Here is a 57,671-nt window from a genome sequence, read left to right as displayed (position 1 = left end):
GATCCGTCAGGGCTTCTCCAATGACACGCACCGCCCGCTGGGTCCGGTGCTGTGCATCAGCCCGTGGAACTTCCCGCTCGCCATCTTCGTGGGGCAAGTCGCCGCCGCCCTCGCCGCCGGTAACCCGGTCATCGCCAAACCGGCCGAGCAGACGCCGCTCATCGCCGCCGAAGCCGTTCGCCTCATGCAGGCTGCCGGCGTGCCAGCCGGTGCGCTGCAACTGCTGCCGGGCACGGGCGAGACCGTGGGCGCCGCGCTGGTGGCCGACGCCCGCACCAAGGCCGTCATGTTCACCGGCTCGACCGAAGTCGCCCGCATCATCGCGCGCACGCTGGCCGATCGTCTCGACGCCAACGGTCGTCCGATTCCGCTGATCGCCGAGACCGGCGGTCAGAACGCCATGATCGTCGACTCGTCGGCGCTGCCCGAACAGGTCGTGTACGACGTGCTCGCATCGGCCTTCGATTCGGCCGGCCAACGCTGCTCGGCACTGCGCGTGCTGTGTTTGCAGGACGACATCGCCGACAAGACGCTGCACATGCTCAAGGGCGCGATGCAGGAACTGGCCATCGGCAACCCGGATCGTCTGGCCATCGATGTCGGCCCGGTGATCGACGCCGAAGCCCAGAACGGCATCAACCGTCACATCGAACAGATGCGCGGCAAGGGCTTCCCGGTCGAACAACTGCCGCTGCCGGACGCTGCCCGCCACGGCACGTTCGTGCCGCCGACACTCATCGAACTGACCGATCTGAAGGCGCTGCAACGCGAAGTTTTCGGCCCGGTGCTGCACGTGATCCGCTTCAAGCGCGCGCAACTCGACAAGTTGCTCGATCAGATCAACGGCACCGGCTACGGCCTGACGTTCGGCGTGCATACGCGTATCGATGAAACCATCGCCTACGTGACCGAGCGCGCCCATGTCGGTAACGTCTACGTGAACCGTAACGTGATCGGCGCCGTGGTCGGGGTGCAACCGTTCGGCGGCGAAGGGCTGTCTGGGACGGGTCCGAAGGCGGGCGGTCCGATGTATCTGCCGCGTCTGCTTGCGACGCGTCCGGCCGCGCTGGCCCCGGAACTCAATCGCAACGAAGCCGCACTCTCACCGCTGGTGAACTACCGCGACTGGCTGCACGCCAACGGCAACACGGCAGGCAACGCCGCCGCGGTCCATCGCGTCGACCGTTATCTGGCGACATCGGCCCTCGACGCGACCGCTGTGCTTCCCGGACCGACCGGCGAGCGCAACACGTACGGTCTGACGCCGCGCGGCCCAGTGCTGTGCGTGGCCGCCACGCCGCTTGGCGCGCGCACGCAACTGGCTGCCGTGCTGGCGACGGGCAACAACGCCGTCTTCGCGGACAGCGCCGCCGCCCGTGAGCTGGTGAGTACCCTGCCCGCCGCACTCAAGAGCCGCGCGTCGGTGCTGCCGGCCAGTGCGGACACCGCCGCCGAACCGTCGCTCGCCGCCGTGCTGTTCGAGGGCGACAGCGACGAGCTGCGCGCCCTGAATCGCCGCATCGCTACCCGCAACGGTCCGATTCTGTCGATGCAGGGTCTCGCGCCCGAGGCGCTGGCCGCCGGTGACGATTACGCGCTGGAGCGTCTGCTGTGCGAGCGCTCGGTGTCCGTCAATACGGCCGCCGCAGGGGGGAACGCCAACCTCATGACCATCGGCTGATCCCTCGGTCGATTCGGCACCGCAGGCTTGAGACAAGCCGTCAGGCCTTGCGACGAATCTTGTTGGATTCGTCCTAAATCTGACGGCGGGCTTCGACGGCCGGACGCGCCGTCCTCAAACTCACGCGCGCACTCGCGGCCGCCAATGTCCTGTGTTTCGGGACACCGGCGGCCGCGAATCGTTAACGGCGGGGTCGCGCGCCCGCACCTCACAACGTCTTCTGCGCCCCGCCGCATATCACGTAGTTCCGCACATTGAGCGCATTCGCGGTATCTTCGCGCCCGCCCCCGACATCTCACGTGGCTCACCGCCGTCGCGCGGTTTGCACCCGGTTTGCCCCGTTAACCCGTGCCGGCGACACGTATCGCCGGCCACAGCGTTCGTCGCCCCGCGTTGCCGCCTCTTTCGTCATGCCGGGAGATGTGCCGGCGCGCGCAAGCCCGACGCTCAAGGAGGCTACATGTCCCTTTGGAATCCCACTGCGGTGTCCTTCACCGTCTATTTGCTTTTGATGTTGGTGATCGGGTGGCTCGGCTACCGCTCCACCAATAATCTCTCCGACTACATCCTCGGCGGGCGCCGCCTTGGCAGTTTCGTCACCGCGCTCTCTGCCGGCGCCTCCGACATGAGCGGCTGGCTGCTGCTCGGCCTGCCCGGCGCCATTTACGTGGGCGGACTGTCCGGCGTCTGGATCGCCATCGGCCTTGCGATCGGTGCGTGGGCCAACTGGCGCCTCGTGGCGGCACGCCTGCGGGTGCACACAGAGGTCTGCGGCAATGCGCTGACCCTGCCCGAATACCTCGCGCAGCGCTTCGGCGACCGCAGCCATGTGCTGCGCATCGTCACGGCGCTCGTGATCCTGATCTTCTTCACGATCTATTGCGCGTCAGGGGTGGTGGCCGGTGCCCGTCTGTTCGAGACGATGTTCGGGCTCGAGTACCGCACGGCGCTGTGGATCGGTGCCGTGGCGACCATTGCCTACGTGTTCATCGGCGGCTTTCTCGCGGTGAGCTGGACGGATACGGTGCAGGCCTCGTTGATGTTCGCTGCGCTGGTCGTCACGCCAATTGCCGTGATTGCGCTCGACGGCAGCCCGGCGGCGGCAATCGATGCCGTGACGGCGGTGCATCCGGCACACACCGACTGGTTCGGCGATCTCGCCCCCATCGGCGTGATCTCGATGCTGGCCTGGGGCCTCGGCTACTTCGGCCAGCCGCACATCCTCGTGCGCTTCATGGCGACGCGCTCGGCCGCCGCGATTCCGCAGGCGCGCCGCATCTGCATGACGTGGATGGTGCTCTGCCTGATCGGCGCGGTCGCCGTAGGCTTCTTCGGGCTGGCGTTCTATAGCGCGCGGCCGGATCTCGGCGCGGGCGTGGCGGCCAACCCGGAGACGATCTTCATGGCGTTGACGACGCAACTCTTCGCACCGTGGCTCGCGGGCATTCTGCTGGCGGCGATTCTGGCCGCCGTGATGAGTACGTTGTCGTGCCAGTTACTGGTGTGCGCCAGTGCGCTGACGGAAGACCTCTACAAGACCTTCGCGCCCGGGCCGGTCAGCCAGCGCCGCCTCGTATGGATCGGCCGGTCGATGGTGCTGGCCGTGGCAGTGGTCGCGGTGCTGCTCGCGCTCGATCCGCAAAGCCGTGTGCTCGGCATGGTGAGCTACGCATGGGCGGGCTTCGGCGCCGCCTTCGGGCCGCTGGTGCTGGCCACGCTGTTGTGGCCCCGCGTCACGCGTAACGGGGCGCTCGCGGGCATTGTCACCGGCGCGGCCACCGTACTGATCTGGAAGCACTTCGGCTGGTGGGATCTCTACGAGATCCTGCCGGGTTTTGTGTTGGGGGGGTTGGCGCTCATCGTCGTGAGCCGTCTCGACCGCGCCCCCGGCGCGGACGTGCTCGCCCGCTACACCGCCGCCGAAGCTGCCCTGCGTGCAATCAGGCAAGGCGCGGCGGACGGCTCGGGTAGCACCGGCACCCCGGCGGCGCAACCTTCGCCATAAGCCGGTAGCACCATCTATCGGAATATCTCCCTCTTGACCGGCGCGCGCAGCCATCCAATACTGCCGCGTCGGACGCCTTCTGCGTTTGATTGCGATGGATGCCGCTCTGGGCCTGACCGGCCTTGTCTCGACGGCGTTCCAAGAAAGGCGTACCGCGGCGATCCCGCAGGTAAGCCACTCAACGACATACACATGCAAGGAGAGGGTTGATGCAATCGAAGCTTATGCTCAGCGCAGTCGCGCTCGCGGGTCTGCTCGCGTTCGGCACCGCCGGTGCACAACAGGCGCAGGAAGTGAAGCTGGGTTTTGCCGCACCGCTCACGGGCGCCCAGGCCCACTACGGCAAGGACATGCAGAACGGCATCCAGCTCGCCGTCGACGAATACAACGCCACGAAGCCGACCATCGAAGGCAAGCCGGTGAAGTTCGTGTTGCAGGCCGAAGACGATCAGGCTGACCCGCGTCAGGGGTCGCTGGTCGCGCAAAAGCTGGTCGACACGGGCGTCAAGGGCATGCTCGGCCACTTCAACTCCGGCACGACGATTCCGGCATCGCGCATCTACGCACAGGCCGGTATCCCCGAAATCGCCATGGCGACGGCTCCGGAATATACCAAGCAGGGTTTCAAGACGACGTTCCGCATGATGACCTCGGACATCCAGCAGGGTTCGGTCGTCGGTAACTTCGCCGTCAAGAAGCTGGGCTTCAAGAACATCGCCATCGTCGACGATCGTACCGCCTACGGTCAGGGTCTGGCCGACGAGTTCGAGAAGGCCGCCAAGGCCGCTGGCGGCAAGATCGTTCGCCGCGAGTTCGCCAACGACAAGGCCGTGGACTTCCGTGCCATTCTGACCAACCTGAAACGCGCCAACCCGGACGTGATCTTCTACGGCGGCGCCGACGCACAAGCCGGCCCGCTCGCCAAGCAAATGCGCGAGCTTGGCATGAAGAGCACACTGATGGCCGGCGAAATGGTCAAGTCGGATGCCTTCCTGAAGATCGCCGGCGACGCCGCCAACGGCTCGGTGGTCTCGCTGGCCGGTCTGCCGCTCGACAAGATGCCGGGCGGGGCCGCATACGAGTCGCGCTACAAGGCCAAATTCGGCAGCGGCCCGGAGACGTACTCGCCGTATGCCTATGACGGCGCAATGGCGATGATGTCGGCCATGAAGAAGGCCAACTCGACCGATCCGGTGAAGTATCTGCCGGTGCTCGCCAAGACGAGCATGCCCGGCGTGACCACACGTGAGCTGGCTTACGACAGCGTGGGCGATCTGAAGTACGGTTCGATCACGGTCTACAAGGTAGTCGACGGCAAGTGGACCGTGCTGGAGACGGTCGGCGGCAAGTAAGCCGGCAGCGCTTCGCTCGCAGCACCATCAAGAAGGGCCGGTGAGGATAACTCATCGGCCCTTGTGTTTTTTGGCATTTCACCGCGACTGAAAAGAAGCCGCTCGGCGAGTGGCGAGCGGCGCCGGGTGAAGGCGCAGTTGGGCAAGGCGATGCAGAGGCGTTGGCTATATGGGCTCAATATTGTGACTCGCAGTTGTTCGTCCTGGCATTGCAAATCGTAAACCCGCCCGCGAGCGCGTCCTCCTTCGATCTGAAACCGCACATCAGTTCACCGTAGGTATTTCCGAAGTAGACGTAAGGGGTACCGCCGGAAGTCGTTGAGTTGCCCCTTTCGTCAACGTTATACACGCCGGCGTTATCCCAGTATCCGAACGCGCTTGAGTCACACCACCCTCTCGCGACGATGGTGCAAAACTCGGCATTGTTGATCTTTCCGAAATACCCACTCCAACGCCAACTACTCCCCACTGGCCGCTTATATCCATTGCAGCCAGCGTACGTCTGCGTCCATTTCGCCATCACGATGGGCCGGTCGACGACTCGCTCCACCGGCTTTTCCACGACAGTGGTGACGAACTCGGTTTTGGTTGTCGTCGCGAGTTGCCATGACCAGCCATCGTCGGTGTTTTGGCACGACAACATTTTTCCGTTGGCATCGCGACCGATTTCCCCCGCCCAGCAACGACCATTCAGTGCTTTGACGCCGTCCAGTTGAATGACGCCCGACTCGGATCGCAGCCGAGTTGCCTCAACCCGGTTCGCACCTTCGATATTATTGCGCTGCATTCTTAGCACGCCGCCTATCGTAGCCCCTTTTTCTGCCGCCAACTCGCCTCTCACAGTTGCGTCGCCACCCACGGTCGCGCCTTGCACGTCCAGTTCAGCCATCGTCAGCTTGCCCTTGCCTTCGATATTTCGCGCACCAACAATGTCCTGTCGGCTCGCGTCCGTTCCTTCGCTCAGATGCAGCGGGCCTTTGATGGTCGCCTTACCCTGGATCTCCAACTCCTTCATGTCGAGCTTTCCTACGCCGACGATGTTCTTGATGCCCTTGATGCTCTGGTTCGTATTGCCGCTCTCGAAATCCAGATCGCCCGTGATGTTGCGCGATCCGTCGCGCCTGACGTTGACGTCCAGGCTGTGCGTCAGGAAGCCGCCGCGCATGGCGACCAATCCGGGTTTGCCCAACGGATTCGGCACAGCATCCGGAAGCGGCCGCATGTTCTCATCGACGAATCGAAATTCCTGCGGCCGGTCGATCGGCGACGTGCCGCCAAAGACGCCGACCGTCTTCGCGACAATCGCAGCGAAAGCGTAGTCGGGCGAAGACGAATAGGCGCGCTTCGCCGGCTCAGTGAGATAAGTGAGCGAATTGATCTGGCAATTTGGCGGGTTTTCGCCATCACATTTCCGATACACACGGATCTCGTAGTCGCCCAGGCCGTGCGGCGGTTTGGTTCCCGCGCCGGAAAGATCAAGCACCTTGACGAGCGATGGAGCGTCCAGATTTCCAATGTACGAGTAAGCGAACGACGAAGACGGCGGTGTGTGAGTGAACGTGTGCCCTTTGACGGTAAAGGTTCCACGGGGTGCCGATAGCGTCGCTTCGATATCCTTGTAGTACTTCGCGACGAACGTGTCCGCTGCGTTGCCAATGATCTTGAGCCCATGCCCAACGCGTTCGGCCCGCTCAACCTGCATCTGCCGCATCTGATTTACCCCCCAGAACGTAATCAGCATACCGACCACAGCAATCGCAACTGCGGCGGAGACGAGAAAGATACCGGATTGGTTTCTTCGCATTGACGCGCTCTCATTTGAATGGTCCGGCAAACGCGGGGCATCGCGTGCCAGCGATTGCGAGATCGTTGAAATATGGCATTGTCAGTGAGACGACTCTTTCGAGGATTGGGAAATACCCGTTAACCTCTCATCGGTGACATCGAATACAGAAGCACAACCCCAAAACGAAAAGCCGCGCGACTGACGCCACGCGGCTTTTCTATCATTCGGCTGTCGACAGAACGTCAAATGCCCAAGTTAGATGGGGCCGCTATCAACGTTCATCACCCCGCTCGGCACACCAAACATCTTTCGACAGACGCTCTCGCATTTCCGGGGGCAGCACGTCGCGCGTGAAGACCGGTTCGACGATACCCACCTTGCGCTGCGCCTGATAGTCGCGCCACGCGATCAACGCATACTTCATCAGCATGCCGATGGCGACCAGGTTGATGAACGCCATCAAAGCCGTGCCGACGTCCGCAAAGCTCCAAACCAATGGCAGGCTGGCGACGGAGCCGAGCATCACCGCGAGGAGCACCAGTGCACGAAAGATATTGAGAAGCCACGGACGTTGTGTCAGGTAGTCCATGTTCACTTCGGCATATGCGTAATTGCCGAGTACGCTCGAGTACGCGAGGAAGAACACGGTGATCCCTGTGAAGACGACGGCCCAGTTGCCCACGTGCGCCGCCAGCGCGCGTTGTGTGAGTACGGCGCCTTCGGGCGCGGCGCCTGGCATGAATTCGCCGGAGAGCAGAATCATGAATGCCGTGGCCGAGCACACCACAATGGTGTCGAAGAACACGCCGAGCATTTGCATCAACCCTTGCTGCACCGGATGCCGGGTCGTCGCCACCGCTGCCGCGTTGGGCGCGCTGCCCATGCCCGCCTCATTGGAGAAGAGACCGCGCTTGACCCCCATCAACACCGCCTGACTCACCGCGTAGCCGGCAATACCGCCCGCAGCAGGCTCAAGCCCGAAGGCGTGCCGCAGGATCATCGACATCATGCCGGGGAGCTGATCGATATTGACGATGCAGATGTACACGGCAAGCCCGAGATAGGCGATCGCCATCACCGGCACAATCCACTGCGCCAAGCGCGCAACGCGTCGCACGCCGCCGTAGATGATCGGCGCCGTCATCAACACCAGCGCGATGCCGATCCATGTGCGCTCCCAGCCGAACGACGCTTCCAGCGCTTCGGCAATCGAGTGCGACTGCACGGAGTTGAGCGCGAAACCGAAGGTAAATAGCAGCGCCAGCGCAAAAAGGATGCCGAATTTTCGTGAGCCCAGCCCCATCTCGATGTAATACGCCGGGCCGCCGCGGAAGGTGTTGTCGTGGTGCGGGATCTTAAAGATTTGCGCCAGCGTAGATTCCACGAACGCAGACGCCATGCCGAGCAGCGCCGTCATCCACATCCAGAAAATGGCGCCCGGACCACCGATGGTCAGCGCGACGGCCACCCCGGCAATGTTGCCGGTGCCGACGCGGCTCGCCAGTCCCGTGGCAAAGGCCTGAAACGGTGAAATACCCGAGGTGGTCCCGAAGGAACGCAGCAGGCTGATACTGTGCCAAAGTGCCCGAATCTGAATCCCGCCGAAACGGACGGTGAAGTACACCCCCGCCCCCAGCAAGGTGACCACAAGGGGGTATCCCGACAGCACCCCGCCGACGGCATCGACCAACGGCTTGAGCCAACTCTCCATGTCACGTGCCTCCTGTCGCAACGACTCGTAGACCCACCGAAAAACAGGGGGCAAGCGACGAAGAATCTCAAGATTTGACCCTGCGCGACAGGAAGCGGCGAGACTTTCCGTCAATTCCTATACGCAATCGCGCGACAAGAAAAAAGCCGCCCGGCAAACGCCGCGCGGCTCAAAGACAAGGCAAGGAGACATCGGGAGGTAGACTACCGAGCTTCTGTGTCGGTCATGTGACGATCATGCGCGAACGATAGCCGCATCGATATCCCTGCCCGAAACGCATCAGTGGTGCCAGTTTCCGCCCTCATTGAGCGCGCCGATGTTTTGCGTCATCGTTGTCTTGAAAAGGTTACGGAACTCCGGTGTGTTGTCGCGATACCAGGTCGGATTTTCCATAATGCCGTGCCCGACGTTGTTCTTCCCCCAGTCCCAAAAGGTTGTTCTCATGCCCACTGAGCCACTGCCGTACGAGAAGCAATACAAGGCCCCGGCGGGACGCCCCATTGCACGCACGACGAACCGGTCGAGCCGGTGGTTGTATTCGAGAATGCCACCGGCGCTTATCGCCTCGGCGTCCAGCACACAGGCAGTCGCAGGCGAACCCACTTCATAAAGAACGCTCGCTGCGCCGCGGTGAAGTAGTTTGCTCTTGCCCCATCTCAGATCGAATCTGGACATCCACCACGACGAGTTGCGTTGTACCTCGGACGTGATCTTGTCCACAACGTTATCAGGCACGTTGTCCCGGGTGACTGTCGGGCTCGACAGCTTCCAGACGCGCGCGCCCCTGCCATTGCCTTTTGGGTCTTCTTGCTGACACGACATGACCCGACCTTGCGCATCAACGCCGATGCCCATCCCCGTGCAAGATCCCCCCGAGATGCTGGTGCCTAGCTCGACCACACCGTCGGTCGACTTCAGGGCTGCCGATTCCACTCTTTCGGCTTTGACGCGGGTTGCCTCTACGTTGGTCGCGTCAACGGACTTCGCGTCGACATTTCTCGCCCCCGTGATGTCGTTCGCATTCAGGCTCAGCGTTGTGCCCACTTTCACGCGATCTGCATTGACGCCGGCCATGCTCAGCGTCCCGCTCCCGGTGATGTCACGCGCACCGATAATGCTGCTGCCTGCCTTCTGGTCGTCGTCCTTTTTGTTGCTGCTGAGATCCAGCGTGCCAGCGATGCGCGCGGAGTTCACCGCCAGGCTGTTCATCGCCAGTGCGCCACTTCCTTCGATATTCCCCGCGCCGACAATATTGTGACGTGTCGCTGCGCCGTTCGCCCCGCCGTTACGATCTTCTAAATTGAGATTCCCCGTCATCGACTTACGCCCATCGAGGCTGAGCAGAGTGTCCATCGCACTCGTCTGATGTCCGCCACGCACAGCGATCAGGCCTGGTTGCGCCGCCGGGTTCGCGACCAAGCGTTCCGACCCGTTGTTATCGAGAAAGTGAAATTGGCCCGGCGCGTCTTGCCGCGACATGCCGCCCAACGCACCGATCTTTCGCATCGCGGTAGCGGCGGCATCGAAATCGGGGGCGTCCGAGTATGCTCGCTTGATAGGCTGAGTGAGATACACCAACGTCTTGATATCGCATTGGTTGTTGACGCAATCTTCATACACCTGAATGGCGTATTCCCCCATGCCATTCGGCGGCCGGCTTGCGACGCCCCTAACGTTCATGACCTTGAGCAGGTTCTCCGCCGTCAGATTGCCCACCACTCGCGGCGCGGTACCCTCCCTCGTGAACTGAACGTCGCCGATGACGAATGGCTCGTTCTTTTCGAACAGCTTATTCAGCCGGTCGTGATATGCCACGGCGAAACTCTGCGTCGCGTCGCCCATGATTTTCAACGACTCGCCGATGCGCTCCGCCCGCTCGGCGCGTAACTGCCGCGTGTAGTTGACGCCCCAGAATGTAATCAGCATGCCGGTCACCGCCACGGCGATACCTGCTGAGATCAGAAAAATGCCGGACTGCTTTCTTCGCATTGACGTGCCCTCGGAACGGCCGGCAATCGCGCCGCACGAGGCGGCGGCGATTGCCGCAGCATTAAAAGGGGACATTCTGGGTTGAACGCATCGTTTAGGGTTTAGGATTTGACGGATAAAATTCTTCGGCCAGTCCAGATGCTGAAGCCGCGGCGCGAAAGAAGAAAAACGTTGGAGGTCGTCATGGCAATTGATAATGCGCCCCGCGCCCACAGAACTTCGTCAAAACCAGCGTCGCGAACATCCTGCACAGTATCGAAGCGGCACGTTGCCCGAAGATAGTTATTGAAGGGCAAATTCGAGTACGAGACAGACACACCGTCATTACGGGTCTCTACATCGAAGCTACGGAGTCCGTACTCGTCGTCGGTTCTGAAAAACGTCTCGACATTGCACATCCGCGCCTTGTTGATAAAGTGTCCTGTATCACGCGCTATGCGCTCGAAGTTTGACGGGTACCACTCCCGCCTTCCGATCGCGCAAGCCCGAACGTGATTCATATCGTAGCCACCTAGCCCCAGCGTCAGGTCGGCAAGTACTCTTCAAACTCGACGTCGTCGCTCGAATAGTTCGTCACTCCGCCACAGACAAAGCAGCGGATGCTGGCTGGCTCCGGCAAGCGTGTAGTTCCCGGCACTGTCGCGCTCAAGTTTCGCCGGTTGATTAGCCCACCGCTTGCCGACGGTGGTCTCGGCGCGAGACGATACCGGTTCCCCCCACCCAGGCCGTCGACCCAACGGGCACCTTCGAGATATTCCATCGTTCGCCTCGCGTGACGCCGACAAGCACCATGTCTGTGATCGTGTCCTTGGCAATCTCCCCGAGCACACTCAGGGACACATCGGCCTTGGTATTGGCAGTCCCCGAGAGCTTCCACAGTCTTCCCGTCAGACTTTTTCCGTCCGGCTGACACGACAGCACTTTGCCAGCGCCATCCACAGCGATACCGGATGTCGATCGGAGGCGCCTCGATTTGGCTTCTCGATTTCGCCGTGATGCTTCACGGTGAACGTCTCCACCGCGTCGCCAATGGCCTTGAGCGACTCGCCAATGCGCTCTGCGCGCTCAATGCGCATTTGACGACGCTGCTGAACGCCCCGAAACGTAATCAGCATGCCGACCACAGCCACGGCAACCGCAGCGGAAACCAGAAAAAAGCCCGACTGTCCGCTTCGCATCACCTTCCCCTTCTTTGTACTTTGTAAGCCGCCTAGCGTGTTCTCACGTCATGCATCTGCGGTCTCAACAGCGCCAAAGCCGACATTCTCGGCGAGGGGGGCCACATTCTAGTTTGGTATTTTCCCGAAAAACTCAGATGGCGCGGACGTGTACGAAAGCGCGGTCACAAAAAAGAAAAGCTGCGCGGCTCTCACCACGCAGCTTGCACATCAAAACAATCAAATCATCAAACTTTCAGCACTCCACGATATTCACCGCCAGTCCGCCTCGTGCCGTTTCCTTGTACTTCGTCTTCATGTCGGCGCCAGTCTCACGCATCGTCTTGATCACGGAGTCGAGCGACACGTAGTGCGCGCCGTCACCCCGCAGTGCCATACGTGCCGCGTTCACTGCCTTCACCGATGCCATCGCATTGCGCTCGATGCACGGAATCTGCACCAGCCCGCCGACCGGGTCGCAGGTCAGACCGAGGTTATGTTCCATACCGATTTCGGCCGCGTTCTCGACTTGCTCGACCGTACCGCCCTGCACCGCAGCGAGTGCCCCGGCGGCCATCGAGCACGCCACGCCAACTTCGCCCTGGCATCCTACTTCCGCACCGGAAATCGATGCGTTGAGCTTGTACAGAATGCCGATCGCGCCAGCGGTCAGCAGAAAGTCGATCACGCCTTGCTCGTCCGCACCATGTACGAAACGGTCGTAGTAATGCAACACCGAGGGGATAATGCCGGCGGCACCATTCGTCGGCGCCGTCACCACGCGTCCGCCTGCGGCGTTCTCTTCGTTGACGGCAATGGCGTAGAGGTTCACCCAGTCCATCACCGACAGCGGATCGGACAACGTGCGTTCGGCGCGTTGCGTAAGCTGACGATACAACTCCGGCGCGCGACGCCGCACGTGCAGCGGCCCCGGCAGTTCGCCGTCGGCCTCGTCGTTACCGATGCCGCAGCCGCGCGTCACGCACGACTGCATCACGTGCCAGATGTTGAGCAGACCGCGGCGAATATCCTCTTCCGCCGTTTCGCCGTGATGCCAGACCTTCTCGTTCTCCCACATCAACTGCGCGATGCTCTTGCCACTCGCGCGGCACATCTCCAGCAGTTCCTTGCCCGTGCGGAACGGGTACGGCAGTTGATCGTGCGCCGCCAGCACCTGCGCGTTCGACGCCCCGGCCGTTACGACGAAACCGCCGCCGACCGACAGGTATCGCCCTTCGCGCAGCTTGTTGCCCTCGCCGTCGAACGCATGGAATTTCATGCCGTTCGGATGTTCGGCCATCGCCTCGCGGCGGTAGAACACCATGTGCTCCTTCTCGACGAATGGCACCTCGTGCTTGCCGAGAATCGACAGCACCTTCGCGCGGCGTAACGACGCCAGACGCTGCGCAATCGTCGACGGATCGACGGTGTCGGGGGCCTCCCCCATGAAACCGAGCAGCACGCCCTTATCGGTGCCGTGACCCTTGCCCGTCGCGCCAAGCGAGCCGTATAGCTCGGCACGCAGCGACGCTACCTGCGGCAGCAGGCCGTCGCGCTCCAATCCCTGCACAAACATCAGCGCCGCGCGCATTGGCCCCACGGTATGCGAACTTGACGGTCCGATACCGATCTTGAACAAATCGAAAACTGAAACGGCCATGGGGCTTCCCTGAAGTTCTGAAACGTATTTGTGACGCAACGAATGCCGTCGGGATGACACATTCGAGTTATATCCATTGAGACAAAAAAGGGCTGGCAATGTTTCTGCCAGCCCCTGTTTGTCCGGATATTGCGACGATTTATTCGTAGTCGCTCATCGGCACACAGGCGCAGAACAGGTTCCGGTCGCCGTAGACGTTATCCGCGCGCCCCACCGGCGGCCAGTACTTGCGCTCGCGCAGCGCCTTGACCGGGTATGCCGCCTGACTGCGGGCATAGGCGTGCGGCCATTCGTCTGCGGTCACGACATCGGCCGTGTGCGGGGCATGCTTGAGCGGGTTGTCCTCGCGATCGGCACGGCCCTCTTCCACGGCACGGATTTCCTCGCGAATCGTGACCATCGCCTCGATGAAGCGATCGAGTTCGTGCTTCGATTCCGACTCGGTCGGCTCGACCATCAGCGTGCCCGGTACCGGGAAGCTCATGGTCGGCGCGTGGAAGCCGAAGTCCATCAGACGCTTCGCGACGTCGTCGACGGTAATGCCGCTGGCGTCCTTGAGCGGACGCAGGTCCAGAATGCACTCGTGCGCGACCAGTCCGCCCGGCCCCGAGTACAGCACCGGATAGTGCGGCGCGAGTTTCTTCGCGAGGTAATTCGCGTTGAGGATGGCCGTTTCGGTCGCCGCCGTCAGACCCTGCGCGCCCATCATGGCAACGTACATCCACGAGATCGGCAGAATCGACGCCGAACCATACGGGGCAGCCGACACAGCGCCGATCCCGTCGCCGTTGTCGGTCGCGCGCGAGTAACCCGTCGAGCGCTGATTCGGCAGGAACTGCGCCAGATGCGCGCCTACCGCCACGGGGCCCACGCCGGGGCCGCCACCGCCGTGCGGAATGCAGAACGTCTTGTGCAGGTTCAGGTGCGAGACGTCGCCGCCGAATTCGCCCGGTGCGCAAAGGCCGACCATCGCATTCATGTTCGCGCCGTCGACATACACCTGACCGCCGTTCGCATGCACGATCTCGCAAATCTGACGCGCGCCGGCTTCGAACACGCCGTGCGTGGACGGGTACGTCATCATGATGGCAGCCAGACGGTCACGATACTGCTCGGCCTTGGCTTGCAGATCGGCCAGATCGACGTTGCCATTGGCGTCGCAGGCGACCACCACGACCCGCAAGCCGGCCATATGGGCCGACGCCGGGTTCGTGCCGTGAGCGGATGCGGGAATCAGGCAGATGTCGCGATGCGCTTCGCCACGCGATGCGTGATACGCCTGAATGACGAGCAGGCCCGTGTACTCGCCTTGCGAGCCGGCGTTCGGTTGTAGCGAAACGGCGGCGTAGCCGGTAGCCGCCACCAGCATCTGCTCGAGCTGATCGATCATCGAACGATAGCCGACCGTTTGTTCCGCCGGCGCGAACGGGTGAATCTGGGCGAATTCCGGCCACGTCACCGGCAGCATTTCCGAGGTGGCGTTGAGCTTCATCGTGCACGAGCCCAGCGGGATCATCGTGCGATCGAGCGCGAGGTCCTTGTCGGACAGGCTGCGCAGATAGCGCAGCATCTCGTGCTCGGAGTGATAGCGATTGAACACCGGGTGCGTCAGGTACTGGCTTTGACGGGCGAGCGCCGCCGGATATCCGTTGGATACCGTGGTCTCGATGGCGTCGAAGTCCAGCGAGATATCGGTCTTGCCGAGGCCCTCAGCCACCACTTCCCACAGCGCGATCACGTCGTCGCGCGTGTTGGTCTCGTCGAGCGAGATACCCACGGTGCCGGCGTCTTCGCGACGCAGGTTGAAGCGGCGCGCAGCGGCCACCGTGTGAACGGCATCGGCACGACCGGCCACCGGCACCGTCAGCGTGTCGAAGAATGTGGCATTGCGAGGCGCCGCACCGAGGGCGGTGAGGCCGGCGGCCAGCACGGCCGTCAGACGATGCACACGCTCGGCGATGACACGCAGCCCCTGCGGACCGTGATACACCGCGTACATGCTGGCCATGATGGCGAGCAACGCCTGTGCGGTACAGATGTTCGACGTCGCCTTTTCGCGGCGGATGTGTTGCTCACGCGTTTGCAGCGCCAGACGCAGCGCAGGCTTGCCCTGCGAGTCGACCGACACGCCGACCAGACGGCCGGGCATCGAACGCTTGAGTTCGTCGCGCGTCGCCAGATAGGCAGCGTGCGGACCGCCGAAGCCCATCGGCACGCCAAAGCGCTGGCTGTTACCGATGGCCACGTCCGCGCCCCACTCGCCCGGCGGCGTGAGCAGCGTGAGCGACAGCAGATCGGCTGCGGCAATCAGCATGCCGCCCTTGGCGTGAATGGCGTCGGCCAGCGCGCGGTAATCGCGCACGTCGCCGTCCACGCCCGGGTATTGAACCAGCACACCGAACGCATCAACTTCGGTCGCGGCGGCCACGGGGCCGACCTGGACTTCGATGCCCAACGGCTTGGCGCGCGTTTGCACCACTTCGATGGTCTGCGGCAGTACGTCGTCGGCCACGAAGAACGTATTCGACTTCGACTTGCCCGTGCGCTTGACGAGCGTCATCGCTTCGGCGGCGGCGGTCGCTTCGTCGAGCATCGACGCGTTGGCGATCGCCAACCCCGTCATGTCGATGATCATCTGCTGGTAGTTGAGCAGCGCTTCGAGACGGCCTTGCGAAATTTCCGGCTGATACGGTGTGTAAGCCGTGTACCAGGCCGGGTTCTCGAGCACGTTGCGCAGAATCACGCCCGGCGTGAACGTATTGGCGTAGCCCTGACCGATGAACGACTTGAAGACCTGATTCTGATCCGCCAGCGCGCGCAGTTGCGCCAGCGCCTGCGATTCGGTTTTCGGTGCAGCGAACTGGCCGAGCGACGTGGCAAACTGGCTGCCGTCGCGGCGAATCGATGCGGGGACGACAGCGTCGATCAGTGCGGCACGCGATGCATAGCCCAGTTCGGTGAGCATCGCCTGTTGTTCGGGGGTGTCCGGGCCGATGTGGCGCGCGCAGAAGTTGTCGCGCTGCTCAAGCTCGGCGAGCGAGCGGCGCGGGGCTTGCAGGTCAGTCAAAGCATTCATGGGTCAAATCTCTCGTTCGATCACGGCAAGTGACGGCAGGGCATATCCAATGCAAAGCCAACGCAGACGGTGCCGGGCGACCCGAAGGTCTCGCGGCACCGTCAGCCGGCATCAGGCGCCGATTTTCCTGGCGTACTGCTCGGCGTTGAGCAGCTTGTCCAATTCGGCTGCGTTCGACGGCTTCAGGCGGAACAGCCAGTTGCCGTAAGCGTCGGCATTGACCAGATCCGGCGAGCCCGACACTTCCACATTGGTCTCGATGATCTCGCCGCCGACCGGCGAGTGAACGTCAGCCGCCGCCTTGACCGATTCGATCACGGACGATGCCTCGTCGGCAGCCACCGTGCGGCCGGTATCCGGCAGCTCGACGAACACGATGTCGCCCAGGGATTCCTGCGCGAAATCGGTAATGCCCACGGTCACAGTGCCGTCGGCTTCGAGGCGAGCCCATTCGTCGGACTCGGTGTACTTCAGGTTGTCGGGGATATTCGCCATGTTGACGCTCCGGGATTCAGTGTTTGGGGTATTCGGTTATCGGTGTTTCGTGTCGCCGCACCGTGGCACTTACGCCACCACGGCCTTGCCGTGACGCACGAACGGTAATTTGACCACACGTGCGGGCAATTGCTTGTCGCGAATTTGCACATGGACGGTGGCGCCGTCCGGCACCCCCTTCGGCAGACGGGCAAACGCAATCGATTGCTGCAGGCTCGGGCTGAACGTGCCGCTGGTGATTTCGCCGTCGCCCGCTTCGGTGATCACGGCCTGATGCGCACGCAACACGCCGCCTTTGCCGTCGAGCACGAGGCCCGCGAAGCGCCACGTCTGTCCGCGCGAGAGCAGTGAATCCTTGCCGACGAACGTGCGTGCGCTCTCCTTCTCGACCGTCCAGCCGAGGCCTGCGTCGAGCGGCGACACGTCGTCGTCCATGTCCTGACCGTACAGGTTCATGCCGGCTTCCAGACGCAGCGTGTCGCGTGCGCCCAGCCCGGCCGGGCGCACGCCCGCCGCGGCCAGCGCGTTCCACAGCGCCACCACGTGATCGGCGCTCACGATGACTTCGAAGCCGTCTTCACCCGTGTAGCCGGTGCGCGCGATCATCAGTTCGCCGAATGCAGTGTCTTTTGCGAACGCGGCATTGAACGGCTTGAGCGCTTCGCTCGCTGTCTGACTGCCCGGCACGGCTTGCCAGACCTTGGCGCGCGCGTTCGGTCCCTGCACGGCGACGATCGACAGATCGCGGCGCGAGGTGATCGTCAGGTTGTAGTCGCCGTGGGCGTTGAGCTGGCCGAGCCAGGCAAGGTCCTTGTCGGCCGTTCCGGCGTTCACCACGACACGGAACCAGTCTTCGGCGATGAAATAGATGATGAGGTCGTCGATCACGCCGCCGCTCGGGTTGAGCATGCAGCTGTAGAGCGCCTTGCCCGGCGTTTGCAGTTTGTCGACGTTGTTGGCAACGGCGAAGCGCAGGAATTCGCGGCAGCTCGGGCCATGCAGATCGACCACGCACATGTGCGAGACGTCGAACATGCCGGCATCGGTGCGCACAGCGTTGTGCTCTTCGATCTGGGAGCCGTAGTTCACAGGCATGTCCCAGCCGCCGAAGTCGACCATGCGGGCGCCTGCGGCGCGGTGCGTATCGTTGAGCGGAGTACGTTTGAGTTCGGTCATCGGAGCGTCAGGGCCTCAGGGCTCAAGGTTCATGGATTTCGGAAAACGTCCTCCGAAAACGCAAAAGGGGTCATCTCGACGACCGGCACTTTCCGCGTCCGGCGCATGCTTGTGCATGTGCCCGGCGCAATGCCAGTTGGCGAGATGACCCCTCTGTCCTTGGTACCTGAGAGATTGCCCGGTGCGTGCGGCGCGCTGTGCGCGATGCCGCTCTTACCGGCCCCTTCGGTGGGTTGTTCGCGTGGCATGCACGCCGCAACCGCTCTCCAGAGATCGAAGGCGAAGCCTTCGGCGCGGACGGTCCTTGATGCCTGAGAGTTTGTGGGTATTACCCCTTCGGCGGCGCCGGCATGTGCTTCCCGGCGCGCTCTCCCGACCACGCTCGCGCACTTTACGGGGAAAGCCGGGGGCTGTCAATTTAGCGCAGGCTGCCTGAGTGTGAATCGGTGCTGTGCGGTGCCGGGCGGCCGTTTCACGCCAGCCGGCAAGTCTCGTGGCCACGCCATTTTTGATCGCATGAAGCGCGTGCGCGGCTCAATGCGTCTCGCCCGGATTCGCCCCCGCCGGACAACCATCCTTCCCCCAGCGCCCATTGCATACGGCCCAGATGCAGCGCTGCTTCGGAATGACCTCGTACCAGCGATAGCGGTTGCATTTCGCGAGTGCCGACGCGATGGTGGCGGCCGCCGATGCCGGGGCGGCCGGCGCCCCCTGACGCTGCGCTTCTGCAGCCAGCGGGCCGATGTCGTTGTTGTCGTAATGCGCAGGCAGATCGGCATTAGGTGTCGGCCGTGGCGCGGTGGTGTTGCCGGTGTTGCGACGGTCGAGCAATTGCATCATGTCGTCCGGCGTGTTGTTGCGGGCGGGGGCCGGGGGCATCGCCGTGGCCGCGGCGGTCAGGGCCGCAGTGGCGGCGGAAGCCGTGAGCGGCGCCGGCTGACTTGCAGACGCGACGTCGGCTGTCGCGTCGGACGCCGCGGCATCGGCAGCCGCCAGCGCCTGTGCGCGCGCCAATGCAGCGGAGGCCTCGCTCTCGGTGCTGCCGGCGGCGGCAAGCGCCGTGTCGCCGGACGCGACGGCAGGCGGTGGGTTGCTAGGGCTACCGAAGGGGGTGACGGCTAGCCCGCCGGGGAGTTTGGGCGCCGGGTCGACATATGGGGCGCGCAGATTCCACCAGATACCGAGCAATGCCACGGCGGCGAAAATCGCCGTACCGAGAACCAGCGCACCATTGATCCAACTGGGCGATTCGCCGCGCTCGCGTTTGCCACGGCGCGTGGGCGCTGCGTCCGCAGCGAACACCGCTTGCGCGGTCTCGTCACGCGCATCGGTCACGGGCGTCCCCAGGTTATCGAGCGCACCGCTGCCCCCGCCGGCACCCGTGGCCGGACGATCATCCCGAAAACCGGGTTCGGCATCCGCGAGTTTCGCGCCGCACTTCGCACAGTACGGCGCACGCGGCGCATTGTTCGTCCCACAAGTTGGACATTGCACGGCGACTCCACCACGATGGCAGTGTTTTGCATTATAGGCACCCCATCTACGCCGACGCCAGACTGCGGCGAGGCGTCGTGCCTGCCCCACAGCGCAGCATACGCGAAGCCACTGCGATGTCACGGCTGCGCACACCCCGCGTGATAGACTTGCCCACCCCTTGGCGCATGCCAACTTCGATGCTCGTACCGGCGCGCGCCCCCTGTGGCTCACGCGTACCCGACGGTCACCGCACTCACCCCCATCGCGTCACACCATGTCGTCTTTTCCGCTTAATCCTGCCCAGAACGAAGCCACGCACTATTTCGACGGCCCATGCCTCGTGCTGGCCGGCGCGGGTAGCGGCAAGACGCGCGTCATCACGCAGAAGATCGCGTGGCTGATCGAGACGAAGGGGTTCGAGCCGAAGCACATCGCCGCCGTGACCTTCACGAACAAGGCCGCCGCCGAAATGCGCGAGCGCGTGGCCAAGCAACTCGAAGGCAAGACGCTCAGCACCCCCGGCAAGCAAGGCCGCAAGGTGCCCGTCAATCAGCTCACGATCTGTACGTTCCACTCGCTGGGCGTGCAGATTCTGCGGCGCGAGGCGGAGAACGTCGGCCTGAAGCCGCAGTTCTCGATTCTCGACGCAGACGACTGCTTCGGGCTGATTCAGGAACAACTCGGCACGACCGACAAAGCGATGATTCGCGGCGTGCAAACGGCCATCTCGCTCTGGAAGAACGGACTGGTCACGCCCGAAACGGCGCTGGCCGCCGCCGAGACCGCCGACGAACATCAGGCCGCGCTCGTCTATCGCAATTACATGGCGACCTTGCAGGCCTATCAGGCCGTCGATTTCGACGACCTCATCCGCCTGCCCGCCGAACTCTTCGCCCGCGACGAGGAAGTGCGCGAGCGCTGGCAAAACAAGCTGCGCTATCTGCTGATCGACGAGTATCAGGACACCAATACCTGTCAGTACCTGCTGCTCAAGCTGCTCGCGGGTCCGCGTGCGGCGTTCACGGCCGTGGGCGACGACGATCAGGCCATCTACGGCTGGCGTGGCGCCACACTGGAGAACCTCAAGCAGTTGCAGGTGGACTTCCCGACACTCAAGGTCATCAAGCTGGAGCAGAACTACCGTTCGACGTCGCGCATTCTGACGGCGGCGAACAACGTCATCGCGAAGAATCCGAAAATCTTCGAGAAGAAACTGTGGAGCGAGCACGGCCTGGGCGACCCGATCACCGTCACGGCGATGAACGACGAAGAGCACGAGGCCGAATCGGTGGTGTTTCGTCTGTCGGCGCACAAGTTCGAGCGTCGCGCGGAGTTCCGCGATTACGCCATCCTTTATCGCGGCAATCATCAGGCGCGCATCTTCGAGCAGGTGCTGCGGCGCGAACGCATTCCCTACGTGCTCTCCGGCGGCCAGTCGTTCTTCGACAAGGCGGAAATCAAGGATCTGTGCGCCTATCTGCGGCTGCTGGCGAACCCCGACGACGATCCTGCTTTCATCCGCGCCGTGACCACGCCGCGCCGTGGCGTGGGCAGCACCACGCTCGAAGTGCTCGGCGGCTTTGCGGGACAGGCGAAGGTCTCGCTCTTCGAAGCCGTCTATATGGGCGCGGTCGAAGCGCGGCTGCAACCCCGTCAGCTCGAACCGCTGCGGGCATTCTGCGATTTCATTCAGCGCATCGCGGCGCGTGCGGCGCGCGACCCGGCCAACGAGGTCATCGACGATCTGATGGAAGGCATTCACTACGAGGCGTATCTGTACGACACGTTCGACGAGCGTCAGGCGCAGTCGCGCTGGACGACCGTGCTTGAATTCCTCGAATGGATGAAGCGCAAAGGCACGCGCAACGAAGACGCGCAGACGACCGGCTTCGACACGGCCGACGGCCTCGATGGCGACGGCAAGAGCCTGATGGAACTCACCCAGACCATCGCCCTGATGTCGATGCTCGAAGGCCGCGACGGCGACGATCCCGACGCGGTGCGTCTGTCCACGCTGCACGCGTCGAAAGGGCTGGAGTATCCGCACGTGTTTCTCGTCGGCGTGGAAGAAGGCATCCTGCCCCACATTCGGGAGGATGAGGAGGTCACCGCCGAGAAGATCGAGGAAGAACGCCGGTTGATGTACGTGGGCATCACGCGCGCGCAGCGCACGCTGCAACTCTCGTGGTGCAAGAAACGCAAGCGCGCGCGCGAAATCTTCTCATGCGAAGTGTCGCGTTTCGTGCCGGAGATGCAACTCGACGAAGCCCCCCCCCCGCCGCCGGAAGACGCCCCCATGTCGCCGAAGGACCGGCTCGCCAGCCTAAAGGCCATGCTCGCGGGCGGCGCGAACAAGACGCCGTCGTCGTCGGGCGCCTGAGGCCGCCGGACGTTCGTCCCGCACAAACGAATAGCCCCCGCGTACGGGGGCTGGCTTGAGGAACGGCGACATCCGACCGGGGCTGTCTGCGGCGGTAGGGCGCACCGTGAGGTCAATGCTTGCTGCTATTTGCCACTACCTGAAGACGTCTGCTCACAGGCGGCTGCCGGGCTCCACGCCACGAACACCCCTGCCAGACCGGTCAAACAAAGCAGAACAGCAACCAACAGTATGCGCATAGGCTCGCCTCCACTCGTCAGGTGAGGTTTCACTATAGAAGCGCATCCCTTCGATGACAAAGACATCTTGACCATCGGCGCGCGGCGGGCGATAGTCGGTAAAAAACGGGCGAAACAATGCGTGAATTGCGTTGATTTCGGCCCAATGCCCACACCTCCGGCGCGCTTGCGATGCGTCTGGCACACACGGCGTCGGCGGGTGTGCGGCACCGATCCTCAAGCCTTTGTGGAGCGTGGTGCGTGAGACTGCATATTCTGTCCGACCTGCATTTGTCCGTAGCGCCGTTGGCAATTCCCGACGTCGAGGCAGACGTCACGATTCTCGCTGGCGATATCAGCCGGCCGGCGCAAGCCATCGAGTGGGCCAGGCAATTGCCACGCCCCGTCATCTACGTCCCCGGCAATCACGAGTTCTACGGCGCGACGCTCGCGGGCACGCTGGCCGAACTGCGACGCCTCACCGCTGGCACCAATGTGCATCTGCTCGAGCGCGGCACGGTCGTGCTGGGCGGCGTGCGCTTCGTCGGCACCACGCTATGGACGGACTTCGCGTTGTACGACGCCGAGGGCAAGCACGACGCTGTCGTCGAGGAGTCGCAGAAATTCGTGCGCGACTTCACGCGCATTCGCATCGGCGACCCGGCCGCACCGTGGTCGGATCTGCCGTTTTTCTCACCCGACGACTGCGCCGCACTATGCCGCGAGAACGTCGCGTGGCTCTCGCGCACACTCGCCACACCGCACGATGGCCCGACGGTCGTGGTCACGCATCATGCCCCGACACCGCAAAGCATCCATCCGCGCTTCGCGGGTTCGCTCGTCAATCCGGCCTTCATTTCGGATTTAACTTCATTCGTCGATCAGTCCGACGCCGCGTTGTGGGTCCACGGCCATACGCACGATTCGTTCGACTACCGGGTGGGCCACACCCGGGTGCTGTGCAATCCGCGCGGCTATTGCTTCGAGGGACGTGTCGAGAATGTCGCGTTCGACCCGCAGATGGTCGTGCGAGTGTGATCCGTCGAAGGGCTGCCTCGCAACGCGAGAAACGAAAATCCCCGCCGAAGCGGGGATTTTTTATGGTGGCGACCGCCTGTGAGGCAGGCAGTTCGTGCGGCTTACGCGACTTACACGGCAGCTTACTTGGCCGCGCTCACCATGTAGTCGACCGCCGCCTTGACGTCGTCATCCGACGCGTTGGCAGCGCCGCCCTTCGGCGGCATGGCATTCAGTCCCTTGATGGCAGCATTGTGCAGCGTGTCGATGCCCGTGGCGATGCGCGGGGCCCATGCGGCCTTATCGCCGAACTTCGGGGCGTTCATCACGCCGCTCGCGTGGCAGGCCATGCAGACGGTGTCGTAGAGCTTCTTGCCCGCCTCGAGATTGCCGCCCGCGCTGGCGGCAGCCGGGGTCGCAGTCTTGAGCGACGCCATCGCGGCGGCGGCAGCGGCGGCAGAGCCCGCGTCGGCGCCCGAGGCGACGGCAGGCGCCCCCGAGGCCGCAGCAGCGCCCGATGCGGGCTGGGCCGGTTCTGCCGGTTCTGGCAACTTGCCGCCCGACGCATTGGCCATATAAACGATGGCACGGCCGATTTCGTAGTCCGTCACGTCGTCGGGGCTGGTGCCGCCACGGGCCGGCATCGCGCCCTTGCCGGCGAGCGCAATCTTGAGCATTCCGTCGTAGCCCTGAGCGATACGCGGGGCCCAGTCGGCGGAGCCGACTTTGGGCGCCCCGGCAGTACCGGCCGCGTGGCAGGCGGCGCAAACGGCCTTATAAAGTTGTTCGCCGGTCTGGTAGACGCGCGGCGCGTTGGCATCCTTGACTTCGACCTTCGCCACGGGCGCGATGCGCTCGGCAACGGCACTTTCGGTCATGGCGGAACTACCGGCGCCGGTCAGGGCGTTGTTACCCACGTAATTGACCAGCAAGACGATGATGACGATCGGTACGAGAAAGCCAGCAATGACCGCGGCGATGAGCTGCTTGGGTGTTTTGATCAGGGACTCATGCTCGTTATGTGCTTCACTCATGCGGGATCTCTCAATAGTTTTTGTGGAAACCGAGTGCATCACACCGGATAGCTGGCACCATCCAGTCAAAATAACGAACCATTGTAGCAACAAACCCTCGGCCGATGACACGCTAAGGCAGTGCGCAGACGCCGCAAAAGTCCCGTATTTTCCCTAACTTACGCGAAAGCCAAAGGCATGTTCCGCATGCTTCGTGCGCAAACTGCGGGGGCGTTGCAGTCACAGCAAATCCGCGCGAGCGGAGCGCTCGGCAGCGAATTGCCGCATTTTGGGGCACGCGTATGCACAGGGCATGGACGGCGCGCGGCAAAACCGCTATGCTTCCACTTCTTTGCCTGCCGGTCGCGCGTTCGCGCCTTCTTCACCGGTGGTCAGCAAGCGCCCGTAGCTCAGGGGATAGAGTATCGGCCTCCGAAGCCGAGGGTCACTGGTTCGATTCCAGTCGGGCGCGCCAATAGATTCAATGGATTACGAGGCTCCACTCTCGTCCGTTCGCATACGCAAGGCGTCGCCGCCTAGTACCGGATCGCACCCATTCGGTCGCAGCCTCTGTGGGGAACTCAAAACGCCCTCGATCTGCTCCCCTGCTCGGCCGCTTCCATCGTAGTAGCCGAATATCGCCCATCGAAACGTGTCGCATTCGAGCGGGCCCCTCCCGAATGCAGAAGTCGTCGGCTTTGTACTTCGTCATGCATCTCCGGCATTGGTTGGCGCAACCCTGGCATGGCCGGGGAATGGTCCCTGCCCGGATCCCCGCCTACCCTGCGTCAACGCTCAGTGTTTTGTCAGGGGCCGCCCCGGTGGCCCCAAACGGGACGACTTTCTGAACGCGATAGCGAAGCACCTCACTTTGTATTACATTCGGTGTCCGATGCGCCCCTAGGCGACGCACGTTCCAGCGCTCCGAAGTCGAAACAAGCATTGCCTCCCTGAGCACTGGTGCCCTATATGACTGCCGTACCGCGGGGGAATGGCCGTATCTTCTCGGTCGCCGGTCGCAATGCACGGTGCGATACGAGAGGATATATTCGTGGTCCAACGCAAACGCAGGCTCACAGCCCACCCGGCGAAACCCGCCACTCCGGCGTCCCTAACGCCTTCTACGCTCGATTGCGTCACTGCGCCGGCCCGAGGCTCGGCCCACAGACCAGCGGGTGCCCGACTCATTCGAACGGCTGGCAGCACAGCCATTGCGCTGGCCCTCGCGGGTACTGCGGCGCCTGCCTGGGCAGCCGCCTGCTCCATCAGCGACACCAGCGGCTGCGGCGCATTGGGCGGCGACGGTGTTCCGGGTCGAAGCGGTGGCGGCGGTGCCGGTAATGGCCAAGGCGGTGGATCCAGTCACATAAACGCCAGCGCCGTGACCGTCCAGGACACAGGTAGCTGGGGAACCCAGGGTACCGGCGGCGCGGGTGCAACCGGAGACACAGCCAGTGCGCCGGCCAACGGCCCCGCGCAATCCCTCACCGGTAATTGGGTCTTCAGCAATGGAACGACGATCGGCGCCGCCGGCAATACCGGACCGGACGGACTCAACTTCGGAAGCGGTGGAAACGGCGGCAACACAGGGCTGTATTACCTCGGCAGCAACATCACCGTCATGCCGGCGGCGACATTCACGGGCGGGGCCGGGGGCAACGGTGGAAATACCAGCAACGGGGTGTCGGGTAACGGCGGTGGCGGTGGTGGTGGCGGCAGCGGGATGACGTCGGCCGGGGTCATCGCGACAATCTACAACTACGGGGCGATTACCGGTGGCGCAGGCGGTGCCGGGGGCTCCGGCGGCTTCGGCGGCGGCGGCGGCGCAGGCGGCGATGGACTGCTCGCGCTCAGCGGTCTCGCCGCCATCATCAACACCGGCACGATCACGGGCGGCGCAGGAGGCGCTGCGGGCGCAGGCACAACGCAGTCGGCCGCAGGCGGTGCCGGGGGTATTGGCGTCAATCTTTCCGGAACGCACAATAGCCTCAGCAATGCCGGGACGATCTCGGGCGGTTTGGGCAACGGGGGCGGCGTCGGCGTCGTGACGCGGGGCACGGATTCGATCCTCAACTCGGGTCTCATCATGGGCGGGCTGACCGGCGGCGGCGGAACCCGAGCTGCGGCCATCGAGTTCGGCGGCACAAACAACACGCTGAATCTGCAGACCGGCTCCTCGATCCTCGGAAACTTGCTTTTCGATGCAGGGGCGACTGCCACCATCGCGGCGCTGAACCCGGGCCTTGCACTGAACAACGACGTCATCCTGAGCGACGCGGCGTCGGGCGTTACCTTCTCCACGACGTCGGCCGGCATGACGATGTCGGGCGTCATTTCCGGTACCGGCACCCTGAATCTCGTCGGCGCGAACACGCTAACGATGACGGGTGCCAATACCTTTACGGGAACGACAACGATCAGTGGCGGCACGCTCGCCCTGTCGGGGAACGGCAGCATAGGCAATTCGTCCGGCGTCGTGCTGAACTCCATGCTGGACATTTCCGCCGTCACAGCAGGGGCGTCGATCCAGGCGCTTACCGGCACGGGCACGGTGTGGCTCGGCGCACAGACACTGTCGCTCACCAATGCGGCCGGCACGTTCAACGGCGTCATTAACGGTTCGGGTGCGGTACGTGTGGCCGCCGGCACGCAGACGCTCACAGGGGTCAACACCTATACCGGCGCGACCGTGATCGACAACGGTGCAACGCTGAAGTTGAGCGGTAACGGCAGCGTCGCCGCATCGGGTGGCGTCACCAATAACGGCACGCTCGACATCTCGGCAACGTCAGGCGGCACGTCCCTGACGAGTCTCGTCGGCAGCGGGGCGGTTGCCCTCGGGCAGCGCACGCTGACGCTCACGAATGCATCGGGTGTTTTCGCAGGCACCATCAGCGGCAGTGGCGGCCTGACACTGAACGGGGGCACACAGTCGCTTTCTGCGGCAAACACCTACACGGGCGCGACCACCATCAACGGCGGCACGCTCGCCCTGACGGGAGGCGGCAGCTTGTCTTCGGCGTCGACCCTTTCGCTCATGGGTAGCGGCGCAACGCTCGATTTTTCCTCCGCAGGGGCGCAGACGCTTTCCGGGCTGAATGGCGCGGCCGGCACGCGTATGCTCGTTGGCGCGAACACGCTGACAGTCAACTCGGCAACCGACAGTACCTATGCCGGCCAGCTCGTGGGTAGCGGCGCCTTCGTCAAGCAGGGTGCCGGCATGCTCGTGCTCAATGGGGCAAGCACCGGGTTCACGGGCACGACGACCGTCAGCGGGGGCACACTCGAAGTGGGCGACGCCAGTCATGACGGCGCAGCGATCGGCGGCAACGTGGCCGTCGGTGCGCAAGGGATACTGCGCGGACACGGCACAGTGCTCGGCAATGTCGCGAACAGCGGGGTCGTGGCGCCCGGCGGGTCCATCGGCACGTTGCGCGTCGGTGGAAACTACACGCAGGCATCGAACGCGACGCTTTCCATCGAGGTCAGTCCTACGGCGGCGTCGCTACTCATGGTATCGGGCAGTGCGACGTTGAACGGCACGCTGGCGATCACGTACGATCCCGGTACGTATTCAGCCACCCGCTACACCGTGGTGAGCGCAACGAACGGTGTAAGCGGGCGCTTTTCGTCGGTCACGGGGACGTTGGCGACAGGCGCGAACCTCGGCGGCCTGCAATCGTCCGTGGCCTACGGCGCAAACGATGTCACCCTGCTGCTGGCCGATCCGGCATCGGGCAATTCGGGGGCATCGGGGCCTTCCACTCCGGTGGTCATCGCCCCGAAGAATACGAGTCTCTATACGGCGCTCGGCACGGCTGCGCTGATGAATGCGCAGTCGGCCACGTCGGCAGTGCTCGACCGGGCAACACGACGCACCGTCGACACGGGGCTTGCCACCGGAGACACGGCGCAGGCGCCGGGCATCTCGTCGGTCTGGGCAACCGCCACTGGCCTGCACGGCCGTGTGTCCGGCACCGGCACCCAACCCGGCTTCCAGGAAAACCAATACGGGTTCCTCGCCGGTGCGGAGAAGCGCGGGGAGCGCAACACGTTTGGGCTGGCAGGCGGCTATTCCCATGCCGACCTCTCGGAAGAGAACACCGCAAACTCCGGCACTCGCGACACGCTGCGTCTCGCCGCCTATGCGAGCCGCGAGATGGGACCGGTCGACGTGGCGGCCACTGTCGGCTATGGCATCCATTTCCTGTCGCAGAAGCGTCCGTTCGCGAACATAGGCACCGCCGAAGGCGATCATATCGGGCAGGAATTCACGGCGGCGACACAGGCGAGCGCGCCCTTGGCGTTCGGCGGCATTGTCATGACGCCGCGGGTGGGCCTGCGTTATGCGTATTTCCACGCGAACGGCTTCGACGAAAGCGGTGCCGGGGGGCAGAATCTGCGCGTCGGCACGGACAACACCCGGAGCCTGCAACCGTTTGTCGGTGCGACCTTCGACAAGGCATTCGGCGACGCGCAACGCCCCATGAACGTCCAGTTCCGCGTGGCGTACGCTCACGAACTACTCGATGCCGGCCGCGCTATCACGGTGGCGTCACAGGACGGGACAATGTTCGTCGCACCAGGCGCGAATCTGCCACGCGGCTTCCTGACGCTCGGCGTAGGCTTAAGCGTGACGCTGGCCAAGCGATTGGACATCTCGCTCGATTACGACGCGCTCATCAATACTGCGCGTGCGTCGGCACAGGCGGGAAGTCTCAAGGTGAGTTACCGGTTCTGACAGGCGCGTGAAGGCAGCTTCACAAAACCCATGAAGCGTTCGCTCAAAACACCACCAGCCGGTCGACCAGTTGCGCCATGCGCGAGTTCGACGCCGACCACGATTCGATCGTCGACGATCTGCCGTCGAAATACACCGTATTCATGACCGACCCGTTCTGGCTGAGCGTGAGCGTCGCGTAGGCAAGGTATTCGCTTGGCGCACTGCCCCACAGCGAATTCCGCCACGCGCGCCGCACGGTGTAATTGAGGACGACACACCCCGCCGGCCACGTGCCGGGGCTATAGATCGTGCTCACGATGCCGTAGGCGCGCAGCCGCCCCTGAATCGCCGGCAACAAATCGGAGATGCCGTCCGGCGCCAGCTCGATGCACAAGCTGCGCGAGCGCAGTTCCGGTGCGGCGGGCTCGGTGGGAGGAACGATGGACGGCAACTGGTCCGACAGCATCACGCCGGTGGTCACCACACTGGACGCCACCTGCGCGGCGATCACCGGCACCGGCGTCGTGAAGAGGCACCCGCCCAAGGTCGCGCTGGCGGCCGCCGTCAGGGCCAGCACCGTCGCAAGGCACCTCATCAGAACGGCGACACACCGAGCAGAATGCCCTGCAACCAGCCGCCGTTACTGCCATCGGCGATCGGACCGCCCTCCACTCGCGCCACCTTGGCCTGACCGACCTTGTTCGAGGCCACGACATTGCCCGGCGAGATGTCGAACTTGTTGACCACGCCAGTGAAACGGAACGTCTCCATGTTCCGCCCCTGCATGACCTGCTTTTCCCCGCCGACCACGTAGGCCCCGTTGGGCAGCACCTCCACGATCGCGACCGCAATGGTGCCCGTCAGCGCCGTGGTCGAACTGTTCGTGCCATTGCCCTTGAAGCTGCTGGCCGACTGTCCGATGTTGAACCAGCGCTCGAGCACCGAATCCGCCCCATCGGGCCTGACGCTCTTCGCGGTGACGCTCGCGTTACGCGAGACGTCGCTCTGCGACTTGTTGGTGCCCGACGAATTCTCCGACACCGCGATCGTGAGCAGATCGCCCACGCGATGCGCCACCGGCGTCTCGAACCAGTTCGTCGCGGTCGTCGGCTGATAGATGGACCCTGCCGTTTGCACGTTGGCCACGCGTGGCATGGGCATCACGGCCATCGGCGTCGGCGCCGTCACCGGACTCGAACAGGCACTCAACATGGGGCTCACTGTCGCCAGCGGCACAACTGTCCCCATGAGCGCGCGCGCCGCAACGCGCTGTAGCATCGACAGCTTCGACATGATGAGGCGCCCCCGCGCCGATCCCGGATACCGTGTCCGGCCTGGTTCGAAAAGTGTGAACGGTTTGCTGATTGGGAAGACGGCACGGCGGCCAGCTTCGTGACGGATAGTACGCAGCGGGTGTGCAGCGACTAAGCACGAATAGAGGAAAATTTGTGGAGGCACGACGCCTGCCGCCCCGAAGCTGAGAAAATGGCGCGCCAACGTCGGCAGGGCCTCACACCGGCCCGCCTCGTCATGCCCCAGTGTCTACTCTGGCCGCCCCCCTTAACCCGTTATCCAGCGCATGAACTCCGGCATCGCTCGCAAGCTGTTCCTCGCGATCTTCGCGACAGGACTGGTCACCATGACGGCCACCGCGGTCGCCGTGCGTGCTGCCGTGGCTGGCCACCGTTGGCTGCACGGCAACAACCTGATGTATGTGACGCTGCTGGGCGTGGCGCTGCTGGGCGCAGTCGCCCTGCGCCTGGCCCAGCGCTTGCTCGTGCCCGTCACCCCGCTGCTGGACGCCACCCATCGCATGGCGATGGGCGATTACAGTGTCCGTGTGCCAACGGCCGGCGCCGACGAACTTGCGCGTCTCGCCGTCGACCTGAACCGGCTGGCCGACACCCTCTCGCACAACGACCGCCTGCGCCGCGACCTGCTCGCCGACATCTCTCACGAGTTGCGCACGCCGCTCTCGGTGTTGCGCGGCGAAATCGAAGCGATGGAAGACGGCGTACGCCCGCTTACGCAAGATGCGCTCGCCTCGCTGCGGGTGGAAATCTCGCTGCTCTCCAAGCTGATCGACGATCTCTACGAGTTGTCGCTCTCGGATGTTGGCGCGCTGACCTACGCGTTTGCGCCTGTCGACATCACCGAGCGCGTCGCCACCTCTGCGGCCGCGTTCGGCGACTGGTTCGACGCCAAGGGCATCTCGCTGAATGTCCATCTTCCCGAGAACGCACTGTTCATCGACGGCGATCTGCACCGTCTCACGCAACTGCTCGGCAACCTGTTCGAGAACTCATTGCGTTATACCGACGGCGGCGGTGCTGTGCGCGTGTATCTGTCGTCGACGGACACGCAACTGCGTCTCGAGATCGAAGACTCCGCGCCCGGCGTGCCGGACGACGCCCTGCCGCGCCTGTTCGAGCGCCTGTTCCGGGTAGAGGCGTCGCGCAGCCGGCGCAGCGGCGGCGCCGGTCTGGGGCTTGCGCTGTGCAGACACATCGTGCAAGCGCACGGCGGCCAGATCGTCGCGCGGCATTCTCCGCTAGGCGGACTCGCATTGACGATCACGCTGCCCTGTCTCCGCAGTGCGTCCAACGGCATGAGCGGCCTGTGCAACGGTTCCGGTTCGTCCTGCGTCGCAAGCGGGTCCGGCTTCGCCGCCCACGCCGCCGCGACCTTGTGCTGAGCCGCGCTTCCATGCCCCCGAACTCGCTGACCGTTGCACCTCATTCCGCCCTTCCATCACCGACCGACGCGATGACACTCTCCGACGCTGCCCCGATTCTGATTGTCGAAGACGAGCCCAAGCTCGCCGCGTTGCTCGCCGAGTATCTGCGCGTGGCGGGCATGCCGTGCCGCATCCTCTCTGACGGACGCGAAGTGCTCCCGGCCGTCCGGGCGACCGAGCCGCGTCTGGTGCTGCTCGATCTGATGCTCCCGGGCATGGACGGCCTCGAAGTCTGCCGCGCCGTGCGCGAGATCTCCGAAGTCCCGATCGTGATGCTGACAGCCCGCGCAGCAGAGACCGACCGGCTGCTCGGTCTTGAACTCGGTGCCGACGATTACATCTGCAAGCCCTTCAGCCCGCGCGAGGTGGTGGCGCGCGTGAAAGCGATCCTGCGCCGGGTTCGCGGTGCGGCCGGCGCCTGCCCCAATGGCGACGCCGCGGCCATCGCGCCGCAACAGCGGGCACTCGTCATCGACGCGGTGCGCCATCACGCACGACTCGACGGGCATGAACTGCCCCTGACCCCGGTCGAATTGCGTTTGCTCGCCACGCTCGCCAGCCACCCCGACAAGACATTCCCGCGAGCGCATCTGCTCGACCGGATGTACGACGATCACCGTGTGGTCGCCGACCGCACGGTCGATAGCCATATCAAGAACCTGCGCCACAAATTGCAGGCGGTCCGGCCCAACGAAGAAATCGTGCGTTCGATCTACGGCGTGGGCTACCGGCTGGAGCTGCGCACCGACCGCCCCGGCGCGCTTGCGGCGCGGCACGGCGTCGCGACTATCGACAATCCGGCCGGGGCAATGCCAAAATAGCGAGACCCGCGCCACGACGGGGCCCATTGAGGAGATCGACGATGCCACGCCGCACCGCCACGCTGCCCCCGATGCTCGCTTCATTCGCATCACACGCTCTCACCCCCAGCCTCACATCCCCGGTACTTCGCACTGCCGAGCTTGGACGAGCGCACGCCGCCATCAAACGCGTTGTGCAGGCGGCCACAGCTGCCGCACTGTTCAGCGCAGGCGGCTTGGCGTTCGCGCAGACACCGGTGTGCTTCGATAGCGTCGGTCGCGCCCTTCCTCCCGAGCAATGCTCGAAAGCAGCGCGCGACCAGGCCGCCGAACAGGCCGCCGCATCCGGTGCCGCATCGCCCTCCCTGCGCGACGAATGCCGCGCCCTCGCCGACAAGATCGCGAATACGCCGGACAAGCCGGTTTACACGCGCGACCGGCGAGTCGACTCCCCCGCAGGCGATCGCGTCGACATTCCTACGCGCACAAACCCGCGCAAAGCCCTTAAGGAAGAATACGTGCGCAAGTGCACGTAGGCGGATGCCTACAATTTAATAAAAGTTAGGCGCACGTTAGCGGAACTTGTCGCGCCATTTTCTTGACAATACCAATGGAGACCGCATAATCGACGCCATGCCGACACACTGCGCGGCATGTTCGCAGCGTCGCGAAACGGGTCACGGGCGCCGCACTCCGTTCGACAAACGCATCCATCGGATGCCAAACTATCGCTCTCATCATCCGCTTCGATGCCGAAGCGCGGCGCCCCGCACGGGCGCTTCGTCGGTCTGACGTTTTATCCACATCCATGCCACCGTGCTTTGTGCACGGCACACGCACTATCTGGAGGGAGAAAATGCAAAAACGCGAATTCCTGATGAAAACTTCCGTCGCCCTTGCCGCCGCCGCGTTCGCGCTCGCCGGCTGTACCACGACCTCGCCGTCACAGGCCGACAAGGGCGAGAACGCGGCCGGTGCCAACGCCAACAAGCGGCGTGAAATCGATGCCTCGGTGAACGGGGCGCTCGACAAGATGTATGCGTCCGTGAAGGGCTCCCGCGAGTTGGTGGGTAAGGCACGGGGCATACTCGTGTTCCCATCGGTGCTGCAAGCCGGTTTCATCGTAGGCGGCGAATATGGCGAAGGCGCACTGCGTGTGGGCGGCGCCACGAGGGGTTACTACAACACCGTGACGGCATCGTTCGGTCTACAGATCGGTGCGCAATCGAAGGCCATCATCTTCCTGTTCATGACGCAGGACGCCCTCGACAAGTTCCAGCGCACCGACGGCTGGACGGCCGGTGCCGACGCCTCGGTCGCGCTGGTCAAGATCGGCGCGAACGGTGAAGTCGATCTGAACACCGCGACCTCGCCGGTGGAGGTGATCGTGATGACCAACGCCGGCCTCATGGCCAACCTGAATATCGAAGGTACGAAGGTCACGAAGCTCAATATCTGATCGCTTCAAGACGATGGGACGCCTCGCGTCCCCCACCAAACGAGAACAGCGCCACCCGCGATGGGTGGCGCCGTTTCCTTTTGCACCGGCGACTGTCGCCGGACACTCGTGACACCGCGACGCCATGACACCATGACGCCGCGACATCGTTGCGCTCACTCGTTGGCGAACGCCGCCGGACGCCATTTCAACAAACGCTTCTCGAGCGACGTCAGCAGGTAATCCGCGCCCAGCGCCACCACCGCCAGCACGATCATCGCCGCGAACACGCCACTCGCGTTAAACGCACCTTGCGCGGTCGAAATCAGCAAACCGATACCCTGCTTCGAGCCGAGGAACTCACCGACCACCGCGCCCACGAGAGCGAAACCGAAGCTCACATGCAAGCTGGCGAGAATCCACGACAGCGCCGACGGAATCACCACCGACATCGTCACCTGACGGCGCGACGCGCCCAGAATCTGCGCATTCGCGATCATGTAGCGGTCGGCCTCGCGCACCCCCTGGAAGGCATTCGCGAACACGACGAAGAAAACCATCACCACCGCGAGCGCCACCTTCGACGCCATGCCCAGACCGAACGCGATCACGAAGATCGAGCCGAGCACCACGCGCGGAATCGAGTTGGCAATCTGGATGTAGAGACTGAAAACATCCGAGAGCAGCTTGTTGCGCCCCAGCACGATGCCGCAGATCACACCGGCCACACCGCCAATCAGAAAGCCCAGCACGGTCTCTTCGAGCGTGACGAGCACCTGCGTCCAGAGCGGCCCCTGCGATGTGCCTTCGACACACCAGTCGTAGATCTGCTGAACGATCAGACTCGGTTGCGAGAAAAAGAAGGGATCGATCCAGCCCAGACGCGCGGACAACTCCCAGCCGCCAAGTCCGATCACCAGAATCGCCACGCGCAGGAAAACCACCAGCGCGCGACGTTGCTTGATGCGGCGCTGCGCCGCGGCTTCCTCACGCGCGAGATCGGCGTCGCCAAACCCTGCCAGTACGGCCTGTTCACTCATGTTCATGCCCTCCTCCTGACGGCAAAGGCGCGCGTCGCCGTTCACGGCAACGCGGCCCGCAAAATCACTGACGCAGCCCCGGCGGGGCCGCACATGCTCAACCGATCTTCACTTCTTCGCGCAGATCCGCCCAGATTTCACGCGAGATGTCGATGAAGCGCTGCTCGTAGCGAATTTCGGACATCACGCGCGGACGCGGCAAATCGATCGTGTAGACGTTCTTCAACGTGGCCGGACGCGCCGTAAGTACGAACACGCGATCTGCCAGCGCAATTGCTTCCTCCAGATCGTGCGTGACGAACACCACCGAGCCCGACGTCGACGACCACAGTTGCAGCAACTCGTCCTGCATGAGCGTGCGCGTTTGCATGTCGAGGGCCGAGAACGGCTCGTCCATCAACAGAATCTCGGGGTTGTTGATGAACGTCTGGGCCAGCGCCACGCGTTTGCGCATGCCGCCGGAGAGTTGATGCGGGTAATGGCTGCCGAACTTGTCGAGGCCCACGCGCTTGATCCATTCGTCGGCCAGGGCATAAGCGGCCTCTTTCGATTGACCGCGAAACAACGGGCCGGCGGCCACGTTATCGCGCACGCTGCGCCACGGGAAGACCGCGTCGTTCTGAAAGACAAAGCCGATGCGCGGATCGATGCCGTTCACGGGCTGGCCCATCACACGCACGCTGCCTGCGGTCGGGCGTAGCAGGCCGGTAATCATCGACAGCGTGGTCGACTTGCCGCAGCCGGTCGGACCGACGATGGCGACGAACTCGCCGCGCGCGACCGACATGCTGAAGTTGCGCAGCGCGACCGTGGCTTTGCCGTCCGGCGAGATGAAGCGGCACGACACGTTGTCGAATTCAATGGCGGGCGTGTCGCGCGAAACAGGGCTCGCCGCGCGTGCCGGCGCAGTAGGGGTGATGGTCTGGGTCATGTGCCCGGCTCCTCGGTGGCTTCGTCGAAGGTCCGACGGTATCGTTGCGGTTTCTCAAGGGTGAGCCGGCCCGCACACCGGACGATCGTCGGCGGTCGTCGGGTATGGGCGGCCCGGCTGGCTGCGCGTCGAAGAGACCGCGCACCGGTATTACGGGGTCAAAGGCCGGCGAACGGGTCGCGCCGGATCGGGCATTACTTCACCTGATCGACGAACTCATTGGTGTACGTCTTCGACAGATCGATGTGCTTGCCCTTGACGTTCGGATTGAACGCGGAGAGCACCTTGAGCACGGTCTCGGGACCGCCCTTCGGCATGCGGCCGTCGGGCGAGTACATCGGCAGCGAGTTCTGCAGCGCCTGCACGTACAGCGCCTTGTTGTTGCCGTAGTAGTCCTTCGGCATCTTCTCGGCGATCTCGGCGGCCGAGTGCGTGTTGATGAACTTGAGCGTCTTCACGAACGCGCGGGCGAGCTTGGCCGCTTCCGGCTTGTGCTTGTCGAGCCACACGCGTTGCACATACAGGCTCGATGCCGGGTAAGCGCCGCCCAGTGCCGCCACCGTGCCTTCCATCGTGCGCATGTCGACCAGCACGGCGGCGTCGCCGGTCTTGAGCAACTGCGATGCGGTCGGTTCGGTGGTCATGCCGGCATCGATGCGGTTCTGCTTGATCGCGGCGATGAACGTGTTGTCGGCGCCGACCGGCAGCACCGAATACTGCGCCGACGTCAGGCCGTGCTTGGCCGCGAGATATTGCGTGAGGAAGTTCGTCGACGAGCCCAGACCGGTCACGCCCAGGGTCTTGCCCTTCACATCGGCCATGCTCTTGATGGTGTCTTTGCTCTTCGCATTGACCAGTTCGACTTCGCCGGGCACCTGACCGAAGATCACGATGGCCTGAATTTCCTTGCCCTTGCTCTGCAGATCGATCGAGTGATCGTAGAAGCCGACCACGGCCTGCACGGCCCCCGCGAGCAATTCGTTTTCGGCGTCGACACCCGCCGGCTGCGAGAGCAACTCGACATTCAAGCCTTCTTCCTTGAAGTAGCCGAGCTGCTCGGCGAGCTTGGCCGGCAGATAGACCATCTTGGTGATGCCGCCGACCATGATCGTGATCTTGCCGCTATCGGCAGCGAAACCCGGCATGGCGGCCAGCGCCAGCGACGCACCGAGTACGGCAGCCAGAACAGGTTTCAGGAAGGTTTTCGGCGCACGCACGCCCAGACTTGCTCGCATTGTGGTGTCTCCATCGTTTTTAGGGATAATGGCCTGAGCCTTCCATTGCGGCGCCGGCCGGCCTCGCATGATTGACCGCGGAGCCCAAGGCAGGGGTCTTCTCAATCGACACCTCTGCCTTGTTGCCGATTGTAGAGAACCGAATCTTTCATCCAGCTTTCGCCCGATGCAGGTTTTCATGGGCATCCGATGGGTGTTTACCCGCTGTTGGCGCGCGCAGGTTCCACGGGCACACTCGCCGTCGCATTCCGCTTTTGCCGCTATGAAACTGCTGCTGATCGAAGACAACGACACGCTGGCCCACTGGCTCGCCCGCATGCTGCGCGACGACAATTTCACTGTCGACGCCGCGCGCGACGGCGACGCCGCCGACCGTCTGCTGCAAACAGAGACGTATGACGTGGTGCTGCTCGATCTCATGCTGCCCAAGCTCGGCGGCAAGCATGTGCTGCGACGCTTGCGCGAGCGGCGCAACAACGTGCCGGTCATCATTCTCACGGCCAGCGGTTCGGTCGACGAAAAGGTCGACTGTCTCGGCGCAGGCGCCGACGACTATCTGGTGAAACCGTTCGAAGTGCGCGAATTGATCGCGCGCGTGAAGGCGCTTGCGCGCCGGCATTCGCCGGAACAGGGCGCCGATCTCGTGTGCGCCGACCTGAGCTATCAGACGGGCACACGGCAATTCACGATAGCGGGTGCGCCGCTCGCGTTGCCGTCGCGCGAACATGCCGTGCTCGAAATCCTCATGCGAAAGCAGGGCAAGACGGTCGCCAAGAGCGCTTTGGTCGACGGGGTGTTCGGCCTGGACGACGAACCGAGTGCCGACGCCATCGAAATCTATATCCACCGGTTGCGCAAGAAGCTCGAGACCAGCCGGGCCGCCATCATGACCTTGCGGGGTCTGGGGTATTTGCTGCGCGAGAAAGATGCTTAGTCTGCGCGTCCGGCTGCTGATGTGGCTGATGCTGCCGCTCTCGCTCTACATCGGAGCGAGCGCCTGGCAGGCCTACCGCAGCGCGCGCGATACCGCCGAACTCGTGCAAGACCGGGCACTGCTCACGTCGGCACAGGTGATCGCGGGCGAGCTGACCTGGGTCGATGGCGCGCTGCGCGCGAGCGTGCCGCCGTCTGCGCTCGAATTGTTCGCGTCTCCCGCGCGCGACCGGGTGTTCTATCAGGTCATCACGCAAGACGGCCGGCTCCTTGCCGGCCCGCCGGACTTCCCGCATCCCCCGCTCTTCCCGCAAACGGTACCGGCATACTCGACCCTCGAGGTGAACGGCGAACCGCTGCGCGCCATCAGCTTCGTTCGCACGATGTACGACTCGGGCAAGCCGCACAAGGTCGCCGTGGTGGTGGCCGAGACAATGCGCGCGCACGACGAGATGCTCGCGCAGTTGTGGGAGCCGTCGCTGCACCGGCAAATCGCCATGGCCGCCCTCGCTGCCGTGCTGGTGCTCATCGGGCTGACGGTCGAACTGCACCCCCTCATCCGTCTCAAGGACGAAGTCGCCGGGCGTGCGCCGCAGGAACTGGTGCCGATTCGCGCCGGGCAACTGCAAACCGAACTGCGGCCCATCGTCGACGCGATCAATTTGTGCATCCAGCGCCTCTCGGCGCAGGCGCAGCAACAGCGGCGCTTCGTGGCCGACGCCGCCCATCAGCTCCGCACGCCACTCACGCTGCTCGACACACAATTGCAGTTCGCGGCCCAGCTTGACGACCGCGCGGCGCTCGCGGACGTGCTCGCCGCCATGCAGACGAGCAGCCGCGGCCTGGCCGACCTCACCAACAAGCTGTTGCTGCTCTCGCAGGCAGAGGCGGCCGACACCCCGGCGTTCTCGCGCTCGCGGGTGGATCTGGTTGCCGTCGCCGCCGGGGTGCTCGAAGAACTCGTCGCCCTTGCGCAACGGCGCAACATCGATCTCGGGCTGGAAACGTCGGAGACCCACGTGTGGGTTGCGGGCAACGGCGAACTGTTTCACGCGATGGTCATGAATCTTGTCGACAATGCGATTCGCTATATCCACGAAGGTGGGCGCGTTACTGTCGCCATCGACCGCCCGGACGGCTCGGCGCGCCTGCGCGTGATCGACGATGGGCCAGGGATTCACGCCGAGGCGCGTCAGCGCGTGTTCGAACGCTTCTACCGCAATGCCCCACCGGGTCAGCCCGGCACGGGCCTGGGATTGCCCATCGTCAAGGAAATCGTGGCGTCCAGTCATGGCACAGTCACGCTGGCACCGGGCGGCGACGGCCGTGGTTTGATGGTGACCGTCACGCTCCCCCTAGACCATGAGACCGAAAGCAACGCCCCATAGGGAACGTTGTTTGGGTCACTTCACCGATGAAGCGCGCGGCGAGCCCGTGCCCTCGCCTGAAAGAAAATCACAACTGTATGAAGTCGCGATAAAAATTAAGGCGTTACAATCGTTTAGATTGGAAATTTCGTTTGAAACGCAAGCTCGACTGGATCCGCTAGGATAAACCCTGATATATTCCGGGTCTTTGCAAAATCCTCTTCAAGCAAGCGCAAACTTCTTAATCCAAATCAAATAGTTACGCTTTTCCGTCAGTCCATGCAGGTGCCCGCCGCGTGTAATTGTGACGAAATGTAAAGTTTGTTAAATTGCATGTGGTCTCGCCGCGGGGGTTGCGGTGCGGGACTTTTTCTCTCAGGGATTTTGCCTCCATGCCGTATCTCGTCGATCCTGCCGCACAGGCTGCGAGACGTCGCGCGTCGCTTGACGACACGTTGCACGCCCGCGCCGCGACGCCGGTATCGGATCAGCCTGCCGCTCGCGACATCACTTTGCCGGCGGAGTCCGCCTCGCACACCGCGCGAGCGTCAGCACGTCCGCTGGCGCAAGCCGTGGCCCGCAAGATAGACGCCGCCCGTGAAGCCGAGCGCACGCGTCTGGCGCAGGAAATCCACGACGGCCTTGGCGCGCAGCTCACGGCACTGCAATTGGCCGTAGCGCGTCTGGCGATGCGCCCACCGGTCGACGCTGCCGAATGGCAATCCCTCTGCACCCAGATTCAGAACGCCGCCACCGCTGCACAAGACGCGGCTGACGAACTCGTCGGCCGCAGCCGCCCACCCGCGCTCGACGCGGGTCTCGTCCCGGCGCTGCGCACCTGGTTGCGCGGCTTCGGCGAGCAAAGCGGCCTTACGTGCATCTGGCGCTGCGACGACGTGACACGCGATCGCGTCGCGAACCTTTCCCCCGATGCGGTGCTGGCCCTGTACCGTATCGCACAGGAAGCGCTCACTAACGTTGCCCGCCATGCACGCGCTTCGCGCGTTGTCGTCGCGCTCGACGGCGGCCACCGCTCTCTCAAACTCACGATTTCAGACGACGGTTGCGGCTTGCGCCGCGGCGCGCGTCGCAAGCAGGGACATTTCGGATTGGTGGGCATGCGCGAGCGCTGTACGGCACTCGGCGGCACGCTGCGTATCGGTAGTGCGCAGGGATCGGGGACGCTCGTGAGTGCACGGCTCCCCTGGCATCAAATCCTGCCTGCCCCGGCCGGCCTCCATGGCCCGGATTCGCATGCTCTTCACGGATATACGCATCATGACGCTTAGAGTGCTCATCGTCGACGACCACGCCATCGTGCGCCAGGGCGTCCGGCAGTTGCTCTCCGATAGCGGGAGTATCGCCGTCATCGGCGAAGCCGATTGCGGCGCAGAAGCGCTGGAGATGACCGATGCCGCGCAGTGGGACATCGTCTTGCTCGACATTTCGCTGCCCGACACAAACGGTCTCGAGATTCTCAAGACCTTGCGGCGCAAACATCCGCGTTTGCCCATCATGATCTTCAGCATGTACGGGGAAGGCCAGTTCGCGCTGCGCGCCCTCAAGGCCGGCGCTGCCGGTTATTTAAGCAAACGCTCGAACGCGCAGCAGTTGGTCTCGGCCGTGCGCCAGGTCGCGGCGGGCCGCAAGTATGTGAGCCCGATGGTCGCCGAGACGCTCGCCGATTATCTCGGCCCGGATGCCGACCAGCCGCCCCACGAGCGCCTGTCCGACCGCGAATACCAGACGCTTTGCATGATCGGCTCGGGCAAGCGCCTGACCGACATCGCCAACGCGCTGTCGCTCTCGGTCAAGACCGTGAGCGTGTACCGCACACGCCTGCTCGAGAAGATGCGCCTGAACAACAACGCCGAACTCACCTATTACGTGATGCAGCACGGCCTGGTCAGCGCAGAGATGGGCCCCGTCTGCGCATAGCGCCATCGGCACCACACTTTCTGCTAATTAGTACTCACTTCATGGCCCGCCGTCGCGGGCCATGTGCTTTTCAGGCGCCGTCAGCCATCGGCACGAAGAAATTTCGTGGCGGTGGAAAAAAATTTTTTCTCCGCCGCCAGCCCGTGCCACAAGTTGAGAATTGCCCGCCTCACCCGCCGGGTGACGCGACATGCCACCACCTCTCCAAGCCTTACAGGACATGAATAGGCGGCAGATTGCCCCTTTCCTTGACGAATCGATCATGGAGGAAATTTGTAGACTGGCTTATTAGCGTTTTTCCGACATCGACGGGGTCAGTCGATCGGGGGTGAGAGAGCATTTTGTGAAATCACCCTAAATTTTCCCAATGGCCGTCCGATATCCCCTACAACGGCGGCTTTCGGCGATTGGCTGGTGAGCCAAAGTTACGGCGCTTAAGCCGGAGCCAAAAATTTTGGGAAAGGAGTGGCTAAATGTCATCTGTCATCAATACCAACATCTTCTCGCTGGTTGCACAACGTAACCTGAGCACCTCGCAATCGGGTCTGCAAACCTCGATTACCCGTCTGTCGTCGGGTCTGCGTATTAACAGCGCAGCGGACGATGCCGCTGGCCTGGCGATCACGGACCGTATGTCGGCCCAGATCAACGGCACGCAGCAAGCCCAGCGCAACGCCAACGACGGTATCTCGCTGGTGCAAACCGCCGCAGGCGCCCTGTCGGCAATCACCGACAACCTGCAACGCATCCGTACCCTGGCCGTGCAGTCGACCAACTCGACGAACTCGGCTTCGGATCGTGCAGCACTGGACCAGGAAGTCCAACAGCGTCTGGCTGAAGTGAACCGTCTGGCAACCCAGACGTCGTTCAACGGCCTGAACGTGCTCGACGGCTCGATGGGCACGGCGAACTTCCAGGTTGGCGCCAACGCAGGCCAGACCATCTCGGTCAACCTGCAACAAAGCATGACCGTCGCCAGCATCGGTTCGGTCGCACAAACGAGCTCGGCCACCAACCCGCTGAGCTTCACCGTTGCCGCACTGACCGTTCAGTTGGGCGCAGGCACGGCCGTCAACGTCAAGGCCGGCACGTACAACAGCTCGGCTGACCTGGCAACGGCAATCAACACCGCCGCACAAACCGCCGGTTTCACGGGCAACGTCGCATCGGTCAACTCGGCCGGCGAAATCGCCATCACCAACACCGATCCGACGCAAACGCTGACGGTCGCTGGTGCCGACGCTACCACGCTGGGCATGGCCGTCGCCGGTGCCGCCGCGGGTTCGACGACCACGTCGACCGCCGTCGCTTCGACGTTCTCGCAAACGCTGGCAGCAGGTGACCTCGTCCTGACCGTCAATGGTAAGGCCACGAACATCACCGGCAAGATGAACAGCGCCACCGACCTGGCCAACGCGATCAACTCGTCGAACAGCGGCGTGAACGCGTATGTCGACACCACGGGCAAGATGCACCTGAGCTCGGGTTCGGCCTTCCAGATCAGCGGCGGCACGCCGGCAACGCTGACCAAGCTGGGCCTGCCGACGGCAGCCACGACCTACGCCACGAGCGGTAGCCTGGCACAAGCCGACGTCAAGACGGTCAACAGCGCCACGCTGATGCTGTCGCAGATCGACTCGGCCATCGGCACCGTCGACACGCTGCAATCGACCCTGGGCGCTATTCAAAACCGCTTCCAGTCGACGATTTCGAGCCTGTCGACCACGACGCAGAACCTGACCTCGGCGCGTTCGGGCGTGCAAGACACCGACTACGCTGCAGAAACGGCCAACATGACCAAGTCGCAGATTCTGCAACAAGCCGGTATCTCGATGCTGGCCCAGGCAAACCAACTGCCGCAACAAGTGCTGAAGCTTCTCCAGTAAAGCGCCTGTTTGGCAAGGTGTAACGCCCGGCGGCAACTCGGCCGGGCCGCCGGCGGCGCCACCTTTGCGGGGGGCGTCGCCGCAAGCATTACAAGGGCAGCACTTTTTGCGCCGGCGTTTTGCGAGTTGAGCAACTATTTTTGAGAGCGAGCAATTTATGGCGACCACTGGCAGTAGTACCACGGGCTCAATTTCGTCACCGGGCATCGGCTCGGGGCTGAACGTGAACGATCTCGTCACCAGTCTGATGCAGCCGGCGACGAAAAAGCTCGACTTGCTCAAGTCGCAAGAGGCCAGCTATCAGACCAAGGTCTCGGCACTCGGCAGCCTGCAATCGGCGCTGAGTTCGTTCCAATCCTCGCTCTCGAACCTGTCGTCGGCATCGTCGTTCCTTCAGATGGCTGCCACGCCGGGCGATGCGACGATCCTGAGCGCTTCGGCAGACACCACCGCGAAAGCGGGCAGCTATACCATCAACACGACGCAGTTGGCGCAGGCGCAAAGCCTGTCGACGACCGGCGTGTCGGACCCCGCCGCCTCGATTGGCAGCGGCACGTCGACCAAGCTGACGTTCAGCTTCGGCACGATTTCGGGTGGCACGCTTGCCAATGGCACGTACACTGGCGCCAGCTTCTCGCCGAACGCGCAGCAGGCACCGTTCAGCGTCACGATCACGAACACGAACAACTCGCTTCAAGGCATTCGCGACGCCATTAACGCCGCCAACGGCGGTGTGACGGCCACGATCGTCAATGACGGCAGTGCCACGCCGAACCGTCTGGTCCTGACCTCGACGCAGACGGGGCAGACCATGAGCATGAAGGTCGACGTGGCCGCAGGGGGTGACGCCACGCTCACGAACATGCTGGCTTACGATCCCGCCGGCACCCAGAGCCTGACGCAGACGGCGGCAGGCCAGAACGCCAGCCTGACCATCAATGGCCTGGCTGTGTCGAGCCCGACCAACACGGTGAAGAGCGCTGTGCAAGGTCTGTCGATGAGCCTGCTCAAGACCGGCACGACCACCGTCAGCGTGAGCAATAACAGCGACGGTGTCACCAAGGCCGTCAACGATTTCGTCACCGCCTACAACACGCTGCATTCGGCCATCGGCAAGCTGACGTATTTCGACAAGTCGAGCGCCACGCCAGGCAGCACGTCGAACAACAACGGCCCGCTGATCGGCGACACGACCACGCAGATGATCACCACGCAGATCCAGCAGATCCTGAACGGCAAGTTGCCGGGGGTCTCGGGGTCGGTGCTGACTTCGCTCGCCGATATCGGCGTGACATTCCAGGCTGGCGACGGCACCGGCAGCGCCACGGATACGTCGGGGCAGCTCGCGGTCGATACGACCAAGCTGCAAAAGGCGATCAGCTCGGGCGGCTTCGCCCAGCTCGCCTCTTTGCTTGCCACCAACGGCACGACCACCGACAGCCTGATCAGCTACCAAAGCTCGACCAGCAATACGCAACCGGGCCAGTACGACGTGGTCGTCACCCGCCTTGCAACCCAGGGTACGCTCACGTCGAACGCCACGCTTGGCGCGAACACGACCATCGACGGCACCAACAATACGCTGACGGTACAGGTCGACGGCACGAGCACGTCTATCACCATCCCGAACGGTATTTACACGCCCGACAAGATGGCCGCCGCCTTGCAGGCCGCGATCAACGGAAACTCGAAGTTCGCCGCCAACGGCTCGACTGTGACGGTCAAGCAGACCAACGGGGTACTATCGGTCACGTCGAACCGTTATGGCTCTGCCTCGAATGTGCGCGTCACGTCGGGCAACGCCATGACCGCGCTGTTCGGCACCGGCGTTTCGCCCAGCACCGATGGCGTGGACGTCGGCGGCTCGATCGGCGGCGTGATCGCCACGGGCAGCGGCCAGTATCTGACCGGTGCAGCGGGTTCGCAGACCGACGGCCTCAAGATTCAGGTCACCGGCACCAACCTCGGCAATCGCGGCACCATCAATTTCTCGCAAGGCTATGCGTCGCTGCTGTCGAACCAGGTCAGCAACTTCCTGAGCGCGAAGGGTGCGATCAGCACAGCCCAGTCGAACCTGAACGCCACCATCAAGCAAGTGCAGCAGCAGGAAAGCGACTGGCAGGACCAGATGACGCAGATGCAGAACCGCTATCTGGCGCAGTTCACCGCGCTCGACGCGACCATGTCGAAGCTTTCGAGCACCAGCGACTACCTCAAGCAGGTGCTGGGCGGTTCGTCGTCTTCGTCGTCGAAGTAGGCGCGCCCCCCGGAGATCGCTCATGTACGGTCAAAACGCCGCCAACGCCTATCGCAAGGTCGGGCTCGAAACGGGCGTCATCGCCGCGAGCCCGCATCAGCTCATCACGATGCTGTTCGACGGCGCGAAGGCAGCCCTGACGAAGGCCCGCGTCCATTTTGAAGATGGCCGCATTGCGGAGCGCGGACAGGCGCTCTCGAAGGCCATCGGCATCATCGGCGGACTGCGCGACGGCCTGAACATGGATGTGGGCGGAGAACTGTCCCGCAATCTGGGCGATCTGTACGACTACATGGGGCGCCGTCTGCTCGAGGCCAATCTCGAAAACGACGTTGCCAAGGTGCGAGAAGTCGACACCCTGCTCGACACGATTGCATCGGCCTGGCGAGAGATTGCCCCGGCAGCCGGCACGGGCGCACCCGCCGCACAGGCGGGCACCGGGGTGCGCTATGAATGAAGCCGCGACCTTGCTGAACTGCTACGAGACTATTGCGGGTCTCACGGAGCGCATGCTCGGTGTGGCGCGCGACGGCGATTGGGACGCACTCATCGACATCGAAACGCAGTACCGTACGCAGGTCGATGCGATCAAGCAACTTGACGCCGCCCTGCCGCTCACCGACGATGAGCGCTCGCGCAAGCACGCCATCATCCGGCGCATTCTGGCCGACGACGCGGCGATTCGCGACCTCGCAGTGCCGCATCTGGCGCATCTCGACGCAATGATCAACAATACGCGCCGTCAACGTGCCCTGCACGAAGTCTATGGCCTGAACCTAGGCACCTGAGGCGTCCGCTTTTCGGAGTAAGGCATGGCCGGTTTGGACTCGGTGCTGGCCACAACGCTCGCACGGCGACTCGATTCACTGCTCGGTATTGGGCCGGGAGTGTCGTCTCCCAGCGCCCCAAGTGCCGTCGCCGGTACACAACCGGCGGGCGACGCGACGTCCGCCCTCGGCGACCTCGCCACACGCACCTCCCCCACCGCCGTCGGTCTCGGCAATACGCCTTCGCAGAGCGCCCAGCGGCTGCCTACTCCGGTGCAGCAGGCAACGCTTTCCGCCGCTGCGCGCACCATCGATACGATCCTGCGGCTCGCGCCCGATTCGCCCGGTCCCGTGCAAGCGAGCGCCCCGGTGTGGCCTGCCGCTCCCGGCACCGGCGCCCCGGCCCTCGCACCGCTTCTGGCCTCTGCGCTAAAGGATGCGCTGTCGACAAGCGGACTTTTCTATGAATCGCATCTGGCGCAATGGGCGTCCGGCAGCCGCTCGTTCGAGCAGTTGCAAGCCGAGCCTCAGTTGCGCTGGCCGGCATCGGCCAATCTGGCCGCGCAATTGCGCGCGGCGGGTGCCGACGCCACCCTGCCGGGCCCCGGTCCGCTAACGCGCTTGCTGGGCCCCGCAGCGGCAGAGGCGGCAATGACGGCCGCGTGGCCGGTGCCGGGCCCTTCCGCGTCGCCGGCGGCGAGCCCCGCCGCCGCGCAGACCGGACTTCCCGGCCAGACCGCCACTGGCGAGGCCGCCGATGGCGGTCTGCACGCCGCCGCCAATTTGCCCAATACCGCGAACGCGCTGGCGCATGCCGCCAGCGTGGCGCACACCACGAGCAGCGTGCTGCCGAGCGGGCGCGAGGGCGATGCGCTGCTGGCTGCATCTGGCGACGGCAACACCCCCAGTGCTGCACCGCACGGCCCGGCTGGCGCTCTCGCCGCCGTTGCGAATGCCCCCGCCGAGAGTGTCGCGCTGGTGCGCCAACAACTCGACATGCTGGTCAATCCGCAGTTTCAGTGGAACGGCGCGGCATGGCCGGGCGCCCCGATGGAATGGCAGGTCCAAGAGCGCGCCGGGCAGCCTGCACCGGGTGAGGTCTCGGCCGCATCCACATGGCATACGCATCTGCGTTTGACGCTGCCGTCGCTGGGCACGGTCGACGTCAATCTCGGCTTATCGGGGCAACAATTGCAAGCGCGCCTGCTGACGGACTCGGCGGCGTCGGCGGATTTACTGTCGCACGAAGGCGAGGAACTGCGTCAACGACTGGCCGCAGTCGGTCTCATCGCGAGCCAGTTGTCGTTCGGCGCGATGAGCGACGAGCGCGACGCAGGATCGGCGGGTAGCGATGCGCCGCCGGTGAGCGTCGCCACTGCGGCGGCCGTGGCGGACGGAACGGCTGGCCCGTCATCCGGAGAGCGTTCGCCGCCGGGAGGTGAAGCATGACGTTGCCACCGGAACGCCGGGCCGCAGTCGCGCTGGCCTACGGCGCGAAAGACACGGCACCGCGCGTGGTGGCGAAAGGCTACGGCCTGCTCGCCGAGACCATCGTGCGCACGGCGCGCGAGCACGGCCTGTATGTCCACGAGTCGCCTGAGCTGGTGAGCCTGCTCACGCAGGTCGACCTCGATCAACGCATTCCCGCACAGCTCTATCAAGCGGTCGCGGAATTGCTGGCATGGCTCTACAAGCTCGAAGCGGGCCGGGGTGGCAAACCGCCGGCGCTGCCACCGGGCATCGTTCCCCCAGAGGGTCAGGCAAGCCCCGGCGCTGCCGGCCCACCCTCATCTTCCGAACCGTCCGCCTGACTACGTTGGCGCTAGGTCGTACCGCGATTTATCAACGCGCGTACGATCGATGTACCCAGTAACAAAAAAGCCCCGTCGCCAGACGGGGCTTCTTCAGGTGCCGAGACGACCCAACCCGCTGCCGTTGTGAAGCGGCAACCGGTCGAACGACCTCACACCTGCATATTCATCACGGTTGTGTAAGCGGAAACGAGCTTGTTGCGAACTTGCAGGCTCATCTGAAAGCCGATGTTGGCTTTTTGAAGATCGACCATGACGTCGTTGAGCGCCACGCCCGGTTCGCCCATTTCAAAAGCGCGCGCCTGGGACTCCGCGCCGTTCTGCGCCGACGACACGCGCTTGAGCGACGCTTCCAATTCAGACGCGAACCCGCCTGTCGCCGATGCGGCACCCGCGCCGGCGCTGGACGTGCCCATGATCGAGCCCGCCGCCTGCGCCGCCACGCCGCCCAGCTTCTGCAATACCGATTCGATCCCCGGAATGGCCATGTTGCTTGTCCTCAATGAGCACCGGCTGCGCGCGAGATCGCGCCGCTTCGACCGGTTTGCCTTTTATCAGTCACGTTGGAGATTACCACCCTATGGCAAGCCGCCAATACCTTAATTAGCGGCAAAACACCCGCCTAATCCACGGAACGATTCCATATTCGCCAACGAATAATCAGGACCATCGGCATCGTGCGCACCGGGAACCGGATCTTTCCGATCCTTAGCGCCCTTGGAAAGTGAACGCGATGCCACGCGTACCCGGAGAATTCTGTCGCATGTTAGTGAGCACTTCCACCGCGATGAACGTCGTATCAACGCCACTGGCGTGGAGCCGCGCATGAACGCCGCCACCCAGACGGCGGACGTTGCCGCCAAGCCGCCCCTGCTGGCGCAGTTGCGCTCGCGCGAGCGCCTGCCGTTGCTCATTGGCGGCGCGGCGCTTATTGCCTTGCTGATTGCGGTATTCCTGTGGAGCCGTACCCCCGACTACAAGGTGCTTTACAGCAACCTGAGCGATCGCGACGGCGGCGCCATCATCACCTCGCTGCAACAGATGAACGTGCCGTACAAGTTCGCCGAAGGCGGTGGCGCCATTCTGGTGCCCGCCGAACAGGTGCACGACGTACGGCTGCGTCTGGCTTCGCAGGGCTTGCCCAAGGGCGGCCTGGTCGGTTTCGAACTGATGGACAACCAAAAGTTCGGTATCAGCCAGTTCGCCGAACAGGTCAATTACCAGCGCGCGCTCGAAGGCGAACTCGCCCGTTCGGTCGAATCGTTGTCGGCCGTGCAGGCCGCACGTGTGCATCTGGCCATTCCCAAACCGTCGGTCTTCGTGCGCGAGCAGCAAAAACCGAGCGCTTCGGTGCTCGTCACGCTGTATCCGGGCCGCGTGCTGGACGACGCCCAGGTCAGCGCCATCGTTCACATGGTCGCGTCGAGCGTGCCGGAACTGCCGGTCAAGAACGTGACGGTGCTCGACCAGAACGGCAATCTGCTGTCCGCGCAAAGCGGTAACGCGCTGGGCCTGGACGCCAGCCAGCTCAAGTACGTTCGCGAACTCGAACAATCGTACGCACGCCGCGTCGAGGCGATCCTGAACCCGATCGTCGGTCCAGGCAACGTGCACGCACAGGTGACGGCGGACATCGACTTCAATCAGGTCGAGCAAACCTCCGAGAACTACAAGCCGAACTCGGGCGAGCAGGCTGTGCGCAGCCAGCAAAACAGCGAAGCCTCTCAGATCGGCATCACACCGCCGGGCGGTGTGCCGGGTGCGCTGTCGAACCAACCGCCGGGTCAGGCCACGGCGCCGATAACCCAGCAACAGCAGCAGGTCGCGCAACAGACTGCCGCCAATCCGGCAAGCGCCGCCAGCGCCCCGCAGGGCCCGCGCAGCGACCGCAAGGACGCCACGGTCAATTTCGAGGTCGACCGCACGATTCGTCATGTGCAGCAGGCCACGGGCGGGCTGAAGCGCCTGTCGGCGGCCATCGTCGTGAACTATCGTCCCGGCACCGACGCGAAGGGTAAGGCGGCCATGGTGGCGCTCACGCAGGCACAGCTCGACCAGATCCAGAATCTGGCGAAGGAAGCCATCGGCTTCTCGGGCCAGCGCGGCGACACGCTCAACATCGTCAACAGCCCGTTCACGGTCGAGGCAGACCCGGAAGCCAACCTGCCGTGGTGGCGTCAGCGTCAGAACATCGAACTGGCCAAGCAAATCGGCAAGTGGGCGCTGATCGGGCTGATCGGCATCTATCTCTGGTTCGGCGTGATACGTCCGGCCATCCGCAAGCACCTGACCCCGCCGCCGCCGGCCGAGCCCACGCTCGCCGGTGCGGCAGGCGGCGCCACGGGTGCCGAAGGGGGTGCCGAAGGCGAGGGTGTCGACGGCGAGCCCGGCAAACAGGGCGAACTCAGCGCCTACGAGCGCAATTTGCAGTTCGCGCGTCAGATCGCGCGACAGGATCCGAAGATCGTGGCAACGGTAGTTAAATCATGGGTGGGTGGTGGCGATGAGCGCGGCTGAGGGACTCCAACGCAGCGCCATCCTCCTGATGTCGCTGGGCGAAGACGAAGCGGCGGAGGTCTTCAAGTACCTCGCGCCGCGTGAGGTGCAAAAGCTCGGCGCGGCCATGGCCTCGCTGCGGCAAGTCACGCGCGACCAGATCGCCGACGTGCTGCAGGATTTCGTGCTCGAAGCCGAACAGCACTCCGCGCTCTCGCTCGACTCGTCCGAGTACATCCGCTCGGTGCTCAACAAGGCGCTGGGCAACGACAAGGCGGCGGGCCTGATCGAGCGCATTCTGCAAGGTGGCGACACCAGCGGTATCGAAGGCCTGAAGTGGATGGATTCCACGGCGGTGGCCGAACTGATCCGCCATGAGCATCCGCAGATCATCGCCACGATTCTCGTTCACCTCGATCGCGATCAGGCGTCGGAAGTGCTGGCGCTCTTCACCGAACGCCTGCGTAACGATGTCGTGTTGCGTATTGCCACGCTCGACGGCATTCAGCCGGCGGCGTTGCGCGAACTCAACGACGTGCTCACCAAGCTGCTCTCGGGCAGCGAGAACATCAAGCGCAGCCCGATGGGCGGCGTGCGCACGGCGGCGGAAATCCTCAACTATCTGGGCGGCGTGCACGAAGAGTCGGTCATCGAAGCCGTGCGCAACTACGACTCGGACCTCGCGGCGAAGATCGTCGAAGAGATGTTCGTGTTCGAGAACCTGCTCGACGTGGAAGACCGCAGCATTCAGGTGCTGCTCAAGGAAATCGAGTCCGAGTCGCTCATCATCGCGCTCAAGGGCGCACCGGTCGAACTGCGCGAGAAGTTCTTCAAGAACATGTCGGCACGTGCGGCCGAATTGCTGCGCGAAGACCTGGAATCTCGCGGTCCGGTGCGTGTCTCGGAAGTCGAAACCGAACAGAAGAAGGTGCTGCAAGTGGTGCGGCGCCTGGCCGACCAGGGCGCCATCATGATCGGCGGCCGCGGCGACGACGCTTACGTGTAACCAAACGGGGCCCGCGCGTATGTCGACCATCATTCCGAAAGAACGCCTCTCCGCCTGGCAGCGCTGGGAGATGGCGTCGTTCGACCCGCCGCCGCCCCCGCCCCCGCCACAACCGAAGGCGCCCAGCCCGCTCGAAGATCCCGCGCTCGTGGAACAGATTGCCGCCTGGCGCGAAGCCGCGCGTGCCGAAGGCCACGCGCAAGGGTATGCCGCCGGTCAGGCTGAGGGCTACGCCGCCGGACAGGCAGCGGGCCAGCACGAAGTCGATGCGCGCGCCGCACAACTCGCCAATATCGCCCACGGCTTCGGCGCTGCCGTGAACGCCATCGACCGCGAAGTGTCCGAGCCGCTGCTCGGGCTCGCGCTCGACATCGCGCGTCAGGCCCTGCGTCAGACACTCACCATCCGTCCGGAAACGCTGCTGCCCATCGTGCGCGAGCTGCTTTCCAACGATCCGCTCACCGGTTCGCCGCGTCTGCTCCTCAATCCGGACGACGTCGCGCTGATCGAAGCTCATGTGGGTGTGGAACTGCGCGCTGCCGGCTGGTCGGTGCGCGCCGACCCCACCATCGAACGCGGCGGTTGCAAGGCCGAAGCCGCGAGCGGTGAAGTCGACGCCACCGTCGGCACCCGCTGGCAACGCGTGATGGCCGCGCTGGGCAAGGATCTGCCATGGTGAACGCCGAACTCACCCCGCTCGCCGCCCATGCGCCGGTGCTGACAGACACCGAGAACACGCATGACGACGTAACGTCGAATGCATCGCACTCGCCCTCTCCGGCGAACGACGGCACGACGCCTTCGGTGCGCCTGTGGGATGAGATCGACACGACCCAACACCCCGTGCAGGCCGGTGCGCTGCAACCCGACGATCACGACGAAGCGCCCGAGCCGCCTCAGGCCCAGCCAGGCGCTACCGCCGAATCCGGCACCACCGAAGGCAGCGATCCGGCGACGGTTGCGCCCCCGCCTGCGTCGAAAGCTGGCGTCCATGTCCTGGACGCTCGTGAGATCGCACGCGACGCGCATTTGCGCCGCTGGCAGAACACGCTGCGCGAGCGCATCGCCCACGTGCACGCCGTCGAGCCGACCCGCCGATGCGGCCGCCTCACCCGTGCTGCGGGTCTCGTACTCGAAGCCGTCGGTCTGCGCCTGCCGGTCGGGGCGGGCTGCCTGATCGAACTGCCGGTGCACGACCCTTCGCGCGAACCGGCCACTGCCGAAGCGGAGGTCGTCGGTTTCGGCGGCGACCGCCTGTTCCTCATGCCGCAGACGGAAGTCGCCGGCCTGCTGCCCGGCGCGCGCGTGTTCCCGATGGAGCCGGCCGCCGACGGTCCGCTTGCGAATCAGCGCCATAACGGCAAACGTCTGCCGGTTGGAGAAGCGCTGCTCGGCCGCGTTGTCGACGCCGCCGGCCGCCCGCTCGACGACTTCGGCCCGCTCGGCCAGACCGACAGCGCCTCGCTCGCCTCGGCGCCGATCAACCCGCTGGGCCGCGCGCCTATCGAATCGGTGCTCGACGTGGGTGTGCGCGCGATCAACTCGCTGCTCACCGTCGGACGCGGCCAGCGCATGGGCCTCTTTGCGGGTTCGGGTGTCGGCAAGAGCGTACTGCTCGGCATGATGGCTCGCTTCACGCAGGCCGAAGTGATCGTCGTCGGTCTGATCGGCGAGCGTGGCCGCGAAGTGAAAGACTTCATCGAGAACATTCTCGGACCGGATGGTCTGGCGCGCTCCGTTGTCGTGGCGGCACCGGCCGACGTCTCGCCGCTGCTGCGTCTGCAAGGCGCGGCGTACGCCACCACGCTGGCCGAGTACTTCCGCGATCAGGGCAAGGACGTGCTGCTCATCATGGACTCGCTCACCCGTTACGCCATGGCACAACGCGAAATCGCGCTGGCCATCGGTGAGCCGCCGGCCACGAAAGGCTACCCGCCTTCGGTGTTTGCAAAGCTGCCGGCGCTGGTCGAGCGCGCCGGTAACGGTCCCGACGGCGGCGGCTCGATTACGGCGTTCTACACCGTGCTCACCGAAGGCGACGATCAGCAGGACCCGATTGCCGACTCGGCCCGCGCCATTCTCGACGGCCACATCGTGCTCTCGCGCCAATTGGCGGAGTCGGGACATTACCCGGCCATCGACATCGAACAGTCGATCAGCCGTGCGATGGCCGCCCTCATCGACGACAGCCAGTTCGACAAGGTCAGGCGCTTCAAACAAATGCTCTCGCGCTACCAGCGCAATCGCGACCTCATCAATGTGGGCGCGTATGCGCCGGGCAGCGACCCGATGCTCGATCAGGCGATCGAGCTATACCCCCGTCTCGAGAGCTTCCTGCAACAGGGGATGCGCGAACGGGCCAGTTACCCGGACGCCGTGCACCAGTTGCAAGGTCTGTTCCATTAAGCGGAGGCGGCCATGAACTCCACCCTGCCCCTCAAGTTGCTCATCGAACTCGCCCAGAAGGACGTGGACGAAGCCGCGCGGCTGCTCGGCGAACGTCAGAAGCAACGCGCCGAAGTCGAGCGTCAGCTCGACTCGCTGCGCGAGTATCGTCACGAGTACCGCACGCGGATGCAGACGGCGACGATTCAGGGCATGGCGGGCTGCGACTGGCGCAACTTCCAGCAATTCATCGATACGCTCGATACGGCCATCGGCCAGCAAGCCATGCTGCTCGAACAGGCGGAGGAGCGTCTCGCGGCTGCGCGCCGCGAATGGCAGGCGCAGCAGCGCCGCCTGAACTCCTTCGGCACGCTCGCCTCGCGCGAAGCCGCCCGCACAGCCGTGCGGGTCGCGCGTCGCGAGCAGAAGGAAAACGACGAGTACGCCGCGCGCAGCCTGCGCCGTCGTGCCGAATCCCCGATTTGAAGGAAAAGGAAACCGACATGTCGATGCTGAGCTTCCTCACCGATGCCGCGGCTGCCGCCCAACAAGCCTTGAAGGCCAACCGCGCCGGTTCGTCGAACACCGACGACAGCGGCGTGCTGCCCTTCTCCACCGTGCTGCAGCAGACCCGCCAGAGCGCCCAGCCTGCCGGCAACGCAAACAACGGCACGCCGCAGGCGAGCCAGAGCAATACGTCCGCCAACGCGTCGAACAACAACGGCAGCACGAAGTCGGCCGACAACGCCGCGAACAGCAGTGCATCGGCCGGACAGACTGGCCAGACGGGGCAGACGGACGCTTCGAAGAATCCCTCGAAAACGACGGCCGCCAACAACGACAAGGGCGACAAGCCCGATAACGCCGACGACGAGGCGCAAGCCAACGCAGCGCCTGGCGATCCGGCGACCGCCCTTGCCGTGGCGCTGGCCGCCATGAACAACGCGCCGCTCCAGCCGCAAACACCGGTGCCGGCGAGCGCTGCCGAAACCAGCGCAACCGACGGCAAGCCCGGCACCGGCGCGGCCATCGCCGCCGCCGTGAACGGCGCATTGCAAGCCGCTGGCGCCGCCCAACTGACGGGCCAGACGCCGGCCGGCGCTACCGCAGCCGACGCGAAGACCGCGCCCGCAACCACCGCCGCGAGCGCACCGGCCAACGGCACGGTCACGCCGGCAACGTCGAACGCCGGCAAGACCGGCGGGATCTCGCTCGACGCACTGGCCAAGAACGCCACGACGGCCCCGGCGACCGCTCCGGCCACCGCCGCCGCACAACCGGCGGCCACCGACGCCAAGGCGGCCATGCCCACGGCCAGTGCAGACGCCCAGGCCGCGCAACGCATGGCCGACGCAATGGCATCGGCTCAGGGCAATCGCGACGCCGCCGCACAAGCCACCACCGCCGCCACGCAGGCGGCTGCTCAGGCCATGCAGGCCGCCACGCCTGCCGTCGACGCCCAGCCGCAATTGCAGGTGCAGGCCAATCTGCCGGCAGCGCTCGCACTGAATGCCCGCGTCGGCACGCAGGACTGGAACAACCAGCTCTCGCAGCAAGTGGTGTGGCTGTCGTCCGCGCACGCACAGACTGCGCAACTGAGCCTGAACCCGCCCGATCTCGGCCCGCTGCATGTCGTGTTGAACGTGGCGAACGACTCGGCGCAAGCCATGTTCGTCTCGCAGCACGCAGCGGTGCGCGACGCCGTGCAGGCCGCCCTGCCGCAACTGCGCGAAAGCCTTGCAAACAATGGCATCGCACTGGGCAACGCGACCGTCAGCAGCGATAACTCGCAGCAACAGGCGTTCGCACAGCAAGGCGCGAGCGGAAATGGCGGCGGTAACGGACAAGGCAATGGCAACGCACGCGGCACACCAGGCTTCGGTCAGGCCGACGACGCGGCGCTGGCCACGACCGTGAGCGTGCCGGTGCGGGCGAGCAACGGCCTCGTCGACACGTTTGCCTGATCTCCCGAACCGGACAGCAACGCATGGATGGCAGTGAAGCCGTGTGCAAACCGGCGCGGCCGGGTGCCGCACTGCCCTAAAGCAAGCGGGTTTTTCTGCCGTTAAGACAAAGACGCGAGTTAGACGCGATTGTCCCTTCTTTTCGGCCGATCACCCCTTGGCGGGTTAGCCGACAATCATTACCCAATAGCAGGCGAATACATGGCAAATCCCGCACCGACGCAAGCCGCGGCCCCCTCAGGAGGGGGCGTGCGCAAATGGATTCTGTTGATCGTTGCGGTAGCGCTCATGGCTGCCGCAGGGGCGGCAACGGCCGTGTATTTGCTCACCGGACATAGCGAAGCGGCAAAAGCACCGCCGCCTCCGCCGCCGCCCGTCTTCGTTGGCATGGACCCGTTCACGGTGAACCTGTCGGGCGAAGACGGCGAGCGATACCTGCATATCGGCCTCTCGCTCAAGGTGGCGGATGCCGAAACGCAAGCTCGCATCACGCAGCACATGCCCGAAGTGCGCAGCCGCGTGTTGCTGCTGTTGTCGTCCAAGCAGCCGCAAGATCTGGCCACGATCGACGGCAAGCGCCGTCTGGCGAGCGAGATTCGCACACTGGTCGCGCAGCCGTTTGCGGCCAACATGCCGCAGCAGGCCGTGGGCGAAGTGCTGTTCACCGCGTTTGTAATTCAGTGAGTGATTCATGGCGCATGAGGAGTTCCTGTCGCAGGAAGAAGTCGATGCCCTTCTGAAGGGTGTCACCGGCGAACAGGATGACAGGTCCGAGTCGGAAGTCTATTCCGGCATCAGGCCATACAACATCGCGACGCAAGAGCGTATCGTGCGCGGGCGCATGCCCACGCTCGAGATCATCAACGACCGCTTCTCGCGACTGTTCCGCATTGCGCTGTTCAACTTCATGCGCCGCAGCGCCGAAATTTCGGTCAGCCCGGTGCGTGTTCAGAAGTACAGCGAGTTCATTCGCAACCTGCCCGTCCCGACCAACCTCAACCTGGTTCACATCAAGCCACTGCGAGGCACGGCGCTGTTCGTGTTCGATCCGAACCTCGTGTTTCTGGTGGTGGATAACCTGTTTGGCGGCGACGGCCGGTTCCACACCCGCGTCGAAGGGCGCGATTTCACGCAGACCGAGCAGCGCATCATCGGGCGCCTGCTCGATCTGGTGTTCGAGAACTACGGTGCGTCGTGGAAGCCGGTATATCCGGTCGAATTCGAATACGTGCGGGCCGAAATGCATACGCAGTTCGCCAACGTCGCCACCCCCAACGAGGTGGTGGTCACGACCACGTTCGATATCGAGTTCGGTTCGGTCGGTGGCGAATTCCACATCTGCATGCCGTACTCGATGATCGAGCCGATGCGCGATCAGCTCTCGAGTCCGCTGCAAGGCGAAACGCTCGAAGTCGACAAGCGCTGGGTGCGTCTGCTCTCGCAACAGGTGCAGGCGGCCGATGTCGAAATCGTGACCAACCTCGCCCACATCGACATGACGCTCTCGCAGTTGCTCAACATGCGCGTAGGCGACGTGATTCCGCTCGACGTGCCCGAGGTGCTGGAAGCCAAGGTCGACGGCGTGCCCGTAATGGAATGCAATTACGGCGTCTTCAATGGTCAATACGCGCTGCGCGTGAACCAGATGATCAACCATTCGCACAGCGATTACACGAAGGACAACGAGTGATGAGCGATACCCCTCAAACGCCCGGTGAGGACGCCCAGGCCATGGCGGACGAGTGGGCCAGTGCCATGGCGGAGC

General features: G+C 64.0%; 45 protein-coding genes, 1 tRNA gene and 2 riboswitches (2 of these 48 cut by a window edge). Of the genes, 30 read left to right on the top strand and 16 right to left on the bottom strand.

The window, feature by feature from the left end; translation table 11 throughout:
• The 3 genes from putA to C266_RS22595 form a co-directional block, all read left to right on the top strand.
• Positions 1 to 1,681: the 3' portion of a trifunctional transcriptional regulator/proline dehydrogenase/L-glutamate gamma-semialdehyde dehydrogenase gene (gene putA / locus C266_RS22605; protein ID WP_010807670.1), read on the top strand. It extends 2,243 nt beyond the left edge of the window; the window shows 1,681 of its 3,924 coding nt (coding positions 2,244–3,924); the start codon falls outside the window, past its left edge; it ends in the stop codon at positions 1,679 to 1,681.
• Between the two features lie 460 nt (positions 1,682 to 2,141).
• Positions 2,142 to 3,686 (top strand): sodium/proline symporter PutP, encoded by a 1,545-nt coding sequence (putP, locus tag C266_RS22600; protein ID WP_036664117.1) that lies wholly within the window; start codon positions 2,142 to 2,144, stop codon positions 3,684 to 3,686.
• Positions 3,687 to 3,895: 209 nt separating this feature from the next.
• Positions 3,896 to 5,038 carry a branched-chain amino acid ABC transporter substrate-binding protein gene (locus C266_RS22595; RefSeq protein WP_010807672.1) on the top strand — a complete coding sequence of 381 codons (1,143 nt, stop codon included), beginning with the start codon at positions 3,896 to 3,898 and terminating at the stop codon, positions 5,036 to 5,038.
• 175 nt (positions 5,039 to 5,213) lie between these two features.
• Here C266_RS22595 and C266_RS22590 read toward each other — a convergent pair whose 3' ends face one another.
• From C266_RS22590 to C266_RS22545, 9 genes are all read right to left on the bottom strand, one after another.
• The gene (locus tag C266_RS22590) at positions 5,214 to 6,779 is read right to left on the bottom strand and encodes a hypothetical protein (RefSeq protein WP_036664115.1); all 1,566 of its coding nucleotides are present in this window, start codon (positions 6,777 to 6,779) and stop codon (positions 5,214 to 5,216) included.
• A 316-nt stretch (positions 6,780 to 7,095) separates the two neighbouring features.
• Positions 7,096 to 8,535 carry a sodium:alanine symporter family protein gene (locus C266_RS22585; RefSeq protein WP_010807674.1) on the bottom strand — a complete coding sequence of 480 codons (1,440 nt, stop codon included), beginning with the start codon at positions 8,533 to 8,535 and terminating at the stop codon, positions 7,096 to 7,098.
• A gap of 279 nt (positions 8,536 to 8,814) precedes the next feature.
• The gene (locus C266_RS22580) at positions 8,815 to 10,524 is read right to left on the bottom strand and encodes a hypothetical protein (RefSeq protein ID WP_010807675.1); all 1,710 of its coding nucleotides are present in this window, start codon (positions 10,522 to 10,524) and stop codon (positions 8,815 to 8,817) included.
• Positions 10,525 to 11,411: 887 nt separating this feature from the next.
• A complete protein-coding gene (locus C266_RS22570) occupies positions 11,412 to 11,702 on the bottom strand; it encodes a hypothetical protein (protein ID WP_010807677.1) in 291 nt (96 codons plus the stop codon).
• 235 nt (positions 11,703 to 11,937) lie between these two features.
• Positions 11,938 to 13,341 carry an L-serine ammonia-lyase gene (locus C266_RS22565; protein ID WP_010807678.1) on the bottom strand — a complete coding sequence of 468 codons (1,404 nt, stop codon included), beginning with the start codon at positions 13,339 to 13,341 and terminating at the stop codon, positions 11,938 to 11,940.
• A 139-nt stretch (positions 13,342 to 13,480) separates the two neighbouring features.
• Positions 13,481 to 16,417, bottom strand: a complete 2,937-nt coding sequence (gene gcvP, locus C266_RS22560) for an aminomethyl-transferring glycine dehydrogenase (RefSeq protein ID WP_010807679.1) — start codon at positions 16,415 to 16,417, stop codon at positions 13,481 to 13,483.
• Between the two features lie 111 nt (positions 16,418 to 16,528).
• Positions 16,529 to 16,912, bottom strand: a complete 384-nt coding sequence (gcvH, locus tag C266_RS22555) for a glycine cleavage system protein GcvH (RefSeq protein ID WP_010807680.1) — start codon at positions 16,910 to 16,912, stop codon at positions 16,529 to 16,531.
• Positions 16,913 to 16,981: 69 nt separating this feature from the next.
• Positions 16,982 to 18,088, bottom strand: coding sequence for a glycine cleavage system aminomethyltransferase GcvT (gene gcvT, locus C266_RS22550; RefSeq protein WP_010807681.1), 1,107 nt, complete (start codon positions 18,086 to 18,088; stop codon positions 16,982 to 16,984).
• A gap of 143 nt (positions 18,089 to 18,231) precedes the next feature.
• A riboswitch (glycine riboswitch) is annotated at positions 18,232 to 18,368 on the bottom strand.
• 8 nt (positions 18,369 to 18,376) lie between these two features.
• Positions 18,377 to 18,473, bottom strand: a riboswitch (glycine riboswitch).
• Positions 18,474 to 18,622: 149 nt separating this feature from the next.
• A complete protein-coding gene (locus C266_RS22545) occupies positions 18,623 to 19,582 on the bottom strand; it encodes a zinc ribbon domain-containing protein (protein ID WP_010807682.1) in 960 nt (319 codons plus the stop codon).
• A gap of 256 nt (positions 19,583 to 19,838) precedes the next feature.
• On the opposite strand from C266_RS22545, the gene C266_RS22540 reads away from it, so the two are divergent.
• The gene (locus tag C266_RS22540) at positions 19,839 to 21,944 is read left to right on the top strand and encodes a UvrD-helicase domain-containing protein (protein WP_010807683.1); all 2,106 of its coding nucleotides are present in this window, start codon (positions 19,839 to 19,841) and stop codon (positions 21,942 to 21,944) included.
• Positions 21,945 to 22,423: 479 nt separating this feature from the next.
• A complete protein-coding gene (locus tag C266_RS22535) occupies positions 22,424 to 23,200 on the top strand; it encodes a metallophosphoesterase (protein ID WP_010807684.1) in 777 nt (258 codons plus the stop codon).
• Between the two features lie 122 nt (positions 23,201 to 23,322).
• On the opposite strand, the gene C266_RS22530 is transcribed toward C266_RS22535, so the two are convergent.
• Complete coding sequence (locus C266_RS22530; protein WP_010807685.1) at positions 23,323 to 24,213, bottom strand: cytochrome c5 family protein; 891 nt, start codon at positions 24,211 to 24,213, stop codon at positions 23,323 to 23,325.
• 378 nt (positions 24,214 to 24,591) lie between these two features.
• On the opposite strand from C266_RS22530, the gene C266_RS22525 reads away from it, so the two are divergent.
• Together C266_RS22525 and C266_RS22520 are read left to right on the top strand one after the other, a co-directional pair.
• Positions 24,592 to 24,667, top strand: a tRNA-Arg gene (locus C266_RS22525).
• Positions 24,668 to 25,573: 906 nt separating this feature from the next.
• Entirely contained in the window at positions 25,574 to 28,933 is a 3,360-nt protein-coding gene (locus tag C266_RS22520; RefSeq protein WP_010807686.1) for an autotransporter domain-containing protein, read from the top strand.
• 43 nt (positions 28,934 to 28,976) lie between these two features.
• On the opposite strand, the gene C266_RS22515 is transcribed toward C266_RS22520, so the two are convergent.
• Both C266_RS22515 and C266_RS22510 read right to left on the bottom strand, forming a co-directional pair.
• A complete protein-coding gene (locus tag C266_RS22515) occupies positions 28,977 to 29,510 on the bottom strand; it encodes a hypothetical protein (protein ID WP_036664110.1) in 534 nt (177 codons plus the stop codon).
• Entirely contained in the window at positions 29,510 to 30,208 is a 699-nt protein-coding gene (locus C266_RS22510; protein ID WP_010807688.1) for a flagellar basal body L-ring protein FlgH, read from the bottom strand. The genes C266_RS22515 and C266_RS22510 overlap by 1 nt, the downstream gene beginning before the upstream one ends.
• A 286-nt stretch (positions 30,209 to 30,494) precedes the next feature.
• Here C266_RS22510 and C266_RS22505 point away from each other — a divergent pair, with 286 nt between their 5' ends.
• The 4 genes from C266_RS22505 to C266_RS22490 all read left to right on the top strand — a co-directional run bounded on the left by C266_RS22505 (position 30,495) and on the right by C266_RS22490 (position 33,911).
• Entirely contained in the window at positions 30,495 to 31,610 is a 1,116-nt protein-coding gene (locus tag C266_RS22505) for an ATP-binding protein (protein WP_010807689.1), read from the top strand.
• Positions 31,611 to 31,681: 71 nt separating this feature from the next.
• Complete coding sequence (locus C266_RS22500) at positions 31,682 to 32,473, top strand: response regulator (protein ID WP_010807690.1); 792 nt, start codon at positions 31,682 to 31,684, stop codon at positions 32,471 to 32,473.
• Between the two features lie 41 nt (positions 32,474 to 32,514).
• Positions 32,515 to 32,988 (top strand): hypothetical protein, encoded by a 474-nt coding sequence (locus C266_RS22495; RefSeq protein ID WP_010807691.1) that lies wholly within the window; start codon positions 32,515 to 32,517, stop codon positions 32,986 to 32,988.
• 320 nt (positions 32,989 to 33,308) lie between these two features.
• Complete coding sequence (locus C266_RS22490) at positions 33,309 to 33,911, top strand: YSC84-related protein (RefSeq protein ID WP_010807692.1); 603 nt, start codon at positions 33,309 to 33,311, stop codon at positions 33,909 to 33,911.
• Between the two features lie 155 nt (positions 33,912 to 34,066).
• Here the strand turns inward: C266_RS22490 and C266_RS22485 are convergent, their stop codons facing one another.
• The 3 genes from C266_RS22485 to C266_RS22475 all read right to left on the bottom strand — a co-directional run bounded on the left by C266_RS22485 (position 34,067) and on the right by C266_RS22475 (position 37,096).
• Positions 34,067 to 34,936, bottom strand: coding sequence for an ABC transporter permease (locus C266_RS22485; RefSeq protein WP_010807693.1), 870 nt, complete (start codon positions 34,934 to 34,936; stop codon positions 34,067 to 34,069).
• A gap of 91 nt (positions 34,937 to 35,027) precedes the next feature.
• Entirely contained in the window at positions 35,028 to 35,861 is an 834-nt protein-coding gene (locus tag C266_RS22480) for an ABC transporter ATP-binding protein (protein ID WP_010807694.1), read from the bottom strand.
• 194 nt (positions 35,862 to 36,055) lie between these two features.
• On the bottom strand, positions 36,056 to 37,096 hold the full coding sequence (locus tag C266_RS22475; protein WP_010807695.1) for an ABC transporter substrate-binding protein: 1,041 nt from the start codon (positions 37,094 to 37,096) through the stop codon (positions 36,056 to 36,058).
• 262 nt (positions 37,097 to 37,358) lie between these two features.
• Here C266_RS22475 and C266_RS22470 point away from each other — a divergent pair, with 262 nt between their 5' ends.
• The 10 genes from C266_RS22470 to C266_RS22425 all read left to right on the top strand — a co-directional run bounded on the left by C266_RS22470 (position 37,359) and on the right by C266_RS22425 (position 48,055).
• Positions 37,359 to 38,030, top strand: a complete 672-nt coding sequence (locus C266_RS22470; protein ID WP_010807696.1) for a response regulator transcription factor — start codon at positions 37,359 to 37,361, stop codon at positions 38,028 to 38,030.
• Positions 38,023 to 39,417: a sensor histidine kinase gene (locus C266_RS22465; protein WP_010807697.1), complete on the top strand. Its 1,395-nt coding sequence runs from the start codon at positions 38,023 to 38,025 to the stop codon at positions 39,415 to 39,417. The genes C266_RS22470 and C266_RS22465 overlap by 8 nt, the downstream gene beginning before the upstream one ends.
• Positions 39,418 to 39,788: 371 nt before the next feature.
• The gene (locus tag C266_RS22460) at positions 39,789 to 40,685 is read left to right on the top strand and encodes a sensor histidine kinase (protein WP_010807698.1); all 897 of its coding nucleotides are present in this window, start codon (positions 39,789 to 39,791) and stop codon (positions 40,683 to 40,685) included.
• Positions 40,675 to 41,334: a response regulator transcription factor gene (locus C266_RS22455; RefSeq protein WP_010807699.1), complete on the top strand. Its 660-nt coding sequence runs from the start codon at positions 40,675 to 40,677 to the stop codon at positions 41,332 to 41,334. The genes C266_RS22460 and C266_RS22455 overlap by 11 nt, the downstream gene beginning before the upstream one ends.
• Positions 41,335 to 41,807: 473 nt before the next feature.
• The gene (locus C266_RS22450; protein ID WP_010807700.1) at positions 41,808 to 43,220 is read left to right on the top strand and encodes a flagellin; all 1,413 of its coding nucleotides are present in this window, start codon (positions 41,808 to 41,810) and stop codon (positions 43,218 to 43,220) included.
• Positions 43,221 to 43,377: 157 nt separating this feature from the next.
• Positions 43,378 to 45,477: a flagellar filament capping protein FliD gene (gene fliD, locus C266_RS22445; RefSeq protein ID WP_010807701.1), complete on the top strand. Its 2,100-nt coding sequence runs from the start codon at positions 43,378 to 43,380 to the stop codon at positions 45,475 to 45,477.
• A gap of 22 nt (positions 45,478 to 45,499) precedes the next feature.
• Entirely contained in the window at positions 45,500 to 45,934 is a 435-nt protein-coding gene (gene fliS, locus C266_RS22440) for a flagellar export chaperone FliS (protein WP_010807702.1), read from the top strand.
• Positions 45,927 to 46,265 (top strand): flagellar protein FliT, encoded by a 339-nt coding sequence (locus tag C266_RS22435; protein WP_010807703.1) that lies wholly within the window; start codon positions 45,927 to 45,929, stop codon positions 46,263 to 46,265. Before fliS ends, C266_RS22435 begins: the two co-directional genes overlap by 8 nt.
• A gap of 24 nt (positions 46,266 to 46,289) precedes the next feature.
• Positions 46,290 to 47,693, top strand: coding sequence for a flagellar hook-length control protein FliK (locus C266_RS22430; protein ID WP_010807704.1), 1,404 nt, complete (start codon positions 46,290 to 46,292; stop codon positions 47,691 to 47,693).
• Positions 47,690 to 48,055, top strand: a complete 366-nt coding sequence (locus C266_RS22425) for an EscU/YscU/HrcU family type III secretion system export apparatus switch protein (protein ID WP_010807705.1) — start codon at positions 47,690 to 47,692, stop codon at positions 48,053 to 48,055. Before C266_RS22430 ends, C266_RS22425 begins: the two co-directional genes overlap by 4 nt.
• Positions 48,056 to 48,207: 152 nt before the next feature.
• Here the strand turns inward: C266_RS22425 and fliE are convergent, their stop codons facing one another.
• A complete protein-coding gene (gene fliE, locus C266_RS22420) occupies positions 48,208 to 48,543 on the bottom strand; it encodes a flagellar hook-basal body complex protein FliE (RefSeq protein ID WP_010807706.1) in 336 nt (111 codons plus the stop codon).
• 337 nt (positions 48,544 to 48,880) lie between these two features.
• On the opposite strand from fliE, the gene fliF reads away from it, so the two are divergent.
• From fliF to fliN, 9 genes are all read left to right on the top strand, one after another.
• Positions 48,881 to 50,572 carry a flagellar basal-body MS-ring/collar protein FliF gene (fliF, locus tag C266_RS22415; RefSeq protein WP_010807707.1) on the top strand — a complete coding sequence of 564 codons (1,692 nt, stop codon included), beginning with the start codon at positions 48,881 to 48,883 and terminating at the stop codon, positions 50,570 to 50,572.
• The gene (gene fliG / locus C266_RS22410) at positions 50,559 to 51,557 is read left to right on the top strand and encodes a flagellar motor switch protein FliG (RefSeq protein WP_010807708.1); all 999 of its coding nucleotides are present in this window, start codon (positions 50,559 to 50,561) and stop codon (positions 51,555 to 51,557) included. Before fliF ends, fliG begins: the two co-directional genes overlap by 14 nt.
• Before the next feature lie 19 nt (positions 51,558 to 51,576).
• Positions 51,577 to 52,236 carry a flagellar assembly protein FliH gene (fliH, locus tag C266_RS22405; protein ID WP_010807709.1) on the top strand — a complete coding sequence of 220 codons (660 nt, stop codon included), beginning with the start codon at positions 51,577 to 51,579 and terminating at the stop codon, positions 52,234 to 52,236.
• Positions 52,230 to 53,963 carry a flagellar protein export ATPase FliI gene (fliI, locus tag C266_RS22400; RefSeq protein ID WP_010807710.1) on the top strand — a complete coding sequence of 578 codons (1,734 nt, stop codon included), beginning with the start codon at positions 52,230 to 52,232 and terminating at the stop codon, positions 53,961 to 53,963. The genes fliH and fliI overlap by 7 nt, the downstream gene beginning before the upstream one ends.
• Positions 53,964 to 53,975: 12 nt before the next feature.
• Positions 53,976 to 54,428: a flagellar export protein FliJ gene (gene fliJ, locus C266_RS22395; protein ID WP_010807711.1), complete on the top strand. Its 453-nt coding sequence runs from the start codon at positions 53,976 to 53,978 to the stop codon at positions 54,426 to 54,428.
• A 17-nt stretch (positions 54,429 to 54,445) separates the two neighbouring features.
• The gene (locus C266_RS22390; RefSeq protein WP_010807712.1) at positions 54,446 to 55,906 is read left to right on the top strand and encodes a flagellar hook-length control protein FliK; all 1,461 of its coding nucleotides are present in this window, start codon (positions 54,446 to 54,448) and stop codon (positions 55,904 to 55,906) included.
• Positions 55,907 to 56,107: 201 nt separating this feature from the next.
• On the top strand, positions 56,108 to 56,590 hold the full coding sequence (gene fliL / locus C266_RS22385) for a flagellar basal body-associated protein FliL (RefSeq protein WP_036664108.1): 483 nt from the start codon (positions 56,108 to 56,110) through the stop codon (positions 56,588 to 56,590).
• Positions 56,591 to 56,597: 7 nt separating this feature from the next.
• Positions 56,598 to 57,596 carry a flagellar motor switch protein FliM gene (fliM, locus tag C266_RS22380; protein ID WP_010807714.1) on the top strand — a complete coding sequence of 333 codons (999 nt, stop codon included), beginning with the start codon at positions 56,598 to 56,600 and terminating at the stop codon, positions 57,594 to 57,596.
• Positions 57,596 to 57,671, top strand: the 5' end (the start) of a protein-coding gene (fliN, locus tag C266_RS22375; protein WP_010807715.1) for a flagellar motor switch protein FliN. Its footprint extends 365 nt past the window's final position; 76 of the gene's 441 nt are visible here — the first part of the coding sequence; its start codon is at positions 57,596 to 57,598; its stop codon lies off the right edge, out of view. The genes fliM and fliN overlap by 1 nt, the downstream gene beginning before the upstream one ends.

The sequence above is a fragment of the Pandoraea sp. SD6-2 genome (assembly GCF_000389825.1).
Taxonomy (GTDB): Bacteria; Pseudomonadota; Gammaproteobacteria; order Burkholderiales; family Burkholderiaceae; genus Pandoraea; species Pandoraea communis.
Note: the sequence above shows the minus strand (reverse complement) of the source record. Positions and strands in the feature narration are given on the sequence as shown.

Coding starts and splice junctions, on each gene's coding strand:
- C266_RS22430 (WP_010807704.1), top strand. CDS start 46,290: ATGGCCGGTTTGGACTCGGTGCTGGCCACAACGCTCGCACGGCGACTC.
- fliH (WP_010807709.1), top strand. CDS start 51,577: ATGTCGACCATCATTCCGAAAGAACGCCTCTCCGCCTGGCAGCGCTGG.
- fliD (WP_010807701.1), top strand. CDS start 43,378: ATGGCGACCACTGGCAGTAGTACCACGGGCTCAATTTCGTCACCGGGC.
- C266_RS22455 (WP_010807699.1), top strand. CDS start 40,675: ATGACGCTTAGAGTGCTCATCGTCGACGACCACGCCATCGTGCGCCAG.
- C266_RS22595 (WP_010807672.1), top strand. CDS start 3,896: ATGCAATCGAAGCTTATGCTCAGCGCAGTCGCGCTCGCGGGTCTGCTC.
- C266_RS22585 (WP_010807674.1), bottom strand. CDS start 8,535: ATGGAGAGTTGGCTCAAGCCGTTGGTCGATGCCGTCGGCGGGGTGCTG.
- C266_RS22500 (WP_010807690.1), top strand. CDS start 31,682: ATGACACTCTCCGACGCTGCCCCGATTCTGATTGTCGAAGACGAGCCC.
- fliL (WP_036664108.1), top strand. CDS start 56,108: ATGGCAAATCCCGCACCGACGCAAGCCGCGGCCCCCTCAGGAGGGGGC.
- C266_RS22590 (WP_036664115.1), bottom strand. CDS start 6,779: ATGCTGATTACGTTCTGGGGGGTAAATCAGATGCGGCAGATGCAGGTT.
- fliJ (WP_010807711.1), top strand. CDS start 53,976: ATGAACTCCACCCTGCCCCTCAAGTTGCTCATCGAACTCGCCCAGAAG.
- C266_RS22465 (WP_010807697.1), top strand. CDS start 38,023: ATGCTTAGTCTGCGCGTCCGGCTGCTGATGTGGCTGATGCTGCCGCTC.
- gcvT (WP_010807681.1), bottom strand. CDS start 18,088: ATGACCGAACTCAAACGTACTCCGCTCAACGATACGCACCGCGCCGCA.
- C266_RS22515 (WP_036664110.1), bottom strand. CDS start 29,510: ATGAGGTGCCTTGCGACGGTGCTGGCCCTGACGGCGGCCGCCAGCGCG.
- putP (WP_036664117.1), top strand. CDS start 2,142: ATGTCCCTTTGGAATCCCACTGCGGTGTCCTTCACCGTCTATTTGCTT.
- fliE (WP_010807706.1), bottom strand. CDS start 48,543: ATGGCCATTCCGGGGATCGAATCGGTATTGCAGAAGCTGGGCGGCGTG.
- C266_RS22480 (WP_010807694.1), bottom strand. CDS start 35,861: ATGACCCAGACCATCACCCCTACTGCGCCGGCACGCGCGGCGAGCCCT.
- fliS (WP_010807702.1), top strand. CDS start 45,500: ATGTACGGTCAAAACGCCGCCAACGCCTATCGCAAGGTCGGGCTCGAA.
- C266_RS22495 (WP_010807691.1), top strand. CDS start 32,515: ATGCCACGCCGCACCGCCACGCTGCCCCCGATGCTCGCTTCATTCGCA.
- fliI (WP_010807710.1), top strand. CDS start 52,230: ATGGTGAACGCCGAACTCACCCCGCTCGCCGCCCATGCGCCGGTGCTG.
- C266_RS22580 (WP_010807675.1), bottom strand. CDS start 10,524: ATGCGAAGAAAGCAGTCCGGCATTTTTCTGATCTCAGCAGGTATCGCC.
- C266_RS22510 (WP_010807688.1), bottom strand. CDS start 30,208: ATGTCGAAGCTGTCGATGCTACAGCGCGTTGCGGCGCGCGCGCTCATG.
- C266_RS22435 (WP_010807703.1), top strand. CDS start 45,927: ATGAATGAAGCCGCGACCTTGCTGAACTGCTACGAGACTATTGCGGGT.
- C266_RS22530 (WP_010807685.1), bottom strand. CDS start 24,213: ATGAGTGAAGCACATAACGAGCATGAGTCCCTGATCAAAACACCCAAG.
- C266_RS22540 (WP_010807683.1), top strand. CDS start 19,839: ATGTCGTCTTTTCCGCTTAATCCTGCCCAGAACGAAGCCACGCACTAT.
- fliF (WP_010807707.1), top strand. CDS start 48,881: ATGAACGCCGCCACCCAGACGGCGGACGTTGCCGCCAAGCCGCCCCTG.
- gcvP (WP_010807679.1), bottom strand. CDS start 16,417: ATGAATGCTTTGACTGACCTGCAAGCCCCGCGCCGCTCGCTCGCCGAG.
- C266_RS22570 (WP_010807677.1), bottom strand. CDS start 11,702: ATGCGAAGCGGACAGTCGGGCTTTTTTCTGGTTTCCGCTGCGGTTGCC.
- C266_RS22450 (WP_010807700.1), top strand. CDS start 41,808: ATGTCATCTGTCATCAATACCAACATCTTCTCGCTGGTTGCACAACGT.
- C266_RS22425 (WP_010807705.1), top strand. CDS start 47,690: ATGACGTTGCCACCGGAACGCCGGGCCGCAGTCGCGCTGGCCTACGGC.
- C266_RS22390 (WP_010807712.1), top strand. CDS start 54,446: ATGTCGATGCTGAGCTTCCTCACCGATGCCGCGGCTGCCGCCCAACAA.
- C266_RS22565 (WP_010807678.1), bottom strand. CDS start 13,341: ATGGCCGTTTCAGTTTTCGATTTGTTCAAGATCGGTATCGGACCGTCA.
- C266_RS22490 (WP_010807692.1), top strand. CDS start 33,309: ATGCAAAAACGCGAATTCCTGATGAAAACTTCCGTCGCCCTTGCCGCC.
- C266_RS22475 (WP_010807695.1), bottom strand. CDS start 37,096: ATGCGAGCAAGTCTGGGCGTGCGTGCGCCGAAAACCTTCCTGAAACCT.
- C266_RS22485 (WP_010807693.1), bottom strand. CDS start 34,936: ATGAACATGAGTGAACAGGCCGTACTGGCAGGGTTTGGCGACGCCGAT.
- fliG (WP_010807708.1), top strand. CDS start 50,559: ATGAGCGCGGCTGAGGGACTCCAACGCAGCGCCATCCTCCTGATGTCG.
- C266_RS22460 (WP_010807698.1), top strand. CDS start 39,789: ATGCCGTATCTCGTCGATCCTGCCGCACAGGCTGCGAGACGTCGCGCG.
- C266_RS22470 (WP_010807696.1), top strand. CDS start 37,359: ATGAAACTGCTGCTGATCGAAGACAACGACACGCTGGCCCACTGGCTC.
- gcvH (WP_010807680.1), bottom strand. CDS start 16,912: ATGGCGAATATCCCCGACAACCTGAAGTACACCGAGTCCGACGAATGG.
- C266_RS22505 (WP_010807689.1), top strand. CDS start 30,495: ATGAACTCCGGCATCGCTCGCAAGCTGTTCCTCGCGATCTTCGCGACA.
- fliM (WP_010807714.1), top strand. CDS start 56,598: ATGGCGCATGAGGAGTTCCTGTCGCAGGAAGAAGTCGATGCCCTTCTG.